This is a genomic window from Brevibacillus sp. YAE8, assembly GCF_057543335.1.
This window is the reverse complement of record NZ_BAAIYG010000004.1, coordinates 230,687-286,214: the sequence shown is the minus strand read 5'-3', so window position 1 is coordinate 286,214 and position 55,528 is coordinate 230,687. Positions and strand designations below refer to the sequence as shown.

Genomic DNA, 55,528 nt, shown 5'->3' with positions numbered 1-55,528 from the left:
AAATCTGTAATCGGGCCAAAGACGGCAGCTTGTACTGGGTGGACACCACGATTGTGCCATTCGTCAATACTGCCGGGAAAATCTATCAGTACGTTTCCATTCGCAACGACATTACGGCGCGCAAGCATATGGAGGAAGAAGTCAGAAAAAGCGAGGAGCTGTACCGGATCATCGCTGAAAATACGTCCGATATCATCAGCATGATTAATGCCGAAGGCGACTTTTTGTACTTGTCTCCGTCGCATAAGGCTGTGTTTGAGCATGACATTCCAGATGAGCGCTTTCACAACATGTTCGAATGGATCGTGGAGAGCGACCGGGACGTTATGGCCTATGCGATTCAGCATACGTACTCGACGCGAAAAGAGTACACGGTGGAATGCCGCATCCTGACGCGCAAGGGCGACACGATCTGGACCGAGAGCAAAATCAATCCGGTTCTCGACGAGCAGGGGAACGTGAGCAAGCTGCTGCTCATCACGCGCGACATTACGGATCGCAAGCAGTCGGAGGAACTGATCCATCACCTGGCCTACCACGACGCTTTGACAGACTTGCCGAACCGCCGCATGTACGTCCAGCATCTGAGCAGGGAAATCATCCAAGCCAAGCGGTTCCAGTCCAATCTCGCCGTCCTGTTCCTCGATCTGGACCGCTTCAAGGACGTCAACGATTCCTTCGGGCATGACGTAGGGGATTTGCTGCTGGTGGAAGCGTCCAACCGTTTGCGGGAATGTCTCAGACCGGGCGATGTCGTGGCGCGGCTCGGCGGAGATGAGTTTACCGTCTTGCTCAGCCAACTGACTGACCGGGAGGAAGCGGCGGCACTGGCCGACCAGATCATGAATGCGCTGCAGAGGCCGTTTGAACTTCACGGGCATTCCTTCAACGTGTCGTGCAGCATCGGCATCGCGTTGTTTCCGCAGGATGGAGACAATGCCGACGACCTGCTCAAGCGGGCGGACACCGCGCTGTACACGGTCAAATCGCACGGCAAAAACGGGTACGAGTTTTTTGATCCGACGATGGAGGCGAAGTCGCTGGAGCGCATCCTGATGGAAAATGAGCTGCGCAAAGCGATCGAGCAGGAGCATTTCCAAATCTACTACCAGCCGAAAATAGACATTGTGACAGGGAAGCTGACCGGGATGGAAGCGCTCGTCCGCTGGGTTCATCCGGAGCTGGGCGTGATTTCGCCGATTCGGTTCATCCCGATCGCCGAAGAGACCGGAATGATTATCGGCCTGGGAGAGTGGATTCTGCGCCAGGCGTGCCGCCAAAACAAGCTGTGGCACGACCAGGGCTTCCCGCTGAAAGTGTCCGTCAATCTGTCTGCGAGGCAAATCTACCAGAAAGACCTCGTAGACATGATAAAAAATGTGTTGGAGGAAACCGGGCTGCCACCGGAATGGCTGGAGCTGGAGATTACCGAAAGCATTTTCGTGAAGCTGGAAGAAGCTACGGCTATTTTGCAGCAAATTCGCGACATCGGCATCCGCATTTCCATCGACGACTTCGGGACAGGCTACAGCTCGTTTAGCTACATCAAAAGCTTGCCGGTGGACACGATCAAAATTGACGCGTCCTTTATTCGCGATATTCACCACAATCAAGAGAGCCAGGCAATCGTAAAAGCGATCGTGACGATTGCGCAAAGCTTGAACATGAACGTGATCGCAGAAGGCATCGAGCTGGACGATCAGGTAGCGGCCTTGCAGGAAAATGGCTGCGATCTCGGCCAAGGCTACTTGTTCAGCCGCCCGTTGGCTACGGATGACTTCGACCGCTATTTGCGCAAAGATTTGGCGCAATAGCATGACCTGTAGCACCAAAAGCGCACACAAAAAGCCGGGGAGCACTGGTCATAGCCCCGTCAAGTAGACAGTAAAAAAAGACATTGTATTAAGCGGCGATCGATTCCCGGTACTCTATTGGGGAGAGGTCGCCAAGTTTTTTCTGGAACCGCTCTGTATTGTAAAACTGAAATGTATTCAGCGATCAGTTTGCGGGCGTGAGCCAGATCCCTCGGTTTTTCTAAATACAACTTTTCCGTCTTCAAATGGGAGAAAAACGATTCTACACAGGCATTGTCGAAGCAGTTGCCACGTTGTGCAGATCGAGCACCACAGACAGATACAGGAATCCATCGACGACGCGAATGTAGGTAATATCGGTGACCAATTTCTTTCCGGCCTCCTGTGCAGTGAACTGGCGGTGAAGAACATTGTCAAATACAACGGAAGGCTTACGGCCGGCAAATGGACGTTTCTTGCGGACCACCGATCGGATACCTAATTCTCGCATCAGTCGGCGAACTTTCTTGCTGTTCACGTTACGTCCCTCTTTACGCAGGGCGGTGCGCATGCGTTTATATCCAAAGTAAGGGCGAAGGCGGTGGATCGAAAGGATATGCTCCTTTAGATCGGCATCCTGCACTGCTCGTAACCTACGAGCCGTTTCCGTCGCTTTCCACTTGTAGAACCCTGCCCGTGAGACTTCTGCTATTTCGCACAGCATGATGATGGCGTACCGATGGCTCATTTCTTCGATGGTCCTGAACCGGGTTTGCTTATCCAACTTCCCTCTTTGTTCCTTCGTCATACCGCTGCTGCTTTTGCCCTTTATGTGGTGGCATAAAAAATCCCCTCCGGTCAACAGTGTTCCTCTCATGATACCATGAGGGCTTTTCTCACTGTCTACCGTAAGGGGATAATACCACACACACCCGGCTTTTTTGCGTTGGGAGAAAAGTCAAACCCGCTGCTCGCGGTAAATGCCCTGCTCGTAAATGTACGCCAGGCACGCATCCGGCAGCAGGAAGCTGGGATCGCCGCCTTTGCGGATTTCATCGCGGATGTACGTCGAACTGATGCCCATGTTGATGCCTTTGCTCATAATCAGGAAATGTTCGTCATGGTTGCGCAGCAGCGGGTCTTCCGCGATCAGATCGGCCGTCGGGTAGCCTTCCCGCGTCATGACGATGAAGTTGAACCGGGAGACCAGCTTTTCGGCATTGCCCCAGTTCGACAGCCCGACGAGCAAATCCGAGCCCATGATGAAAAACAGCTCATCCTGCGGGTACTTTTTTTGCAGGTGGACCATCGTGTCGTACGTGTAAGTTTCGCCAGGTAGCGCGTCCATCTCTACGGTGGAGATTTCAAACAGCGGCTCCCCGAATTGGTTCGTCTTGTGCTGACACGTCGCCAGCGCTAGCTTCAGCATGTGCAGGCGATGAACGTCCTCCGTCTGCATTTTTTTGTCGTGGCGCTTGGACGAGCAGGGGACGAAGATGACTTTGTCCAGGCGTCTGCGATGAGCGACGGTGGCCGCCGTGAACAGGTGGCTGTAAGTGATGGGATCAAAGCTGCTGCCGTAAATGCCGATGCGCATGATCGTACCTCCCGTATATCTGGCATGACAAGCCTGCCAACGCTTATTTTTTCACGACGGACATGCCCAACTGGTTTTGAAAATGTCCCAAAGCCCACTCGTGTCCGACCGGATTGAAGCTGGCGACGGCATCCTCGTGAATGACGACGCGAAAACCGTGATAAAAGCCTTCGATCGCCGTGTGCAGGACGCAAATGTCCGTGCAGACGCCGACCAGGTGAATTTCCGCAATGCCGCGCGAGCGAAGCTGCAGCGCGAGGTCTGTGCCCTGGAAGGCGCTGTAGCGCGTTTTGTCCATCCAGTAAATCGTGTCCTCAAATTCCTCGTAAATGTCCTGAATGCTGCCGTACAGGTTGCGGCCAGCGGTGCCGATGATGTTGTGCGGCGGGTACAGTCCGGTTTCCGGGTGGTACGGGTCCTGCTCCTTGTGGGCGTCCACCGCCATCACGACAAAGTCGCCTTCTGCGAGAAAATCGCGAATCAATTCGCCGATGCGCCCTTCGATAACTTGCCCAGGCTCCTTGCAGGTCAGCGCTCCGTCCGTCGCGACAAAGTCATTCGTGTAGTCGATCACAATCAACGCTTTCATGGACAACAACCTCCTGAAATGAGTGTGGTCGTGCTTTTAATAAATCATGGCAGTCGGGGTGTAATCGGTAAAGCGGTACAGCTTGGCGGGAGAGTTGGAATACTCCGTGGAGTAGACAGGCTTGCCGTCAGCGTCTACTACCGCTTCGAGGATGCCTTGCCGTCTCGTGGTCGCGAGCAGGCGCCGCTCAAAATTGCCGCGATCGCTCACCTTGAAGCTGGGGACGACCGTTTCGATGACCTGCAGCAGCTCGCTCAGCGTGAACTCGTCAGGGAGAAACGCTTTGGCGATGTTGGTCTGGAGCATTTTTTCCCGCACGCGCTGCAAGGCGTCCGTCAGTATCTCCCGGTGATCGAAGGCCAGGTCGAGAGCGAATGCTTCCTCGATGGGAAACAGCCGGGCATCGGAGGCGTCGTCGGCTGCCCGCGCGTGCTTGAGCAGGTCCTCGTGCACGAGCGAGACGTAGGCGACGCTCGGAATCCAGCCGCGCGGATCGCGTCCCGGCTTGTAGTAAGTTTTGAGCTGCTCGATGTGGACGTTGCGGTCGATGTTCGTCTCTTCCTTCAACTCGCGGTAGGCGCATTCGTCGAGCGTCTCGCTTTCTTTGGAAAAGCCGCCGGGCAAAGCCCACTGCTGCCCGTACGTGTCGCTTTTTCGCTCGATCAGCAGGACGGCGAGCTGCTTGTGCGGCAACGATCTTGTTTTGGTCGGGCGCGGCACGGAAAGGATGGTAAAGAGGCAAATATCCGTCGGCAGCCCGTCTGGCGAGCGGTGTTTTTTGGTGCGAAACCGGATGCGTTTGGCTTGCAGGCGATGCATGCTCACAACGCCCTCCTTTCTGTATGCGCAGTTCGTTAGGTTGCTTTTATATTATGATATCGTTTTAACAATGTCAATGTGACAATATAAAAATTTGCCAATAAAAAACGCCTGAGAGACTCAGACGTCGGTTAAAGCGGAGAGGCTGCTTCCAGCAGGGCGGTAATCGGCTTGAGGCGCTGCTGCAGCGAGTGGGCAGGTTGGCTGGACTGAAAGGCTTCCTCCCAAAAAAACAGTTGGCTGTTGAAGGGGGAGGGGCTTCTCGGCTGCACGCGCACATACGTGCCGTCCGCCATGAGCGTGGCTGTCAATCTCTTCGCGATTCCTTCCTCGTCCAGTCGTCCAGCGTGCAGATGGTTGCTGAGACGCAAGCTGTATTTGATATTGTCTACTTCCGTTACCATTCCTGAATCGTCTTGCTCGTAAATGACCAATCTGGCTGTATTGGAGCCAAGATCAATGACACCGATGCTCTTTTTCATGCGATACCCCACTTTTTTTCATGTGAAAAACGTCCCTGTTTGCGGGCCGCCGTTTTTCGTCCGAAGGTAAAATTGGCCGCTTGCCTCAACAAAACAGTCGTGCCTGCTTTGTCCGAAAAGCTGTCGATCTTTTCATTATGCCATACAACATGCGTCCTTCCACCCAGGAAGTTGTCGGTTGACAACGGCCGAAAACCTTTTTATAATCTGAGACATTCAACCAAACAGTTCATACGCATACGATACATGGCTGTGAAAAGGAAAGTAAAAAAGGGATTTGACGTCCAGAGAGCTGCCTGATTGCTGGGAGGGCGGCCGCGAACTCTTTTTGAAAGCCACCTTGGAGCTCTGCTTTTGAACAATCAGTAGAAAGCAGCGGACTTTCCCCACGTTACGGGGCGCATGTCTTTTTGACAAGACTGCACGAGTTTGCCTTTTGCGAGAAAGGCAAAAAAGCTGAGTGGTACCGCGATACCTTCGCCTCAGCAATCCGATTCATGAAATCATGAGTTGGGTTGCTGGGGCTTTTTGATTTTTGCCAAAAAGAAAAAACGGGAGTGGTAGGGAATGGATCGCTTGAAGCAAAGGGAACTGTTGCACCTATTGGAAGAGGACAGCCGCATGAGCGCCGAGCAGATCGGCAAAATGCTGGCGGAGCCGACAGAGGCAATCGAGCAGGCGATTGCGGAGCTGGAAGCCGAGAAGGTGATTGTGAAATACCCGGCGCTGGTCAACTGGGAGCGCGTGGAGGACCATCCGTACGTCAACGCCATGATCGACGTCAAGGTGACGCCCAAGCGCGACGTCGGCTTTGATGAGGTGGCCCAGCGCATTTGTCGCTTCCCGGAAGTGAAGGCCGTCTACCTGATGTCCGGTGCCAGCTACGATTTGTCGATCATTCTGGAAGGAAAGACGATGAAGGAGGTCGCCACCTTCGTATCGCAAAAGCTGGCGACGCTCGACTCCGTAGTATCGACAGCCACGCACTTTATTTTGAAACGCTACAAGCACGACGGCATTGAGCTGGAAGATCGTGACGAAGATCGCAGGATGGTGGTTACGCCGTGAATACGCAACTGACAGTCAAAAAAAATCGCTTGTCTTCTACAGTCGCATCCTTGAAGCCATCGGGCATTCGCCGCTTTTTCGACCTGGCGGCGTCGATGGAAGGGGTCATCTCCCTGGGAGTTGGGGAGCCGGATTTCGTGACGCCCTGGCGCATGCGCGAAGCTTCGATTTCCTCCCTGGAGCGCGGACACACCGCGTACACGTCCAACGCAGGGATGCTGCCGCTGCGCGTGGAGATTCAAAAATATTTGGAGGAGCGCTTTTCCGTCAGCTATCATCCCGAGACGGAGATTCTCGTGACCGTCGGGGCCAGCGAAGCGATTGACATTGCGCTGCGCGCCATTCTCGATCCGGGCGACGAGGTGCTGGTAGTAGAGCCGTGCTACGTCTCCTACGAGCCGGTGATTCGTCTGGCAGGCGGCGTGCCGAAGTTTTTGAAAACGACGATGGAGAACCAGTTCAAGCTGACGCCGCAGGAGCTTGAGGCCAACATCTCCGAACGCACGAAGGCGATCATCTTCTGCTATCCGAACAACCCGACAGGGGGCACGATGACGGCGGATGAGTGGAAAACGCTTTTGCCGATCATCGAAAAGCACGACCTCTTGGTGATCTCCGACGAGATTTACGCCGAGCTGACTTACGGACGCATGCACGACAGCATCGCCGCCCTGCCCGGGATGAAGGAGCGGACGATTTTGATTTCCGGCTTCTCCAAGGCGTTTGCCATGACTGGCTGGCGTCTCGGGTACGTGTGCGCGACGCCTGACCTCTTGGCGGGCATGCTGAAAATTCACCAGTACACGATGCTGTGTGCGCCGACGATGGCACAGATGGCGGCGCTCGAAGCTTTGCGCCATGGCCGCGCCGATATGGAGCGGATGATCGAGAGCTACCGCCAGCGCCGCAACTACGTGGTCGACGGCTTCCGCCAGATCGGGCTTGCGTGCCATGAGCCGGACGGAGCGTTCTACGCCTTCCCTTCTGTGGCGGCGACAGGACTTAGCTCGGCTGAGTTCGCGGAAAAGCTGCTGCTGGAGGAAAGAGTGGCAGTCGTGCCGGGGGACGTGTTCGGCGAGAGCGGGCAAGGACACATTCGCTGCTCGTACGCGACGTCCATGGAACAGTTGAAAAAGGCGCTGGAGCGGATGGAGCGGATGATGGGCAAACTGTCGTAGCTCGCCCGGTGCATGAAGACATAAGCGAAACGAGAACGAAAAACGGCAATCCGAGCGTCTAACGGGACGGTCAGGATTGTCGTTTTTTTTCGCAGACCACAAGATAGGGGAACCCACCTATACGATGAACGCGCTGCAACCAGTATGATTAGGCTTGGCTCAGGAGGAAAACACGGGGGCCAAAGTGACACTTGTTCGCCCCCTCTCTGGCTCTGTAACGTAAAATACGTACAAGGGCAGACAAGAAAATGACCTGGAATCCAAGCTGCGTGGAGGACCTACGATGGATCAAAATCGCTTGTTTTTTGAACGGCACGGAAACGATGGATTAGGGATGGAAGGCGGCTATTTGAGGCAGATTTTCGACCACTTGCAGGACGGGATTATCCTCATGAACGAAGAGCGGAAAATTTTGCTGATGAATCCGTCCGCAGAGAGGATTACCGGCTGGAAATTGGGCGAAAAGGTTCCGTACTGTTCTTATTGCCAAACGAGAAAGCTGGAGCCGGGCGAAGAACGCTGCTATTTGATGGCGAAACGGGAAATTCCCTATTTCCTCTCGTCGATGCCCACCTATGAAGGCCGATACGTTGACATGGAGATGAGCACGGCGATCATCTACGAGAATGGCGAACAGCGCAAGCAGGAAATTCTTTTGGTGCTGAAAGACTTGACGGCCAAGCGAAAAGAAGAAGAGGCCAGAATCTCCAAGCTCGTGTTGCAAAAAACGTTGGAGGCGCAGGAGAGCGAGCACAAACGACTGGCTCAGGAGCTGCACGACGGCGTGGGCCAATTTGTATCGCGTTGACGAGGAAGCAATTGTGGCCTTGTTTGCCTTGTTGGAGAAGCTGCCGAAGCTGGTCAAATATGTAAACGCGATCGAACAGGTCGCTGATTTCCTGGAAAGCGTCGGCCAAGACAAACAGTCTCAGCAGTATTTGCTCGACGGAGTGAAAGCGTACATCACGCCTGTCGCTGCCCAGATGGAAAACGGCGTAGCCGTCCTCCGCGAAGCAAAAGAGCGAGCGGAGCGCAGGCACGAAACGGTTTCCGTTTTCACCCTGCTGCGCCTGATGAAAGATCCTGCCGTGCAAAAGGCGCTGCGCTTTGCCCAATCGCTGTTGGAAGTGCTCGCCGAAAAAAATCGGAAATCTTGAAGAAAAGGGAGGATGTTTCCATGCTGTTGCGTTACTTTTACGATGAAAAGCTGGCCCACGCATCTTATCTGGTGGGCTGCCAAAAAACGGGCGAAGCGATCGTGATTGATCCGGGCCGCAATCTGCAGCCGTACTTCCAGGTCGCGCAAGCGGAAGGCGTGTCGATCGTCGCCGCCACAGAAACCCATATTCATGCAGACTTTGTCTCCGGCGTCCGCGAGTTGGGCGTCGCCCATCAAGCGAAGCTGTACCTGTCCGACGAAGGCGATGCGGACTGGAAATACCAGTATGCCGATGGGCTCAATCATCAATTGTTGCGGGACGGCGACCGCTTCGCCATCGGCAACCTGTTTTTTCAGGTGATGCACACCCCCGGCCATACGCCGGAGAGCATTTCCTTCCTGCTGACAGACCGCGGCGGAAACGCAGACCGTCCGATCGGGATTTTTACGGGCGACTTCGTCTTTGTGGGCGATATTGGCCGCCCTGATTTGCTGGAAAAAGCAGCAGGAGTCGCGGGAACGGCCGATGCGGGAGCGAGAGCGATGTTCAAGTCTCTGCTGAAGTTCAAGCAGCTTCCCGATTACTTGCAAGTCTGGCCGGCCCATGGCGCAGGCAGCGCGTGCGGCAAGGCGTTAGGGGCGGTCCCTTCATCGACGGTCGGCTACGAAAAGATGTTCAACTGGGCGATGCAGTACACCGATGAGGAGGAATTTGTCCATGCTCTGCTCGACGGTCAGCCGGAGCCGCCGAAATACTTCGCTGTGATGAAGCACGTCAACAAAGTCGGACCTGCCCTGTTGCGCGACCTGCCTGCGGTAACGGAAGAAACGGAGGCGGAAAAGCTGAAACGGTGGCTGGCGGAAGGACAGCAGGTCGTCGATACGCGTTCTGCCCGGGCGTTTGCGCAAGGACATGTAGCGGGAACGGTCAACATTCCGTTTAACAAAGCCTTTCCCAACTGGGCAGGCTGGCTCGTCGACTACAACCGTCCCGTGTACTTTTTGACCAATCCAGGCGAGCTGGACGAGTTGCTGCAGGCGCTTCGCTCCGTAGGAATCGACAATGCAGCAGGAGTGATGGACGTGAACCGGATTTTGCCGGAAGGCGTCTTTGAACTCGAATCGTACGCGGAAATCACCCCGCTGGAAGCAGCGAAACAGGTAGAAAGCGGAGAAGTACACGTCGTGGACGTGCGCAATTTGACTGAATGGCAGGAAGGACACATTCCAAACGCACAGCACATCATGCTGGGAACATTGCCTGGAAGGCTGGATGAGATACCAGAAGACAAGCCGATCCTCGTGCAATGCCGCTCCGGGGCGCGCTCTGCCATCGGTGCCAGCATCCTGCAGGCAAACGGCTTCAAGCAGGTGCTGAACTTGAGCGGCGGCTTTGTCCAGTGGCAAAAAGACGGATTGGAGAGCGTATGACGTTCAGCCTTGCTCTCACCCTGTTTTTGATCGGCTTTGCGGGGTCGTTCATCTCCGGGCTTGTCGGAATCGGCGGCTCGATCATCAAGTACCCGATGCTCCTCTACATTCCAGCGGCACTCGGACTGGCTGCCTACACGGCCCACGAAGTTTCCGGAATCAGTGCTGTGCAAGTGTTTTTTGCCACCTTATCCGCGGTCTGGGCTTTGCGAAAAGACAAGCTGATTCATTATCAGCTTGTTTTGTACATGGGCAGCGCGATCGTTGTCGGCAGCCTGGTCGGCGGATATGGGGGCAAATATCTCTCGGCTGACGCCATCAACGTCGTCTATGCTATTTTGGCGACGATTGCCGTACTGATGATGTTTATGCCCAAAAAAGCGATCGACGACAAGGAAATGGCCGACATCGCGTTCCATAAGCCTACGGCCGTAACCTCCGCGCTGATTGTCGGAGCCGCTTCCGGCATTGTCGGAGCGGCGGGCGCATTCATTCTCGTGCCGATTATGCTTGTCGTCCTTAAAATTCCTACGCGAGTTACTATAGCGTCTTCGCTTGCGATCACCTTTCTGTCTTCCATCGGCGCGACGATCGGCAAACTGATGGCGGGAGACGTCTTGTTCTGGCCTTCCCTCATCATGGTAATCGCCAGCGTGTTGGCTGCGCCGCTCGGAACTGCGGTCAGCAAGCGGTTGAACACGAAAAGCCTTCAGGCGATTTTAGCGCTCCTGATTTTGGGCACGACGATCAAAATCTGGACAGACCTCATCATGTGAAAAACGGACAGGTTTTCCGCGAAAGGGGGAACCTGTCCGTTTACGATCATCTGTTGCATCTGGTGTCAGGCAGCCAACGGGCTGTTAGACGAGAAGCGTCGTCGCCAATTGCGTGACCAGCGCCGCCAAAATCATGGAAATGCTCGAAACCGTCCCTGTAATCGGACTAATCTCAAACGCCTTGGACGTTCCGGCTCCATGTGCGCTCGTGCCGAGCAGCACGCCGCGGGCGATATCGTCGGAGATGCGCAAATAGGAGATGATGTACGGCCCGATGATCGAGCCGAGCAGTCCGGTCATCAGGACGAGCACAGCGGTGATCGAAGGGACGCCCCCGATCATTTGCGAGACGTTCATCGCAATCGGCGTCGTGATTGAGCGCGGCAAAAGGCTGTACAGCACCTGCTCGTCTGTGTGCAGCAAAAGGGCGAGTACGGCAGAAGAAACGACGGCCACCGCTGAGCCGGACACTACGCTAATCATGATTTGCGCAGCGTGTTTCTTCAATAAAGAGTAGTGTTTGTACAGCGGCACGGCAAACGCGATGGTCGCGGGCTGAAGCATGTACGCCAGCCATTTGCCGCCTTCATTGTAATCACGGTAAGAAAGATGAGTGCAAAGCAGCAGCACGACCAAAACGATTGGCGTAAACAATAGCGGCGAAAACAAGAGAATCGGTCTGTAGCGGTAAAGCCGCTTGGCGATCAGGTAAAGCGCGATGGTGAATAGAAAGCCGAGCAGTCCGATCATCATGAGCGCGAATGCTCCTTTCGCTTGGAAATGCTTTGGGCGATCAAGCCGCTGCACGCCATGACAAACGCCGTGCCGATGACGATAATCAGGACAATTTGCAGCCCTTCATGCAGCATCAAGCTTTGATACGAGACGATGCCGACAGACGGCGGAATGAAAAACAGTAGCAGCTCGGCCATAAGCCAGGCCGCGCCCGATTCGATCCACTCCAGACGCAGCACTTTTGCCTGGAGCAGCAAAAACACGACAAACATCCCCAAAATGCTGCCGGGGATTTTCCAGCCAAGGACGGAGACGAGCAGGTTCATCAACGCGGACACGATGATGAAAAACGCCACTTGCCCCACGATGATAAGCAGTCTTTTCATGTTGGTCCTCTCCCTTTGTGAAAAGTGTACATCACCTCTTTTCATAGGTAAAATGCATATATGGAATGAGTATCATTCATCATATCTATAGATGAAGCGGAGGGAGCAGCGGGATGGACATTCGCCATTTGCAATATTTTTTGGAGGTAGCCCGCCACAGCAGCTTCACCAAGGCGGCAGAGGCGCTGTACATTACCCAGCCGACGATCAGCAAGATGGTGCGGAACCTGGAAGAAGAAATCGGCGTCGAGCTGTTTGAGCGGGTCGGCAAGCGGATTACGTTGACCGACGCGGGCTGGGTCTTGTTTTCCCAGGCAGAGGTGATGGTGAAGTCGTTTGAAAACATGAAGCTGCATCTCGACGATTTGATGGAGCTGAAGCGGGGGAGAATCCGCATCGGGCTGCCGCCGATGGTAGGGGCGAGCTTTTTTCCGCAAGTGATCGGGAAGTTTTGCGAGCAGTATCCGGGGATCGTGCTGGAGCTGCTGGAGGTCGGCTCCAAAAAAGTCGAGGCGGACGTGGCGTCAGGGATGCTGGACAGCGGCGTTGTTTTGCTGCCGACGAGTGAGGAGCTGTTTGAGTCGTACTCTTTTGTCAACGAACAGATTCGCGTAGTCGTCCACCCTACGCATGCGCTGGCCGGGCGGCAGGAGGTGTCGCTGGCCGAACTGGCAAACGAGCGGTTTTTGCTGTTTCACGAAGATTTTTCCTTGCACAACCGGATCATTGACGAGTGCGTGCGCGTAGGCTTCCACCCGACGGTCATCTACAAAAGCTCGCAGTGGGATTTTCTCTCGGAAATGGTGGCGGCCAACGTAGGGATCACCCTGTTGCCGCAGACGATTTGCCGGGAGCTCGATCCGCGGCGCTTTCACAGCCTCGCGCTGGTCAATCCGACGATCAAATGGCATCTGGGGATGATCTGGCGCAAAAACGCCTATTTGTCGTACGCCACCCGCGAGTGGATTCGCTTTACAAAAGAAATGCTGCCTTCTATAGAAAGAAAGGCTTCATCGCGAGGATGAAGCCTTTCTTTGCGCGGTCGGCCACAGCAGAACGACTGCAGGCTGACGACTGCTTCTTTGATTTATATAAAGGCAGCTTGGCCTTGAAAAGACGCCTGTCAAAGCTGGCGTAAAGCTTGGAAAAAGGAAGGAAAAATGAGATCGAATATTTCGTAACGCGAAATATTAAAGGCCAACCGATTGATTCAAGGTGCTGACAGCGATGTTGTATTGATAGAGAGAATCGGCTGCTTTTGTTTCAGAATCAAACAATTCAGCTTCTGTTTCGATCAGGTCGTTCAGAGATACTTTTTTGTTCGCATAATCGGTGAGTGTGGCGTGATAAGTTTTCCATGCTTCGTCTTTTGCGGCGGTGCTTTCATCTAGCGCTTTTTTTGCTGCGACCGCTTTTTCGTAGGCGTCGCTCACTTCCTGATCGACTTTTTGCTTGAGCTTTTGCAGCAGCAGCTCAGCTTTGCGCAATTCGTTGAGTGCGATTCTTCCTTTGTATGTGCTGATAGCGGCATACTCGGAGGTGTAGTCCACTTTTACCTGGGCAAACGCTCTCTCTGCTTCCGCTTTGACCATGTCAGGGCGTTTTTGGTAGGCGAGAGCTTTGGTTTCTTCCAGCGTTGGCAGCGGGGTATAGGAGAGTTTGCTGGTTTCCAGCAGCCATTGTCTGTCCCTTTTTTCGTTCAGCAATTCATTGAGCTTGGTTAATGCTTGCTTGAAGCTGTTTTCCAGCTCGGACAGCTTTTCTTTCGCAGCGCTGTCCTGGGCCCAGGTTTGGCGTCTGATGCTGTTCTTTTGCAGCTTGATTTTTTCTTCGAGCGCCCGCGCTTCAAAGTACGCTTTTTGTACTTGCATTTGCAAGCTGATTTTCGAAGCGTTATAGGATGCCTCGTCTACGAGCAATGTTTTTTGCGCCTTGGCTGTTTCTTCGTATTTTTTCTTTGCTTCATCCAGAGTATTGATGTCATCTTTCTTGATGGCGGCCTTATCGCGCAGCGTCATGAGGGTTTCGTAGCGGGTGTTGTCATACGTCAGCCGCAGCAGTTCCAGATCAACGTCGTTTTTCAGTGCCTGCTCTACGGCATGGTCGAGGGACAAGGGAACGATTTGGGTCTGTTCCGCTGCTGCGACGAGAGGTTCTTCCGCCAGAGCGAGATGAGCATTGCCTGCCAACAGCGCGGCAACCAGCGTGGTGCTGTAAATGTGCTTGGACAACCTGGATTTCATTATGCTACCTCCTATAAAAAGTAAGAAAATATAATGATAACGATTATCATTATCGAATTTCATGAACAGTATATATTTCCATGCGTTATTCGTCAATACGAAATATGAAAATGTGATAGGAAATATAGTTTGCGCCAAAAAAAAGATTCCCTGCGACGAGGGAATCTTGTAGAGAGTTGTTGCAACGCTATTTTTATTTTTCGTCCATGCTGAGATCGACTTTGTTCAGTGGTACCAGCTTGCTTTTTTTCGTGTATTTGTAAACCAGCCAGACGATCAAAAACAGCGGCAGTCCGATGTAGGAGACGAAAACGCCGTTCCAGTCGATTTCTCCGCCGATGAACGCGGAGTAGTTTTGGCCGATGATGACGATGCAGCAAATGATGAAGGCGAAGATCGGGCCAAACGGGAACAGCTTCGCCCGGTACGGCAAATCGCGCAGATCGCGGCCTTGCGCCAAGTAAGCTTTGCGGAAGCGATAGTGGCTGACGGCGATGCCGAGCCAGGCGATGAAGCCAGACATACCGGAGGCGTTCAGCAGCCACACGTACACTTCGCCATCGCCGAACAGCGAGGACAAAAACGCCAGCGCGCCGATGGCAGCCGTCATGATGAGGGCATTGACGGGGACGCCGTTGCGTGTCACTTTGGCAAACCATTTCGGAGCTTTGCCTTCCTTCGCCAGCACCCACAGCATACGGGTGGAAGCGTACATGCCGGAGTTCCCCGCCGACAGGACGGAAGTGAGAATGACTGCGTTCATTACGGAGGCGGCAAAGGCAAAGCCGGCTTTTTCAAACACGATCGTAAACGGACTGATGGCAATATCGGTAATGTCTCCGCTGATGAGATTCGGATTGTCGTACGGAACGAGCAGCCCGATAATCAGGATCGCGAAAATATAGAACAGCAAGATGCGCCAAAAAATCTGGCGAATCGCTTTCGGGATGTTGCGGGCAGGGTCTTCGCTCTCCCCGGCGGCCACACCGACCAGCTCAGTTCCCTGGAAGGAGAACCCGGCAATCATGAATACCCCAAGGAGGGCCATGAAGCCGCCGTTGAATGGCGCGTCGCCTTTGGTGAAGTTTTGGAAGCCGACTGCTTCGCCGCCCATGATGCCAAAAATCATCAAAACACCGATTATGATAAAGACAATGACGGTCACGACTTTAATCAGGGCAAACCAGTATTCGGATTCGCCGTAGCCTTTGACAGACAACAAGTTCAGAGCAAACATCAGGACGAGGAACAGGGCACTCCACAAGATGGCGGGAGTATCCGGGAACCAGTATTTCATAATCAGCGCCGCAGCGGATAGCTCGACGGCAATCGTAATCGCCCAGTTGTACCAGTAATTCCAGCCCAGCGCGAAGCCGAGGGACGGATCGACGAATTTGGTGGCGTACGTAGAAAACGAGCCGGATACAGGCATGAAGGCAGCCATTTCCCCCAGGCTGGTCATCAAAAAGTAAACCATGATGCTGATGGCGATGTAGGCGACCAAGGCTCCGCCCGGTCCAGCCTCGTGAATCGAGCCTCCGCTCGCCAGGAACAGGCCCGTCCCGATGGAGCCGCCGATGGCGATCATCGTCAGATGGCGGGCTTTCAAACCACGTTGCAGTTGATTCTGTGACATATGCTGCTTGCACGACCTTTCTAAAAATTTGAGAAGGTCGGTCGGAAAAGAAAAAACCGCCAATAGCCAAAAAACGGCACAGGGCGGTATGATCCAATCCCCACCAAGCCTTCACTGAAGATAGCACACCACGTTTGCCCGGCAAGCAAACGTGACAGTTCTGTCCCTTTCGGGTACAGCCCCAGCCCATGCGCACAGAGATACGCCATGAGCTTCGGCGGCTTTTCCCTTTCCTGGAGTCATTGATTTCTTCTGAATCTCGTACAGGATGACATAAAAGCCGCGACCTCTACCCTCACCGTGAATGATGAGGATAACATGTATGAAATTGATTTATTTATCAACTATATAAGATTGACGGTTATTTATCAACGAAAAAAGTTGCGCTGCAAAATATTGGCATGGAGAGGTTTTGCTACAAAAAGGATCGGCGTGCAGGCCAGGAGCCTTGCAACTTGCGGATCTGCACGATTTGCCCTGTGTGAAAAGCGTCGTGCAAAATAATGCTCATCACGCTTTGCCCGGCAGGGATGCTCGGAAGCGGCTGGTCGAACGCTTCGTCTGACAGAGCGACGAGCTTTTCATGAATTTGGCGATGGACGGTTTCCATCCGCTGTACGGTGGCCTGCCAGGCTGCTTCGTCGTCGGGCGCTCCCGAAGGCTGGAACGTGTCGTCGTTCGTCTCGGCGGTATTGATAAATTCCGTGCCGGACAGACGGTGCAGCAACCGTTCCTTGAAGTAAAGCAGGTGGCTGACATTTTCCCAAATCGTGTTCGCCGCCGCGCCTTCCGGCCGCCAGCTTGCTTGCGCAGCCGTTACGCCGGCCAGGGCGTGCTTGAGCGGCGGAAACCAGTCTTCTTTGTCATACGTGCATTCCCATTCGTGAACAAGCAGTTCCATCCGATTCATGTGGTTCCTCCTCGTCTGTCAAACAGATTGGTGAAACGTTATAATGGCAATAAGAAGCAGCTTGTAACCACCTAAATATTTTATGTTGGTTACAGATAGAGAATACCATACACAGGCTGAGCATACAAGAAGCAAAAGAAACGAAAAGCAGATGGGGGAAGAGTGGAGTGAACTGGCTGTGCATTGATTTTTTAAACAGTGATTGGCGCGATTGGCGCGGGTCTGGCCGCAGGGAAAATCGGCTGGCGAAGCAGGAATGGCTGGAGCAGCTTTTGCGGGAATACGCTTTGCACGCCCCATTGCCTATTGATGAGGCGAGTGCAGTGGCGCTGTTGCGTTTGCGCGAATATATGCGCAGTCTGCTGGAGCGGGTCGTGCGCGGGGAAGCGTTGCGGCAGGAGGAACTGGAGGAGCTGAATCAGACGCTCGCGAAGGCGCCTTTTCACGTTCGCGTCATCTCTGCGGGCAAGGAGAGCGGGTATGAGCAGGAGCTGGTCAGCGCCTCCAGCGGCTGGGAGCTGGTGATGGCCCGCATCGCGGCTTCCTTTGCCACGCTGCTGCTTCCTGAGCACGTGCAGCGCATCAAGATTTGCGACAACGAGGACTGCCGATGGGTGTTTTACGATGAAAGCCGCAATCGGGTACGCCGCTGGTGCGATGACAAAATGTGCGGCAATCTCATGAAGGTGCGCCGTTTTCGGGAGCGGCAAAAGGAGAAAAAGTAAGGAATCGGCCGTAAGCTTGCCGACGGAGAGATTCATCGGTTCCGAGGACGCAAACAGCGTGCCCAGGACGGATTCGGACAGCGCTGTTTTGGCCGAGACACTAATTTTGCTGCCATTCAAAAAAGCGCCCTGTCTTGCAATGGCAGTAAACATCTCATCCCGGCAAGGGTCGTACACAAAGGAAACGGCCGTCTGACCGTCGCGGACGAGGCAGAGAGAGACGGCCCACATCGGCATGCCTTGCAAAAAGTGGACGGCTCCGTCGATGGCATTGCAAATCCAGTACGGGGTCGAGTATTCCGGCTGTTTTTGCAGGGAGGCATCAAATTCTGCATCGGACCAGCGATACGCGGGAAAGCGCTCCGCCAAGCCGTGCCGGAGCAGCTCTTCTGCTTGCGATTTAAGGCGCGAAAACGTTCGTTCATCGCTTGCTTGCTCGTGCAGGCTGGCTCCTGCGCAAATTCGGCAAACAGTCTCTGGCCGACTTTTCGCAGCAAAGCTTCGCAGTACAACACATCGTCTTGCTTCATAACGGTTCCCCAACCTTTCTTGTTTGGATCGTGTCCTTCGGCGCAGCGACAGCGCACGTTCCGCGTTCAAGAGCGGTCTGGCCCATTGGTTTGAAAGCTGTTCAGCCAAGGGCAAACGACACGATTTTTATTAGTGGTATGTAAAAGTACTACTAATAAAACAGGTTGCCGTCAATACATGTGCACGCTTTTTGACGGGAATGGGCAAATGGCGCACATGGAAAGGAAGATTGAGACATAATAAGAAGCAAGCAACAAGGGAACGGAAGCGAGGTGGCGGAATGAGTCGGAAACGGAAACGATGGTGGAGGGTGCTGGTCTTGCTGTTGCTCGCCGGAGCTTGTACAGCGATCTGGTATTTGCGGCCGTATCAGCCCGATCAGGCGGCAAAAGACGCGATGCAGGGAGGCGAAGGGATCACGGTGATCGACACGGGCGACTGGATTGCTTTTGAAGGTGGGGAAGCGCGTGAGCCTGGCTTGATTTTGTATCCGGGCGCTCTGGTCACGCCAGAGAGTTATGCGCCGCTCGCACGCGCCCTGGCTGGTTCCGGCTATCGGGTATTCATCGCGCGGATGCCGCTGAATTTGGCGATCACCGACGTCGAGCGGGCCAATCAAGTGTTAAAAGCGTATCCGCAGCAGTCGTTCGTCATCGGCGGGCACTCTCTCGGCGGCGCGATGGCAGCCAGATACGCAGCCAGCCAGCTCGAGCGGATTGACGGCGTCATTTTCCTGGGGGCGTATCCAGACAAGCGCGGGGATTTGAAGGAAGCGGATGTCCCCGTGCTGTCGCTGCTCGGCTCGCGGGATGGAGTCATCGACCGGAAAAAATACGAAGAGAACAAGCAATTTTTGCCTAAGCGCACGGTGTACATGTCGATCGAGGGCGGCAATCATGCGCAGTTCGGAAGCTACGGGGCGCAGGAGGGCGACCAGCCTGCCGCCATCACTCCCCAGGAGCAGTGGCAGCAGACCGTGGCGGCGATCAAGGACTGGCTACTGACCGACGTCATTGCCCGTTAGCGAGACGATGCCAGATACGACGCCGGTGATGCGGATGTTTTCGGATGGCAACAGCAGCGGCTCGTCCTCTGCGCGAGTAGTCGTAAACAGGCATTCCACCGGATTGACGTCCGCCGCGATCCGGACGAGAAACTGCCCTTCCTGCCTGACCAGAACGGGCCTGTTGTGGATCGGTTCCGCGGAAAAGTCGGAAATGAGCAGCGCATCGCCCGGCAAGATGCCGAGGCCGCGCAAACCGTCGTCGCGCATGATGAGAGCAAAGCGCGCGACGTGGTAATTCGCCACCGCAATCGACGGCCGCAGCGACAGCTCCTCGTCTTGGTCGAGGGGCAGCTCGAAAAAATGGCGGCTGTATGCGTCTCCGGCTATGAAAATACGTTTCACGAAAATCGCCTCCGAAAAGATGGTCAAAAAACGAACGGCCTGCTAATCGTAGACGGGAAACCCTTTGGCGTACAGGCGGCTGAGAATCCGGTCAAACCGGGTGCGGGCAAGGGCGAGCGGCACCTGAAAGCGGGTGGCCAACAGCGCGGGTGCCTGGTAGCGCGAGCAATCCGCCAGCACGGAGCCCATCATGTAGAGCGGCAACAGCAGGTGCTCGGCGAAGTGGTTCGCCTGTGATTCCTGCCAGTCGATCATCCATTCGCTGCATTGGGGCTGTACCCCTTCGTGCAGCAGCAGGTGTCCCAGTTCATGGGCGATTTTGACCCGCTGCGTCGCGGGGTCCAGCCGCTCGTCTACCGCGATGATGTAGCGGTTCGGCATGGTCGGATGTGCGTGGGCGCGGCTTCGGCCGTGGATGAAATGGATTTCGATGCCGTACGTTTCGCAAAGCTGCGTCAGGTTGATTTGCTCCGGCAACTCTATGCCGTGATGGCGAAGCAAGAGGTACACGCGGCTCTCCAGCCATGTTTGCGGCTTGCCGATTTCTTGCAAAAGGGAGAAGTGCATCAGGGACCTCCTGAAATGATTGGAACATACGTTCTGTTTTGTCGCGAAAAGAAAACCCCCGCCAAGGGGTTAGTTTTTTTTCAGCTCTTCTATGATGTCGAACAAGGAAGGAGGTCGTATCTCGCGCACCTGGCGCGTTTTCCACTGCTTTTTCAAGTCGTACCAGTAGCGGCGGATTTCTTTCTTTTCCTCCTCTGAAGCTTCCAGATAGCCATCCAAAAAGTAGTAGTCATCCGGATCGTCGATCTTCTCCTGCAACAGCTCGTCCAGCGAGCGCTGACCAGCCTGCGCAGATGCGGTAGCGACATAGGCTGCCCCATCTTCAGTCCGCCCCAGGAGCCAATCGGTTGTCACCTCCAAAATGTCTGCCAACTGCATCAGCATGTCATTGGGAGGGGTGCTGTGATTGTTTTCGTAGTTGCTGATCGTTCCCTTGGTCGTGCGGACACGTTCTGCCAGCTCTTCCTGGGTCAGACCTTTTGCCTTGCGAGCTGTGCGTAAGCGCTGAGATAGCATGAGCGCGCCAGTCCTTCCGTTGCAGATGTACAACTATATTGTACTAAAACAAAAGCAAGAAGGAAAGCTTGTATGTTATTTTTGCGTTTTTCTTTTGACATACAAGAGTGTTGTACATCAAGATGCTTATACAAACAAAACGTTTGTTCTGTTTTGTGCCAAAGGAGGTTTGCCTCCATTCTTGCCAGTTACCACCGCTTTTTCTTGTAAGAAACTTGCCTTCGCTTTCTCCCGTTTATTCAAATTTCCCATGAAACGGCAACTATGACCATGCTCATTCCGATAGGGAGCGAATATATCCCCTTTGGTATGAACGGCTTTGGTGATCGGATGTACGACCGATCCATCCACCTTGCAACAGAGCCGACTTTGCATGTATGCTTATAATCGACAGGAAGGGGCTTTCCATAGGAAGCTCATCGCCGCCAACGAACCAGTTTGGCTGATCGCAAGTTCTGGTCAACGAGCAGTTTACTGATGTAAAAATGATTTTGCAGAAACTTATTTCCTTTTGGGAGGGTACAGCATGAAATGGACAATCGGAAAGAAAATTACGGGCGGATTTTTAACGATCTCGTTGCTTATGGTTATCGTGAGTGGACTGTCTTTTGCCTTTCTGAAGGAAGTAGAGAACTCGTATTCTGATCTGGTAAACGTAAAGGCTAACGTGCTCTTGAAGACCAAAGGGATTCAGGTACAGGCTACGCAGATGAATAGCAGTTTGCGAGACTACCTGCTTACACAAGATCCGGAAGCCGTGAAAAAAATGGAGGATGCAAGCAAGGAATTATCTGCTTTCGTATCTTCCGCCATGGAAATCGCCTCAACGCCAGAAACCAAGGATGCTCTGGGCAAGATCGAGACCTTGAACAAGCAATACGAGGAATTGAAAAATCAGGTTCTTTCCGTGAGCCGTGAACGGGCTCTGGAGATAGCCAACACCACGTTGATCCCGCTTTCCAGAGACATTCGGGCGGTAGCAGACGAAATAAATGAACGAGAACAAATGCGAATGACGCAAGCCTCCCAAGAAAACTCCATTCGGGTAGACGGCGTAATCACAACAGGACTCATCATCAGTGCGATCGCAGTCGTTCTGGCACTTTGCATTGGTTATTTTGTTTCAAGATGGATTGCGAGACCCGTCATCTTGCTTGCCTCCTCTGCACAAAAAATGGCGGCGGGAGACCTGATTGTTGAAGATATTGTTGTAAAGAACAAGGACGAGATCGGGGAACTGGCTCATTCCTTTACTCTCATGAAAAACAACTTGCGCAGCCTGATTCATCAAGTGGGCGTCAATGCAGAACAGGTTGCCGCATCTGCGGAAGAGTTAACGGCAAGCGCTGAACAAACAAGCAGAGCCACCGAGCAAGTCGCTTCCATCATGCAAGAAGTAGCCTCGGGCTCCGAGCAACAAGCCTCCAGCGTAGACCAGAGTGCCCAGACACTTAACGAAATGGCGCAAGAAATTGAAAAAATTGCGGCCAACGCCCAGAAAGTATCCGCTTCCGCCGTACAAGCAGCGCAAGTGGCAGAGGAAGGAAATCAGGCGCTCCAAACCGCAAACGAACAAATGGGTTCCATTCACGCCAAGACGCATGACCTGGCAAATGCAATCCAAGATTTGGGCGATCGTTCAGAGGAAATTGGCGAAATTGTTCAAGTGATTACCGACATTGCTGCTCAAACGAATTTGCTGGCTTTGAATGCAGCTATTGAAGCGGCAAGGGCAGGGGAACAAGGCAGGGGATTTGCTGTCGTTGCAGAGGAAGTAAGAAAGCTTGCGGAGCAGTCAGCCGGATCGGCAAGTAAAATCAGCGATTTAATTTCGATGATCCGCGAACAGATGCAAAAAGCGGTAGCTTCCATGGCTCAAGTGAAAAACGAAGTAAGCGAAGGCATGGTAGTAGCAACCCAGGCAGAAACTTCCTTCGCGCACATCCAACGCTCAGTGGGCGATGTTGTTGTTCAGATTCAAGCGGTGTCAGGCAGTGCGCAGCGGGTCGCAGGGTCGATGGAAGACATTGTGCAATCGGTGGCAACCATACGGGAAGTAGCCAGAGAAATAGCAGCCGGAACGCAAAATGTTTCTGCTGCTACGGAAGAGCAGTTGGCTTCCATGGAAGAAATTGCTTCGTCAGCTTTGGCTCTGTCCAAGATGTCCGAAGAACTGCAGAAGATCGTTTCGAATTTCAGGTATTGAGGAAATAATCGTTTGTGTAGGACACTGACAACTCCCTTAAGTATAGGCATGCTTGGGGGGGATTTTCATATAAGGGAGTTAGCTCGTTTTTTTGGCTATCGCGAAAGTCGTCAGCGTTTGTGCGCCTAAATTCCTCGTTTTCAAGGGGGACGAGTTATATTATTATTGAGGATACATTCCATAAAATTCTACTTTTTGAGAAAAGGGGAATACATAGCGCAATGTTTAATGAACGGAAAGCGTTGCAGATGACACTGCAGGCCATGCTGGAGCAGCGAATGGCTCTGCGCCGGCAATACGTAGACCAGGACAAGCAGTTGGGAGCAGACATCAAGCAAATTCTGAACCGGATTCGGGAAATGGATGCCGAGGCAGGCTTTGATGCAACTGAGCTGTCTGACGAAGTAGCGGTGGCGACTGAGGAGCTTCCGACAGATATGGTGAAGCGGATCAAGGTACGAAAGACCCACATTCGTCACAATTATCAGGAAGTGGCCAATCACATCGAGAACATCTTGCGGGAAAGCATGTCTCCGATGTCCCTGGCCGATCTTTGTTCGATTTTGAAGGAACGGCATGACGTAGAGTTCGCCAGCCCGTACATCGGCGTACAAAAGTCATTGAAGTATCTGCCTCAGGTAAAAGTGGGAAAAGATGGAAGAAAGCTGATTTTTTCACTGGCGTAGACAGAAAAGACGGCTTGCCTGCCCGGACTTGGACTGGGTAGCCGCTTGATTCACAGCAAAAAAGGCGACGTGCAAGCACGATCGCCTTTTTGTATGGGATGGTAACGGGCAAGCTGTTATTGCAGGAAAGCGTTGAGCATCCAGATGTGTTTTTCCAGACCGCTGCGAATTTCCAGGAGCATGTCCGCTGTCGCCTCGTCGTCTGCTTGTTCGGCAGCCTCGATTGCCAGTTTCAGCTCGTCGACGAGGATCGCGAAGTCGCGGGCGACGGTTTCCACCATTTGCTCGGCGGTTTCATTGCCTTCCGCTTCTGTGATGCTCGCTGTATTCAGACATGCGCTCAATGTGCCTACAGGTTTGCCGCCAATTGCCAACACGCGCTCTGCCAATGCGTCGATGTGCGCCGAAGCTTCGTTGTACAGCTCTTCAAACTTCGCGTGCAGGGTGAAGAAGTGAGGGCCTTTTACATTCCAGTGAAAGTTGTGCAGCTTGGTGTACAGAACTGTCCAGTTTGCCACTTGTTTATTCAAAACGTTGAACATAGTGTTTTCCATAATCGTAACCTCTCCTTTTTTAAAATGATTTCTTATTTATAATTATTATAAACTAATAGTGGTTATTGTCAACCCTTGCAGGAAAAAATCTTGGAGACGGCAGGAGATGTTTATGCAGCCAAACGTACACGCGGTCATTCTGGCTGGCGGAAAAAGCAGCCGGATGGGCGTCGCGAAAGACCAGCTTCCATGGCGCGAAGGCACCTTGGTGACAGAGCTGGGAACAGAAATTTTGGCGATGGGGATGCCTTGCCTGATCGTGTGCAACGAGCCTGAGCGCATCCCGGCAGAGCTTGTCAAACGAGACGGCGTGAGCGTGACCGCCGATCTGGTGCCGTCAGCGGGACCCGTGAGCGGCCTGGTGACGGCGTTTCGCCTGTGTAGGAAGGACGTGCTGCTCGTGCTCTCCTGCGACTTGCCGTTTATGGACCGGACGCAGCTCGCAAGCCTGCTCGCCTATGCCGCCGGAAAAGACGGTTGGGACGCGGTCATTCCTTCGGCACAGGGGCGGATTCATCCGCTGTGCGCCTTGTACCGCAAAAGCACGCAGCCCGTCTGGGAACAAGCGTTGGAGCAGGGCGAGCTGCGGCTGATGAATACGATTCGCAAGCTGTCCGTCCTGGAAGTGCCGGACGGCTGGCTCGACCCGTGGGCGCTGTTCAATGCCAATACTCCGGAAGAGTACGCGGCTGCCATCCGCGAAGAGCAACGCAGAAAAACAGGACGGCCGTAAGCTTGTCCTGTTTTTCACGCAAGAAGCGGAGCTAGGGCAAAATGATCCGCTCCGGATGCGTGTACACATTCATTTTGTTTTGGCGGATGAAGCCGACGGCCGTGATTTGCAGTTCCTCTGCCAGTTGCAGGGCGAGGTCGGTCGGAGCCGATTTGGACAGGATGATGCCTGCGCCGATCTTGGCGGCTTTCAACAAAACTTCAGACGAGAGCCGTCCGCTGAACACGAGAATCTTGTCCGCGGTCGAGATATTATCCCGCAAGCACTTCCCGTAAATTTTGTCCAGCGCGTTGTGGCGTCCGATATCCGAATATTGCAAGAGAACTTGGTCAGGCGTGCACAGAGCCGCGTTGTGAACGCCTCCTGTCTGCTGATGGATAACGGAGGAGGCTTGCAGCTCGTCCATGAGTCTGGTGCATTGGGCAGAGGTGACGGTGGTGGTGCCGCTCGCCGGCTTTGCTGTGCGGGCATCGCTGAAAAAGTAGAAGGACTGTCTGCTTTTGCCGCAGCACGACGTAATTCTGCGCTTGGAGTAAAAGCTCTGGGACAAAATCGTTTCTTTGTGCAGGTCTACGTAGGCCAGCCCTTTTGCCTCGTCTATCGTGATCTGCCTGATCTCCCCGAAGCTTTGGATGGCTCCCTCCGCTGCGAGAAAACCGATCACCATCTCGTCCAGATCGGCTGGCGTGCAGACGACGGTGGCGAACTCTTCGTCATTGAGAAAAATCGTGAGCGGGTACTCCGTGACGATCTCGTCGTCTTCCCAGTGGTGCTGGTCAGCCGTCACTTTCAGGACGCGCAGGCGGGTTGTTTTGCTCAGTTTTGACATGCGAACCTCCCGTATCATGTTCATGCGTGGAGAAATGACAAGTTGTGAATAGATTTTGACAGAGAAAATATTGTCGAGTGAGCGCTTACATGGTAGTATACTATGTGAGGGTGAAAGTGTCATAAAATTTTCTACTTTCAGTAACTTCCTGCGCGTATAGAGCGAAAAGACACGGAACAGCGAACCTGTCACCGAATCTCTCGCTGTGAATCGCCAATTGAATACGATGGCACGTGCTTGTTGATGCTGACGTAGCGTTCCTGCTGATGATTAACTGCTGTGTTTCATTGATACCTTTGTTTCCGTGTGTGCGGAAAAAGCGGGGGGTGTCGATGAAATCAGCAGTTTTTCTTTTTGCTTTCGGAGTGGCGCACCAGTGATTGGGCTTCATTCCAACCAAGACCATTTTAAAGGAGATGAACATGATGGAGCAACAAGTGAAAAACCGTTGGCTGATTGCACTGGCTGCGGTGGGGATCCACATCTCGATTGGATCGGTGTACGCGTGGAGTGTATTTACCAAGCCGATCACCCAGCAATTTGGCTGGGAACTGCCCGATGTGCAGTTCACTTTCAGCATCGCGATTTTGTTTCTCGGGCTGTCCGCGGCTTTTCTCGGACACTACGTAGAAAAGCACGGGCCGCGAAAAGCGGGAACGCTCGCCTCGATCTTTTTCGGCGTCGGGATTGTCGGCTCCGGGCTTGCCATCCAGCTTGCCAGCTTGCCGCTTTTGTACATTTGTTATGGCGTGCTGGGCGGAATCGGCCTTGGGGTCGGGTATATTACCCCGGTGTCTACGCTTGTGAAGTGGTTCCCGGATCGCCGCGGACTGGCGACAGGACTTGCGATCATGGGCTTTGGCTTCGCTTCGATGATCGCCAGCCCGATCATGAACGCGCTGATTGAGAGTGTCGGCATTGCGAACACCTTTTACATTTTAGGTATCATTTATTTCGTCGTCATGTTTGCATCTGCGCAATATTTGTCTCCGCCGCCAAAAGGCTGGGTGCCCGCAGGTTTTTCGACCGAAGGGGCAGCAGGCGACAAGCAAATCAAAAAAGACTTGTGCCAGCTTACCGCCAACGAAGCGATCAAGACGCGCCGTTTTTACTGGCTGTGGCTGATGCTGTTCATCAACGTGACTTGTGGAATTGCTGTCATCTCCGTCGCTTCGCCGATGGCGCAGGAAATGGTCGGCATGTCCGTGCAAACCGCTGCGCTGATGGTGGGCCTGAACGGCTTGTTCAACGGCGGCGGACGAATCGGCTGGGCTTCGCTGTCTGACTACATCGGGCGGGCGAATACGTACACGGCTTTCTTCGCGATCCAGATGGTGCTGTTCTTCCTGTTGCCGAACATGAGCAACCCGGTGCTGTTCATGATCGCGATGTTCATCATCATGACCTGCTACGGAGGCGGCTTCGCCTCGATCCCTGCCTACATTGGCGACCTGTTTGGCACGCGCCAGCTCGGGGCGATTCACGGCTACATTTTGACCGCATGGGCGGCGGCAGGGCTGGCAGGCCCGATCTTCGCCGCATGGGTGCGCGAGACGACGCAAAGCTACACAGGAACGATGAGCGTGTTCGCTGCGATGTTCATTGTCGCCTTCTTTATTTCCCTCTTAATCCGGTTGGATATTAAAAAATTGAAGGAAGAAGCCAGACAAAGAGAAAAGTCAGTTGAATTGGCTAGTTAATCAATGGTAAAGTCTTAGTAGAGAATGATTGGAATAAAGGTGAGTACCGTCGATGAATAAGTTCGAAGCAGAGTTCAGTAATTTGGTCAGAGCTTTCCGGAAGCGCCATATGGGGAAAGGACCTAGCAAGATCAGCACCACGTTTTGCAAAAACTGGGCGATCTGCGAAATGGAGGGCAATCTTTCGCCGGTGGAAAAGTTCATTGCCACTTCGGAAGATGGAAAGCAGACACTACGAGCTGCCAGAACCGAAATGGTCAAGGAGATGTATCGGAAACACCAGCCAGTTGACATGGAAGCGTTTCTGGGCGCAAAACTCGTCGACCTGTTCGTCGACATTGACATTGAACGTGATTTTGGGATGTCCATCTTTGTTTTCGATCAGGACATCGAGAAAAAATGGAAAAACGAACCGTAAGTCTAAGCGAAGCAGCGTTCCTGTTCACCGGTTAGACAAAGCGGACTTCGCAAGCAAACACGACGTTGAGACTAGGTAGCGAACCTGCCGGAGACAACCACCGTGAACGCGCTCTCTTCCTATCAGGGATCAGGGACGGTTTCATGGTGGTTTTTTTAATCTCACGCGTGTTTGACCAGAGAGGAGCGTAAAAACAAATGGGCAAGACCAAGCATAATGGACCCGTCAAACTGGACACGTCGCTGAAGCCTTCCTTGTGGGCTTCCATGATACCCATGGGACTTGGCAAAATCAAGCCGCATCACATCATTGACACGATGAAGGTCGTGTATGACAACCGGGACAACCTGGGCTACGCCTACCGGATTTTGACCCAGGGAGTATGCGACGGCTGCGCGCTCGGCGTATCCGGTCTGTACGACCAGACTCTCACAGGCCCGCATTTGTGCACGACGCGCCTGAACGTGCTGCGCCTCAATACAATGCCTGCCATGGATGACAAATGGCTCGAAGATGTAAGCGCTCTAAAACAGATGTCGAGCGTGGAGCTGCGCAAGCTGGGCAGGATTCCTTATCCGCTGTCGCGCAAGCCGGGCGAAAACAAATTCACGCGGATCAGTTGGAACGACGCTCTGGACCGGATCGCGAACAAGATCAAAGGCATCAGTCCTAAGCAGCTCGCGTTTTTCTTGACTGCGCGGGGAATTACTAACGAAGTGTACTATACGGCGGCAAAAATGGCCCGTTTTCTGGGGACGAACAACATCGACAACGCCTCCCGCATTTGCCACTCGCCGAGCAAGACAGCCTTGAAGCGGTCGCTTGGCATCGGGGCGTCGAGCTGCAACTACCAGGACTGGATCGGCACGGATGTGCTCGTCTTCTTCGGCTCGGTTCCGGCGAACAACCAGCCTGTCTCCACGAAGTACATGTACGCGGCCAAAAAAGCGGGAACGAAGATCATCCTGATTAACCCTTACAAAGAGCCGGCGATGGAAAAATACTGGATTCCGTCGGTGCCGGAGAGCGCTGTGTTCGGCACGAAGCTCGCGGACGATTTTTACCAGGTCAACATCGGCGGCGACATCGCCTTCATGAACGGCGTGATGAAGCACTGGTTTGAGATGGAGGAGGCCAATCCGGGCTCGGCGATCAACCGCGAGTTTGTCCGGGAGCATGCAAACGGCATCGAGGAGCTGCGGGGGCATGTGACCAATCTGCCGTGGGATCAGATCGAGCAATCCTCTGGCTTGAGCAGGGAGCGGCTGAAAGAATTTGCGCTTTTGCTCGCCAATGCCAAATCAGGCGTATTTGTATGGAGCATGGGACTGACCCAGCACCGCTTTGGGACCGACAACATTTCCTCCGTTGCCAATCTGGCGATTCTGCGCGGCTTTTTGGGCCGGAAGCACTGCGGCGTGATGCCGATTCGCGGCCACTCCGGCGTGCAAGGCTCCGGGGAGATGGGAGCGGACCCGTTCAGCTTGCCTGGCGGCGATTTTGACGAAAAGAACTGGACGAGAATCGAAAAGCTGTGGAAGTTCCCGATCCCGAAATGGCAAGGCGATATTGTCGGCATCTCGCTCGAAAACGCCCTGCTGCCCGATGGACACGAGCGCAAGACGCGGCTGTTTTACACGAGCGGCGGCAACTTCCTGGAGACGATGCCTGACCCTGACTTCATGGAAAAATGTTTGGAGAATGTCGAGCTGCGCGTCCATCAGGACATCATTTTCAACACGTCTACCCTCGTCGATGCCAAGGAAGAGGTAATCGTCCTGCCGGCGATGACGCGCTACGAGCAGCCGGGCGGCGGCACGTCGACCAGTACGGAGCGGATGGTGTACTTCAGCGCCGAGATCGAGGGACCACGGATTGAAGAGGCGCGGGCCGAGTGGCAGATTTACGTCGATTTGGCTGCGCGCGTGCATCCGGACAAAAAGCACCTCATGCATTTTGCCAGCGCGGAGGAAATTCGTGCGGAAATCGCGCAGGCGAATCCGAACTACGACGGCATCCAGCATTTGAAAAAACGCGGAGATGTGTTTCAATGGGGAGGGGCCTGGCTGTGCGAGGACGGAGTGTGCCCGACGCCGGACGGCCGAGCGAATCTGCTGCCGATCGAAATTCCGCAGCTTGACAAGCCGGAAGGGCATTTTTACGTGACCACCCGCCGCGGCAAGCAGTTCAACTCGATGATCTACAGCAACAAAGACCCGTTCAACAACGCGGATCGCTACGATATTTTAATCAATCCGGAAGACGCGCGGGAACTGCGCATTGCGGAAGGCGAAACGATTGTCGTGTATAATAGCTATGGCACCTACCAAGGGCGCGCCAAGTTTGAAGATACGAGAAGAGGGAATATCCAGGTGTACTGGCCGGAAGGAAACGTGCTGATTCCAAAAGGCGTGTACGAAGCGTTCGCGGGTATCCCGGAATACAATACGGCAGTGAAGATCGAAAAGGCGGATTCGTTCACTGCTAATAAAGATTTGAAATACAAGGAAAAACCGATAGAAGATTTGGAAGTAAACGTCGGCTGACAAAAACGGCGTGATGGGCGGTCACAATTAGGAGGAACGGACGATGCGTTTTGCGCGACAAACAGTCTCGGTAGAGGAAGCGATGGGCAAATGGCTCGCGGCATTGCCTACGCTGGAAACAGAACGGGTGCACATCGGGGAGGCTTACGGGCGAATTTTGGCTTGCGATTTGTACGCAACGTACGATTTGCCGCACTTTGACCGCTCGCCGCTGGACGGCTTTGCCGTAAGGGCGGCGGATACGGTCGGGGCTACGATCGCGAGCCCGCTCGCCCTCAAGGTGATCGAAACCGTAGCGGCGGGACAGGTGCCTGAGCGAACCGTGACGGAAGGCTGCGCTACGCGGATCATGACCGGAGCGATGATGCCGGAAGGCGCCGATGCCGTGATTATGTTTGAGCAAACGCAAAACCCTGGCGAGCACGCGGAAACCGTCTGGATCAAGCGGGCGATGCAGCCTGGGGAAAATGTCTCCCGCCGCGGCGAGGAGATGGCAAAAGGAACGGTGATCGCCAAGGCTGGCGAGAGGATCAACGCAGGCACGATCGCCAGTCTGGCTACGTTTGGCTACGCGCAAGTCGATGTTTTCCGCCGGCCGCGAGTCGGCCTTCTGGCGACGGGCAGCGAGCTGTTAGGCATTGACGAGCCGCTCGTCCCGGGAAAAATTCGCAACAGCAATATGGTGATGCTGACCGCTCTCATTGCCGAGGCGGGGGGCATCCCTGTTTGCTTTTCCGGCCTGCCCGATGAACTCGCCGTGGCGAAGCAAAAAATCAGCGAATACATGCAGCAAGTGGATGTGCTCGTCTCCAGCGGAGGGGTGTCAGTGGGCGATTTCGATGTGATCGCGCTCCTGACGGACGAGCCGGACGTGGAACTTTTGTTCAACCGGGTAGCGATGCGCCCGGCCAGTCCGACGACGAGCATGCTCGTTGGAGGCAAGCCGTACTTGGCGCTGTCGGGAAATCCCGGAGCCTGTTTCCTCGGCTTTGAGCTGTTCGCGCGGACGGCGATCCGGCGCCTTTCCGGGGCGGCAGAAGTCGTCCCGCACGCAATCCGGGCGAGGCTGGCCGTTTCTTATCAAAAGCCGTGCCCGTTCCCGCGCTATTTGCGCGGCAGGCTGCTGGAACAAGACGGCGGACTTTTGGCGGTGCCTGATTTCAATGAAAAGGCGGGCAATCTCGGAACGCTCAAGGACAGCGAATGCTTCATCGTCATTCCGCCGGGCGGAAGCGGCAAGCAGGCGGGCGAGCTGGTCGAAGTTTTAACCCATGCGGCCCCGACCTGGAGGAAGGAAGGATAGCGAATGGACCTGGACAAACAGCCGTGCGTGTTGCAAATCGTCGGCTATTCCAACAGTGGCAAGACGACGCTGTTGACGAAGCTCATTCCTCTGCTGGAGGGCGCCGGGCTGCGGGTTGGCGTCATCAAGCACGATGGCGGCCACGATTTTGAATGGGACCAGCCTGGAAAAGACACGTGGCGCTATCGCGAGGCAGGAGCTTCGATCGTGGCAATCACCTCGCGGACGAAGACGGCAATCGTCGAGCAGCGCCCGCAAGAGCTGGCCGTACTCGTACAGCGTCTTGCGGCCGCCGGAGCGAACCTCGTCCTCGTGGAAGGCTTCAAGCGGGAAGGCTACCCCAAGCTCGTGCTGTTGCGGCGGCCGGAAGATGCTGAATTGCTCCGGTCCGTGTCCAACCTGGTCGGAGTGGTAAGCTGGGGAGAGCAGAAGCAGGCGGAGCTGCCCTGTTTTCACGTAGACGACATAGACGGCATCGCCCGGTTTGTGCGAGAGCGGATCGAGGAAGCGCCGCCAATTATTTAATAGAAGCAAAAAGATCATCCCGGCCGAGGCGAGGGATGATCTTTTTTTGGATCGGGGCCGCGAAGGCTTGTCGCCAGTGCCTGGTGCGCCAGGTTTTCTAATAGGCAAAACGTTTCGACTGGCCCAAACGTTTGCTCACGACTCAGGCTGTTGCCGCTCGAACAAATAAAGCTCGCCGTTGCTCGCAATTTTGAACTTCGGTCCGTTGAAGCCTCGGCGAATCAGAATCGCCCAGAGCAAAAACGGGAGCCTAAGCCGTGCAGGCAAGGCAGGCGGCGCGATTTCCTTTAGTTCGGCCATTTGCGTAATCGGTCCCTGAAAGATCAGCTCCGCCGTTTTTACCGCACGCGAAAGCGAGCTGGAATAGCATCTGCTCCACTCAATTCCTTTCAGGTCGGTCCGGCCTGCCTCAATGTCGGCCAGGTCGTTCGTTTGAAACCATGCATTCACGTCCCGGCCGCATATGAACGCACCTTTTGGATAATCTTGCTTGACTTTGTAATGTCTTACTAAACCTATTTTCAATGTCAGTTCCATTCCTTCCCCGTTGAACCGGATGGCAGGAGACAGGAGCTTTGCGCACGGTGCTGCAGAAATATAGAGTCGCAGACTGCCAGACTGCCGACGGGGAACGCGTCATACCCGGTGCTTTTTTCGGCTGTTCACAAGTAAGACTGAACCCTGTTCATATCTGTCAGCAAGTATGGATTGTCCTTTTTCATCGCTGCAATCAATGTCTCCGCCTGCGCAGGGTCGTCCTTCAACGCTTCCAGTTCCTTTTGCGTAATGCCGACCAGTTGCAAAAACTCTACTCTGCCATGGACGGTGTCGATTCCTTTTGCTTCTGTATCCTCTACAATGAGCAGGGCCGTAATCGCCGAATCTGTGCCAATATGAATCGACGTGCCGTTCCCTGCGACAAACTGGTTAGGCTCGAAAAACCGTTTCTGGGTGTATGTATAGCGCGCCAGGTTGGACAGCATGTCGATCGCCCACATACATTCCTCGTTGGAATCTTCCTTTAACTTGATCGTCATCTCATAGCCCCAACGGCTCCATTCGCCGCCGTATGCCTCTTCGTCCGTGTACAGCTCCGTCATGCCGTAGGTCAAAATGTGCTTGTAGCCGTTCGGAGATTGATAAATGCTGAAGCCATCCAAATAGGCGTCCCCGCCAAACATGGCGCGATTCACCATATTTGTCGCATAATGTGCAGGCTCCTGTGCAGGATAAAGCTGATGGAACACTTCGTCGATCGCGTCCCAGCCCGGTGCCCAGTCGTCCTGCTCGGATGCGCGTTGTTTGTATTCTTCCAAAGTCAAGCAGCATACCCCCTCCAATTTTGGTTATATCTTACTATAGCGCAGGACGGAGCAACAGGGCCAAATCTCGTAAAACTTTTATGATTAACCAGCTTCAGCAGGCAGGAAGCTCTTTTTTTGTTGTCACAAATCGTTTCTTTTTCCTGTGATTACAATCACAGGAGGCAAAAGCTTTGCTCCGGTACACTAGTGACATAGATCACACGTTGATTTTTCAAGGAGGGCCAATATGCTGAACCAAAAAACGATCGATATTATCAAATCCACCGTGCCTGTACTGGAAGTGCACGGGACAACGATAACCAAACGCTTTTATCAACGGATGTTTGCCAACCATCCAGAGTTGTTGAACATTTTCAATCACGCTAACCAAAAACAAGGCAGACAGCAAACGGCACTGGCTAATGCGGTGTATGCGGCTGCCCTGTACATCGACAAGCTGGAAACGATTTTGCCCGTCGTCAAACAGATCGGACACAAGCACCGCAGCTTGGGCATCAAGCCGGAGCATTATCCGATTGTCGGGGAAAACTTGCTCGGTGCGATCAAAGAGGTGCTGGGCGATGCCGCGACAGACGAGATCATCGAGGCTTGGGCGGAAGCGTACGGGGTAATCGCAGACGCGTTCATCAGCGTGGAGGCGGAAATGTACGAACAGGCGGAGAATCAGCCAGGCGGCTGGGCCGACTTCCGGGAGTTTGTCGTGGAGCGCAAAGTAAAAGAGAGCGATGTCATCACGTCCTTTTACCTCGTACCGAAGGACGGGAAAGAGATTGCGAGCTACGAGCCAGGTCAGTATGTAAGCGTCAAAATGGAGATCCCGGGAGAGGAAAATACGCACATTCGCCAATACAGCCTCTCGGATGCGCCGGGCAATCCGTACTACCGCATCTCCGTCAAACGGGAGGACGCGATTGGCGACAAGCCAGCCGGAAAAGTATCCGTGTACTTGTGGGAGCACGTTAACGAAGGAGACATTTTGCCTCTGTCCGCGCCAGCAGGCGACTTCATTCTTGACCAGCAGGATGACAGACCTGTCGTGCTCATCAGTGGCGGCGTAGGGCTGACACCGATGATGAGCATGCTGAAAACGCTGGTGAAAACGGGCTCGAACCGCCCGGTGACGTTCATTCACGCAGCGCAAAACGGAAACGTGCATGCGATGAGAGACAGTGTGGAGGAGTTGGCTGCCCAGCATCCGCAAGTAAAAGCGTTCTGGTGCTACGAAAAGCCGACCGAGCAGGATCGGGCAGCGCAAGCCTTTCACAAAGAGGGCTACATTGACTTGCCTTGGCTGCAAAGCGTCATTGCCGACAAAAACGCGAGCTTCTATTTCTGTGGCCCGGTTCCTTTCATGAAAACAGTCAATCGGGCCCTGAAGGAGTGGGGAGTGCCTGCGCAGGACATTCACTTTGAGTTTTTCGGTCCTGCCGGAACGCTGGACTAAGAGCTGGAAGCAAGCTCGCAGCGCTTACTTGCGGGCGCCTGACTGGGCACGCAGCAAGCGGTTGACCGTTTCCCGGCGCAGCCCGATGAACTGGCCGATTTCGTCCTGGGTCAGCACTTCGGACAGGGAAGCGACGGGAACGAACGACTGGAACCAGAGTTGCAGCTTGCGCAGTCTTTCCGCCGGAGATACTTCGGACAACTGGTCGATGCGCTGCTGCATCATGCGCAGCTTTCCTTGCAACTGCAAGGCGATCTCCCGGCATTTCTCGTGGTTTTCTTCCAGTTCGCGGTACCAGTCGGCCGCGGACAGCACCTCGACCTCACAGGTGACGAGCGCGACGGCTGTTCCGTAGTAAGGATTCGGGCTGAGCAGCGAGTGATGCGGGATCGTCTCGCCTGGCACGATGACGTTGACCAGCGTGAGCGTCCCGTCTGCGTGCACCCGGTTGATTTTGAGCATGCCGCTTTTCAGATGGTAGAGCGGCCCTGTCTCGCCTTGGCGGAACAGCGTTTCCCCTTTGTGCAAAATCATTGGTTTTCCTCCTTGTTCAAACGATCCATACGGCAGTAGCAGTATATCACAATCTGCTTTGCCAGCACCTGCTTTCCGCGACGGGAGGGCAGGTGCTTTTTCGCGTAGTGGACAGGTGCGTTTTATGTGGAAATCAGCAGTTTCCGGCATGTTTTGCCCTTGCGTTCCAGACGGAATCGTTTGCTATAATGAGACAATCACGTTATGGAAAAAGGTGTTCTCTGATGCAAAGTACGATCCTCATCTGGCTTGGCTACCTGCTCGGACTGCTCGTTGTGGGCTTTTTTGGCTACGTGGCGTACCGTTACTGGTACCATATGGGACAGCTTCCGAAGCCGCCGTTTCGAGAGCTGGATGCGAAGCCTGCGCCTGAGAACTGGTCTGATGATGAGGTGACGTTTACGTGGATAGGCCACTCGACGATTCTGTTGAATGTTTACGGAACCAAAATCTTGACTGACCCGGTATTAGGCGAAAAATTGGGACTTCGCGTCGCAGGGCTGCTGCATTTTGGCCCCAGGCGCTTCACGCCTCCCGCTCTTGATTTTGACGAGATCGGCAGCGTGGATTTGATTTTATTGTCCCATGCCCATATGGACCATGTCGACCTGCCGACGCTGCGCCGGCTGGCTCATCCGTACACACACGTCATCACGGCCAGCAATACCGGAAAACTGCTTCGCCGCATGCCGTTTGCCTCCTGCAAGGAGCTTGCCCCGGGGCAAGCCACGACGACAAAAGACGGAGTGACCGTCACGGCGATTCCGGTCAGACACTGGGGCAACCGTTTCCCGTGGAACCATGACTACGGTTACAACGGCTACGTCATCGAGAAAAACGGCGTGCGCATTTTGTACCCTGGCGACACTGCCTACATGTCGATGGAGAGTTTGCCGCAAGAGTTTGGACAGTTTGACCTCGTGTTCATGCCGATCGGAGCCTACAAGCCCGATTCCTACCAGGCTGCGCATTGCACGCCCGAGCAGGCGTGGCAAATGTTCAAGGAGAGCCGGGGCAAATGGCTGGCGCCGATTCATTGGAACACGTTCGTCCTCTCGCGCGAGCCGGTAGACGAACCGATGCAGCGTTTGCTTGCGGCAGCGGGCGAGGAAAAAAATCGGATTATCGTCGAGCGGCAAGGAGAGACGTTCACCTTGCCCGTGCGATAGCAGCGATTGCTTGCGTGAAAAAGCAAGGTTGGAAGCGACTGCTTGCGGGCAGTCGTTTTTTCGTACAAATAAGAATTGATAAGATTTTTATCCGGTATAAGGGCAAGGAAGGTTGCACCAATGGCTTGGCGCAGCCAGGCTTTCTACTGCTCGCGGCAGCTTTTGGCAGGCGCGGGATGGCTGGCGACGTGCCGCGATGATAGCCGCCCGGACGAACTGCATAAACTAGAAGGAATCACCTGCTTCTTATAGAAATTATTTTATCAAGAGTTTTGGAGGAGGGATACATATGACGAAAGCATTGCCGCAGCGTTGGGATTTGGATGTATTATTTCCCGGTGGAAGCGAGTCGACTGCGTTTTTGGCTTTTCTGGAGCAGTTGGAAAAAGATATTTCGCAACTGAAAGCCCGCGTAGAGGATGCCGCACTCGCCTTGCAGGAAAAGGACGCGTTTTTGGAGGTTGTCTCCGAGGTGCAAAGCATCGCGGTGCGGATGAGACAGGCGGGCGCGTTCATTTCGTGCCTGACCGCGCAAAATGTGAAGGACGAACCAGCCAAGCTGCTCGGCGGACGGGTGAAAACGATCTCCGCTGCATTCGGCGCCGTGCTGACGCGCTGGGATGAACAGTTGCTGCGCATCGACGAAGCGGCATGGAACAGCTTGCTGGAGGACGGGGAGCTGCAGCCGCTCGCGTTTGTGCTGAACGAGCGCCGTCGCCGCGCCCAGGAAAAGCTGTCGCCGGAGCAGGAAGTGCTGGCGAGCGACCTCGCTGTGGACGGCTACCACGCCTGGCAAGATTTGTACAACGCCGTGGTGGGCCGGATGACGATCGAAGTGGAGCTGGACGGGGAGACGAAGCAGTTGTCCGTAGGGCAAGCCTCCAACCTGATGAGCCATCCGGACCGCGCCGTTCGCAGCCAAGTATTTGCCAAATGGAAAGAAGCATGGGGCAAGGAAACCGAGCTGTGCGCGCAAGCACTCAACCACCTGGGCGGCTTCCGTCTCGCCCTGTACCGCCATCGTGGCTGGGATTCCGTGCTGCGCGAGCCGCTCGACATCGGGCGGATGCAGGAAAAAACGCTCGAAGCGATGTGGCAGGCGATCGACAATCGCAAAGACCGTCTCGTCGCTTACCTGGAACGCAAGGCGAAGCTGCTCGGCATCGACAAGCTGAGCTGGTCTGACGTATCCGCTCCGGTCGGAAGCGTGCACAAAAAAGTGTCGTACGACGAGGCCGCTGCCTTGATCGTCGAGCACTTCAACCGTTTCAATCCGAGCATGGCGCAGTTCGCCCAAAAGGCGTTTGAAGAAGGCTGGATCGAGGCGGAGGACCGCCCGGGAAAACGTCCGGGCGGCTTCTGCACGAGCTTCCCTGTGAGCAAGCAGTCCCGCGTCTTCATGACGTATGCGGGAAGCGCAAGCAACGTCTCCACGCTCGCGCACGAACTGGGGCACGCGTACCACCAGCAGGTGATGTGGGATTTGCCGCCGCTCGCCCAAAACTACGCGATGAACGTAGCGGAAACCGCCTCGACGTTTGCCGAGATGATTCTCGCCGACGCTGCCGTGAAAAACGCGGCCAACGACGAAGAGCGCCTCGTGCTGCTCGAAGACAAGCTGCAATCCGTCGTCGCGTTCTTCATGAACATTCACGCGCGCTTCCTGTTCGAGAAAAACTTCTACGAGCAGCGCAAAAAAGGTCTGGTGAGCGCAGCCGAGCTGGACCGCATCATGGAAGAGGCGCAAAAGACGGCGTTCAAAGACGCCCTCGCGGAGTACGAGCCGCACTTCTGGGCGTCCAAGTTGCATTTTTACATCACGAGCTATCCGTTCTACAACTTCCCGTACACTTTCGGCTACTTGTTCAGCTTGAGCGTGTACGCGCGTGCGCTGGAAGAAGGCGAGAGCTTCGCGGCAAAATACGATGCGCTCCTGCAGGACACCGGCCGTCTGATGGTCGAGGATTTGGCGAAGAAGCATCTGGGCGAAGACATGACGACCGTCGAGTTTTGGCAAAAAGCAGTCGACCTGGCTGTGGCAGACATCGACGAGTTCCTGCGCCTGACGTAAAAAAGCAATTAGAAAACCTTGCGTATAGATTGGTGAGTCAAGCAGCCTGTTGCTTCGGTGACAGGTTGCTTTTTTTATGCGGAAAAGAATTGGCCCGCTTCTCTCTCGTATAAAGGCCGTTTTTGCCTCCATTCGTAGAGATTTTGTAAAGCTGCCGTCAAAAGCTTCGGATAACTTTTACCTGCGCTTTACCGAAATCCCGCTGTTCGTTTCGTACAGTAAAAGCGAAAGGGATAGCATGCAAAGGGAGGGATTATCATGGACACTGCCAGCCATCTTTTGCTCGGGGTCACGCTCGCGGGCCTGGCCCAGCTCACTCCTGCCGTTGCGCACGATCCGGTGTTGGCGCAAGCGGTCATGGTCGCAACGGTAGTCGGCTCTCACGCCCCCGATTTTGACACGGTGGCCAGACTTCGCGGCATCTCTTTTTACATCCGTTTTCATCGGGGAATCACTCATTCGCTTCCCGCCTTGTTCCTCTGGCCGCTCCTCATCTCGCTTCCCGTCGCCTGGGGCTTCGGGCAGATGGAGCATTGGGGCATGTTGTACGGCTGGACGTTGTTGGCCGTCGTGCTACACGTCTTCCTCGACATGCTGAATGCGTACGGTGTCCAGTGCATCCGGCCGTTCAGCCGCCGCTGGGTGCACCTCGACGTGCTGGCGATTTTCGAACCGTTTTTGTTTGCGCTTCATTTGACGGCGGCCGTTTGGTGGATCGGCTTCGGCGGGGAAGCTGCCGTGCTGTTTCCTGCCGCCTACGCCATTACGTTTGCGTACATCGGCGTGCGCGCCTGGCAGCACCAGCGCCAGGTCAAACGGGTGAAAAGCGCCTTGAACACAGACGGCGTCTGCCATGTTTTGCCCAGCTTCCATCCGTTTCGCTGGCGATTCGTGATTGAGGCGGAGCAGCGGTTTTATACGGGAAGAATCGAGTATGACCACGTGCTCTTGGAGGACGTCTACCCGAAGCAGTACCGCGACGAGATCATTCAGGCGACTGTCGGCGTGGACGGCGTGCGCGCTTTTCTCGGCTTCGCCCAACGAATCCACGTCACCTGGAAGGAGCGCCAGGACGGGTATGAGGTCACCTGGAGCGACGTGCGCTTCTGGTACGACCGGAAGCTGCCGTTTGGCGTCGACGTGGTGCTCGATCGCGAGCTGAACGTGGTGGAATATCGGCTCGGCTGGCGCAAAAAAGCGTGGGACCCGCCTTTTGTCTGAGCAAAAACAGGTTCGCTTGCTGCTAACTCCGTCAGAAACCTGGCGGGGTTTTTTGCTGGGGAAAGGTGCACTTGCTGTCTGCTTGGGGGAAGGGCTCGAGAAGGGGCACTCGCTGTCAACTTGCACCCCTCCCTCCCCTTGCAAGCAAAGCCGCGAAAAAACCGCGTACTCCAATCCCCCAATAGCCATGCTCTTTTCAAAAGCAAACAGAAGTGATACACTGAAAAAAATAAAAAGTTCGATGGTGATCGAATGAACAACTCATATTCAATAAAAATCGAATGGTCTGTCGTTTATGAATGCATCATCAGCCTGTATGCATTTATTCACGAAAAGGAAAGAAAGCATTTGCAGCTCGGCAACGCCTGGATGGAAGAGACGAAGAAGCAGCTCCCGGACGCTTTTGCCGACGAGCTGGCGGACGAGCGCTGGGAGGTGCTGCACAGGCTGGTGCTCCTGGTTGCGCAAAGCCCGCAGAAAAAATCGGTCGATGATTTTCTCGGGTGGCTGGGAAGCATTCCGCCGGGAGAAATCTACGAGCGGCTGGCTCCGTGGGTGGACACGATTCCGCTCAACCTCGGCGAACTTCGCGACCATAGCGTGTCGCTTTTGGCGCGGTGGAACGAGCATTACTTTTCCAAGCTCGCGCCGGCGATTTTGGCAAGCCTGGAGCGAAGCGCCGCCGAAATGGCAAAGCAGGCGCAAAACATGTCGCCCATCGAGCTGGTCGACCATGCCTCAAATGGGCTCTGGATCGAGCCGGTCCCGGAACTGCGGGAGGTGGTGCTCATTCCCCAGTACCATTGCGCTCCGACCTCGGTGCTCGACTTTTACCGCGGCCTCGCCACTTGCTTGTATCCGGTAAAAGATGCCGGACAGGCACAGTCGCAGCCGCTAACGGAGCTGTTGCCACTCACCCAGTGTCTCGCGGATGAAAAGCGGCTGCACATCCTGCGCTGCCTCGCTGAAAAAAACTGCACGCTGGGAGAGTTGCAGCAGCAAGTGTCGCTTGCGAAAAGCACCGTCCATCATCACGTGACGGCGCTTCGCCGGGCCGGGCTGATTCGCGCGCACTACGCAGGCAGCACGACCGTTTCCTCCTACAGTCTGCGCGAATCGTTTGTCGATCGCCTGCCTGTTTTGCTGCGTTCGTTTTTGCACAGCCGTAAGTAAGGAAACAGGCTCATCCGAGCGGATTGGGCCTAAGAGAAGGCAGGGAGAACAAAAGATGAGCAAGTGGAGAACGGCTTTTGCGGCGTATCATCCGATTGTGCATTTGCTGATGGCGGGAACGGTATTTGTCAGCCTGACGCAGTCGATGAGCATGCCATTTTTGGCGATTTATCTCAGCGAAACGACGACGCTCACGCCTGCCTACATCGGGCTGATTATTGGTGCGGGGCCTTTGGCCGGGACTGTCGGCGGTTTTCTGGGCGGGATTTTATCGGATTTGTTCGGGCGGCAGAAGCTGATGCTGCTCTCCATGCTGTTGATGGCCGCAGCGTTTGCAGGGTTTGTCTTTTTGGCGCATCCGCTTTTCCTCCTGCTCATCAGCCTGTTGCTCGGGTTGGCGGCGTCGTTTTACGGCACAGTGTCGAAGGCGATGATGGGAGATTTGACAGCGGAAGAAAAACGATTTCGCGTGTTTTCCAATCGCTATTTGGCGATTAACCTGGGGGTAGCCGTCGGCCCGATGCTGGGCGCGTTTTTGGGGATTTCCGGCAGCGGGATCGCGTTTATGCTGACGGCGTGTTCTACGGTGCTGTTTGCGGTCGTGCTGGGGATCGCCTGCCAAAAGTATCAGGTGTCCGCTCATGCAGCCGCCGGGCAGAGCGCTGAAAAAGCGAGCTTGCCGCAAATCTGGAACGTGCTGAAACGAGATGTCGCTCTGCTGGCTTTTGTCGTGGGGGGAATCTTGCTGGTTACGGTGCACGGGCAAATGTCCGTCACGCTGTCCCAGTATTTGCGCGAAAATATGGCAGAAGGCGTGGCCCTGTTCGGAGTGATGATGAGCGCCAACGGCATTACGGTGCTGCTGTTGCAGGTGCCGTTGACGAGGCTGGTCGAGCGCTACTCCCTGTTTTCGCGGATTGCCGGGGGAGCCGCGCTGATGGCAGTCGGCGAGCTGGGCTTCGCTTTTTCTGCCACCTGGAGCTGGTTCGTGGCGGCGATGATCGTGTTTACGTTGGGCGAAATCTTGATTGTGCCTGCCGAGTACGCGCAAATCGACCAGATCAGCCCGGCGAACATGCGAGGCACCTACTACGGCGCGCAAAGCGTCAGCATGCTGGGCAGCTTTCTCGGGCCTTGGGCGGGAGGCATGGTGCTTCACGCTTACGGCGGGCCGCCGATGTTTGTGCTGATGGCCGCTCTCGCCATGATTAGCGTCATTTTTTACGGGCTGGGCCGCAGGCTGCACGAAAAGCGGAGCAGGCAGGACGGCGTCCAGATGAAGACCGTCAGTTAGGGGAGAGGCTGAAGATTGCCTTTTTTCACCAATTGTCATACAATAAAAAGCAATTCTTTTCAAAAGGGGAAATGTTGATGTCGGTGTGTGTTCTTAACTAGGCAAAATTGGATAAGGTTCTCCCGTGCTTTTGCAGCAAAAAAGCCACGAATTTGGTGGTTTGTTTTGCGATGCCAAAAAGGGAGACTCCATTAGTTAAGAACATCGGTCATCCACCTACCCAATCTCATCAACTGCCGGAACCGTGCTCTTTGGCGCGGTTTTTTTGTACAGATAAGAATGGATAAAATTCTTATTCAGTATAAAGGCAACGAAGGCTGCGGCAATGACTTGGCGCAGCCAGGTTGTCTAACGCCATTGGCGGCGTTGTCAGCGGCAGCGAATTTCTGCTAGCAAGGCAGAGGGGAGCCATTTTGTTCTTCTCTGCCTTTTTGCGTGGGAGAGGGGAGGAATCATCCCTTATGAAAAGAGGCTTACTCATGCGTAACTATATCGAAGAAATCTATCAAAACGTGCAACTGCAGGAAGGACCAACCGCAATCGAGCAGTTTCTCGTGCATTGCTATTTCCAGCCGGGAATGCCGACCAAAGAGCTGGTGAGAAAACTCATGCTGCCCGTTCCGGTTGCGACGGCGATCAAAAAAGAGCTGATCCGGGCCGGGGCGCTGCAAGCGACAAACGGCTTGGCTTGCACCGAAGACGGCCGGGCTTACACGGAAAACGTATTGGGCTTCGGCGGACTGGACCGGAAGCTGTTCGACAGACTGATGCAGGACGAAGCCGCCTGGAAAATAGAGCTGCCCGAGCTGTCTCAGGAACTGCGACAAATTTTGTCCCGGCGCCCACAAGCCAACGTGCAGCTCGACCAGGCGAAGTGTACGGCAGAGACGAGTTTGCGCCGGGCGATCCTTTGCCTGCGAAACCATGCGCTCGTCGGCAAAAAAATATTGTGTGTGGGCGACGACGATTTGGTCAGCGTCTCGCTTGCCTTGCTGCTCAAACGGCTGTTTCCGGGGAAGGAAGTAGCCTCCGGGCGGATCGAGGTAGTCGATATCGACGAGCGCTTCCTGCAATTCATCACAGAGGTGGCGAAGCAGCATGCCTTGCCGATCCGCTGCCATCGCGCCGATTTGCGCCAGCCGCTGCCGAAGAAATTGCACCGGCAATACGACTGCTTTTTTACCGATCCGCCCTATACGCTGCAAGGGATGTCCCTGTTTTTGTCGCGGGGAATCAGCGGCTTGCAAAAACGCAAAGGACTGCCGATTTTCCTCTCCTTTGCCCACAAGTCTCCCGATTTTGCGTTGCGCATGCAGCAGCAGTTCGTGCAGGCGGGGGTGAGCGTCCGCGAAGTCATCAGCCATTTCAACGAGTACGAAGGGGCGCAAATGCTGGGCGGAAAAGGGCAAATGATCGTGCTTGCCACTACCGAACAGACGGCGCCGATCGTGGAGCATGCCTTCACGGAGCCGCTTTACACCGGAGAAGAAGCGCGCTCGCAGCGTTTGTACCGTTGCCAAAAATGCGCCCACGTCAGCAAGGTCGGGGCCAGAGAACAGGTAGCGACGATCGAAGTGTTGAAAAGCAAGGGCTGCCCGCGCTGCCGCCATGCGCGCTTTGCGCTGATTGCGCGCCGCCCTTCCAATCGCGACTGATTGTCCAGCGTCCGGCATATGGTAGAAGTGAGGGGGGTGCGACTATGGCCTACGAAAAGGCGTTCACTGTCTTGCGGATGACAACAGGCTTGCTGTTTTTGCTGCACGGACTGGCGAAGCTGCAAAAGGGGATGGACGCTGTCACGCAAATGTTTGGCGATCTCGGCTTGCCGTGGTGGCTCGCCTATTTGGTGCTGGGGATCGAGTTGATCGGCGGGCTCGCCTTCCTGCTCGGCATCGGGGCGAAATACGCGGCCTGGGGGCTGGCGGGGGTCATGACAGGGGCGATTGTGACCGTGAAGTGGAAGCAAGGATTTATCGGCGGATACGAGTTGGACCTGATATTGCTTGCGGTCACGATCTGCGTCGGCTTTCAGCAGACAAAAGCAAGACCCGGCTAGGGAAAAGGCGCAGCCGGGTCTTTTGCATTTATTGGTCCGTCTCCAGATGCTCGTAGCTGTCGGCAGATACAGCGGCAAGCAAAGGCGTTTTTTCCTGGCAGTAGTACAGGTGCAACTCGTGCATGGCCCGCGTGCAGGCGGTGTAAAACAGCTTGCGCTCGCTTTCCTCGCTGTAGCTTGCCGAGGACGCGTCGTAAATGATGACGGCGTCGAACTCGACTCCTTTTGCCAAGTACGCCGGGATGACGAGACAGCCGGTATCGTAGGACAAGGTCGAGGTCGTAATCAACCGGATCGGCATGCGGCTGGCCAGCCGTTCATGGGCTTGCTCGGCTTCTGCTGCCGTTTTCGTAATGACGGCAATCGTCTTGTGCCCGTTTGCCAGCAGCTTTTGGATGCGCTCTTCAATCTGCTTCGCGAGAGCGTCGCGGTTGTGCACCTTCGTCACAGTGGGCACCAGCCCCGCGCGGTTGAACGGCTCAATCCGCTCGCCGCCTTCCACCAACTGCCGCGTGAACTGGACGATGGGCAAGGTCGAGCGGTAGCTTTTCGTCAGGACGAACGTCTCCGTCTCCTGCGGTTCAAACAGCGACGCGACAGTGCCGAAGCTCTCGTTGTGGAACGCGTGCGCGTAAATCGCCTGGTTCCAGTCGCCGAGCACCGTCATTTTGGCGCGCGGAAACAGGCTCTTGATGAGCGCAAACTGGAAGGCAGAGTAGTCCTGGGCTTCATCGAGGAAAACGTGGCGGACGAGATTGTTCGTCTGCTGGCCTTCCAGCCGCTCCTGCAAGTACAGGTAGGGCGGAATGTCTTCCTGGGCAAGCTGTGCCTGTTTGGTTTGCGCAAGCGTCATGGAGCAGATTGCGGGCCACGCCTCCGGAATTTGACTTTGTTCGTCCGGCAGCAGTTGACCGAGCAGTTGAGGATTGGCATAAAACTGCTCGTAAGTGGCCTTCGTATCAATAAATTGCAGCGCGGCAACAAAGTCGCGAATCGGCTGGAAATGCTGTTTGACGATCCGCTTTGCCAACAGCTCCTGTTCGCGGTCAAAGTCGTCGAACGAGTCCTCGCGAAACTGCTTTTTGCGGCGCAATTGCTGGTAGGCGGCGGCAAATGCGTCTTTGTCGAGCATTTCCATTTCGTCCTCGACCCACGGCTGCGTCCGTTCACGCCGCTCCAGTTGCTTGACTTCTGCCAGCAATGCTCGGGCTACCAGGCTCATCCGGTTTGGAATCGGCAGGGAGGTGTCCATCGCATAAAACAGCTCGTGGATGTGCGCGGCGGATATAAGCGTCCGGTTGCGGAATACAATCGGGCGAAACACAATGCCGGCCTGCATCAGCCGCTTGGCGTACTGATCCATGACCCGCAAAAACAGCGTGGACGATTTGAAGCGGATGGCGGCCAGCCGCGCCGCGTAATCCGGCTGGTCTTTTGCCGTAAGCACGTACTCCATCTGTTCCAGCGGGTCTTCCAGGCGAAAGTCGTCGCCAAGCCGATGCTCCGCATATTCCTGGAAGGTCGTCTGCTGCATGTTTTCCTCGCCCAGCTCCGGCAAAACCGTCGAGATGTAGCTGTTGAACAGCGAGTTGGGGGAGAACAGGACGATCTGCTCCGCAGTCAACGTCTTGCGGTAGCGGTAGAGCAAATAGGCGACGCGCTGCAGCGCCGCAGACGTTTTGCCGCTGCCAGCCGCCCCGGAGACGATCAGCAGCCGGCTTTTTTCGTTGCGGATGATCCGGTTCTGATCGCGCTGGATCGTGGCGACGATGCTGCGCATTTGCGAGTCGGCTTGTTTACCCAACACTTCCTGCAGCAGCTCGTCGCCAATCGTCACGCCTGTATCGAACATGTGGAGCAGCTTCCCGTCGCGGATGATGTATTGCCGTTTACACGTAATCTCGCCGGAAACGACTCCGCTTGGCGTATCGTACTGGGCAGGGCCCGGCGAATAGTCGTAGTACAGGCTGGAAATCGGCGCGCGCCAGTCGTAGACGAGAAAATGCTCGTCGTTTTTGTCCAATAGCGACGCGATGCCTAAATAAATGCGTTCGGAGCGAGGCTCCGTTTCTTCGCGAAAATCAATTCGGCCAAAATAGGGAGAGTGCAACAACCGCTGCATGGTACGCAACTGATGCAGGGCATGACGGTGGCTGCGCTCCCGCTCGGACAATACTTCAGCCTGCTGCTTGATGCTGACGTAAGTTTCGATCGCCTCGGTGGCATCCTCGAAGTTGACTGTCACATCGTCCCAAAAATGCTTGCGGATTCCGACAATATCTTCACTCACGACTTTTACCTGCTCCTTGAGCTCGGAAATCCGTTTGCTGATTTCTGCGACGACTGTCTCAACCCGTTGTTGCTCGTTTTGCCTGTCTTGCTCAGTAGCGCTCATGGTACCGCTCCTTTTTCATTCCCCATTTTTGATCTGAAGGTTTGACAAATGAAATCCAATGTGGTACTATTATATTGGGATTATAGTGAACATATATCGAGAAGTAACCTAAAGACCAATTTCCATTGTAGCAGACGGGAATTGGATTTTCAACATGCGTGTGTAGAAAAAATAACGGAGTCGATAGCGAAGACGGTGCGAGAGGCATGCGTCTTCGTTTTTTTGTGTTTGGGTTGGGGGAAGGGGGCGGTTGGTCGCTGCTCGGCAGGGTGTAGCTTGTGGGGCTGGGTCTCGTCCTGCGCATATTTGTGCCTCGTCCGCACGATTGCATCGCGCCCGCACAAATGCGCCGTTCGCAGGATTGCGCCCCGTCCGCACAAATGCGCCCCGTCCGCACAAATGCGCCCCGTCCGCACAAATGCGCCCCGTCCGCACAAATGCGCCCCGTCCGCACAAATGCGCCCCGTCCGCACAAATGCGCCCCGTCCCGCACAATTGCACCGCGCCCGCAGGATTGCGCCCCGTCCACGCACTTGCGCCCCCCACGCCCGTTTGCTCCATATCCCGCACATCTGCTTCTACCCACCAAAACGTATGTAATGGGAAAAAGCATCGGGCTTTTTCCTTTTTTACTGTCATGCCTCATACAAAGGCTGCTCCCACCAGTTCACGCAAAACGAAAAGGACGACTTTTCCCCTGCATCCGGCACACGGACGACCATCGCCATTCCCGGACCGATCACCCACTGACCGTGCGGCTCGGAGCCTGTCGTTGTCAGCGGTGGGATGATCCGGGTGGACGCGAATACGCCATCCCGTTCGCCGTGAGCGCTGCCTGAGCCGAACATGATTTGCCCCTGGGCGGCGGGACAGGCAGCGAGCTGGATGTAGCCGGATGTCACCTGGCTGGACGTCTTCGCCTTGCCGATGCTGCTCGCTTTGCCAAACCAGATGTGCGTTTCGAGGGGAGCGGGAGAGAAGTTGGTGAGGAGCCACTGGTTTACGTATAAAAGGACGCTGGAGCGCAGCGGGTTGACCAGGGAAGCCAAGCCGTGCTCGCCGTCCGAAGCTTCTATTTTTTCCGTTTGTCCCATGTACGATTTGCACGGATCGGCCAGCGGGTGGGCGTAAGGGCTGTTTCTGCTCAGTTGGGCCGGGGGAGGCGGCGTGGGAAAAGGAAAGTATCCCATCTGCATGTACATGTCAGGCAGGCCGTAATAGTAGGAGGGACGCGCGTAGGGGGGCTTTGTCATGATTTCCTCTCCTTAGCGATTCAGTTAGTGCCAGCCCTACAGCATATGGCATACGTCCAGCGAGGGTGCCGCCGGGCTGAGAGGACAGAGCGGCGTGCTGGTCAGCATTCTCTCCTGAAACAAAAGAAAAACGCCCAAATCGTCGAGGATTGGGCGTAAGTGCGCAGCAAGACAGGGGTTACGAGACAACTTTCCAGGCATGGATGGCGAGCAGCGCCCAGCCCGCGAGGAACAGCACGCCGCCAATCGGCGTAATCGCGCCAAGCACCTTGATACCGGTCATCGCCAGCGTGTAGAGGCTGCCGGAGAAAATCAGCGTCCCGGCGGCAAAGCACCATCCGGCCCAGACGAGGCCCGAAGAGTCCGGGTACCATTTGAGCAGCAAGGCGACGAGCACGAGCGCCAGAGCGTGAGTCGTCTGGTAGGTCACCCCGGTATGGAAAATGCCAAGTGAATATTCGTCCAGCTTTTCTTTCAGGGCGTGAGCGCCAAATGCGCCAAGCGCGACAGAAAGAAAGCCGCTAATACTGCCCAGCAGCAAAAACAGCTTCATGCGTGATTCACTCCTTCTACGTTCTCCATTATGCACATGTGTCCACCTTTATTGTACCGCACAACGATGGCCCATGCCCAATTGCAATTTGATGAACAGCACGCCGGACAATCGTACAGACCGCTTGTCAGCTTCCGACATAGAGTGAAGTAGTGCAGCGGCTTCATTTTCAGGCTGTTGTCTAGGGAGGTGACGTGGACATGAGCAAATGGCTTTCCTTGGCTGGTGGTCTTCTCGGTGGCTACGCTTTGCTGGAAACTCCGTTGGATGGCACGTTCTTGAATGGGCTGAATCCGGTTGTGGATGGAATTGGCCTCATCACCATGCTGGTCTTCTCGGGCGCACTTATTTATACTGGCGTGCGCGACTGGTTCCAGAAATAAGGACAACACAAAACGATAACAAAGGCGCTTCCTGATGTGGGGGCGCTTTTTCTTGCTCCCAAAAACAGACAAAGACCGTTTTTTCACAAGAACGCTGGCGTCTTTTCCCCATCAGCCCCATATACATAAAGTAGGCTTTGGCGAATGGAGGGGGAAATGCAATGACAGGCGACGAGCGCAAAGAACTGGAGCGATCCATTGATGAGATCACGGAGATAGCCAAGGGGTTCAACCTTGATTTTTATCCGATGCGATACGAAATTTGCCCGGCGGATATCATTTATACGTTTGGCGCGTACGGAATGCCGACCAGGTTTTCGCACTGGAGCTTCGGGAAGAGCTTCTACCGCATGAAACTCCAATACGACCTGAACCTGAGCAAAATTTACGAGCTGGTCATCAATTCCAACCCGTGCTACGCGTTTTTGCTCGACGGCAACTCGCTGATCCAAAACAAGCTGATCGTAGCCCACGTGCTGGCCCACTGCGACTTTTTCAAAAACAACATGCGCTTCTCCAACACGAATCGCGACATGGTCGAGAGCATGGCCGCCAGCAGCGAGCGGATTCGCCAGTACGAGATCGAGTACGGCAAGGAAGCGGTGGAAAACCTTCTGGATGCGAGCCTGGCGATTCAGGAGCACATTGATCCGAGCCTGCTTCGTCCCAAGCTCAGATGGAAGCGGGAGTCTGAGGAGCCGACGAAAAAAGGCAAGGTCGAGCGCACTTCGCCATACGACGACCTGTGGCGACTGGACCGCAAAGAAAAAGTCGAGGCCGATCCGGCCAAGCAAGTGCGCAAATTCCCGCCCGAGCCGGAAAAAGATTTGCTGCTGTTCATCATGGAGTACAGCGATGTGCTGGACGATTGGCAGCGCGATGTGCTGACGATTATCCGCGACGAGATGCTCTATTTCTGGCCGCAGTTGGAGACGAAGATCATGAACGAAGGCTGGGCGACCTACTGGCATATGCGCATCTTGCGCGAGCTGGATCTGACGGAGTCGGAGACGATTGAATTTGCCAAGCTGCATTCCTCGGTCATCCAGCCGTCGACGACGAGCATTAATCCATATCATTTGGGCTTGAAAATTTTCGAAGACATTGAACGACGCTGGGACAATCCGACAAAAGAAGAGCAGGAGCGCTTCGGACGCAAGCCGGGAGAGGGACGGACGAAAATTTTTGAAGTGCGCGAGCTGGAGTCGGACATCAGCTTCATTCGCAACTTCCTGACGAAAGACCTGGTGAGCGATCTGGACCTGTACATGTTCGGCAAGCAGGGCAACGACTGGGTCGTGACCGAAAAGCAGTGGGAGCAGGTGCGCGACGGGCTTGCTGCCACGCGGGTCAACGGCGGCTTCCCGTATGTGCTGGTGCACGATGGAGACTACTTGCGGACTGGCGAGCTGCTGCTCAAGCATCACTTTGAAGGACTGGAGCTGGACGTGAAGTACGTGGAGAAGACGCTGCCCTACATTTACACGCTGTGGGGAAAAAATATCCACCTGGAGACGACAGTGGAAGATCGGCAAGTGATATTTACGTACGATGGCAAAAAGGTGCACCGCCGCTTTTTGTGAAGCGAAAGAAAGCCGTACGTCCGGTGGAAGGCATAGCCGGATGTACGGCTTTTCTGCTGCGCCGGGCAGGATTTAGCCGCGGATTGTGGAAATTTTTCGAAGAAAGAGCGGTTTACCTACTTCCCGGGAGGTTCTTCACATGACAAAGCACGTAGCGGTTATCGGATCAGGGGTTATGGGGCATGGGATCGCCCAGCTTTATGCGCTGGCAGGCTTCCCTGTTTCGCTGTATGACCTGCAGGAAGAATTGCTGCACAAAGCAAAGGCGAGCATCGAACAGAGTCTGGCGCTGCTGGAACAAGAGGGAGTCATTACCGGACAAGACAAGTCCAATGCGCTGGAGCGGATTACGCTGACTACCGATTTGCAGCAGGCGGTGGCCGATGCCGATGTGATTACAGAAGCGGTGCCGGAAGTGATCGAGCTGAAGTGGCAGTTGTTTGCGACGCTGGAGCAGTACGCGAAGCCGGAGGCGATCATCGCGTCCAACACCTCGACGTTTTCGATTGCGCGGCTGATTGAAAAAGCACAGTCGCCGCACCGTTTTATCATCACCCACTTTTTCAATCCGGCGCAGCTCGTGCCGCTGGTCGAGATTGTCCGCCACGAAAAGACGGCGGAGGATGTCGTCAGAGCGACAGTCGAGCTGATGAAGCGGATTGGCAAGGCGCCTGTGCTCCTGAAAAAAGATGTGCCAGGCTTTATCGCCAACAGGCTGCAAGCGGCGCTGATGAGAGAGGCGTTTCATTTGCTGGCGGAAGGCGTGGCTGACGCGGAGGAAATCGACACGGTCATGAAAGAAGGCATCGGGTTTCGCTGGGCGTTTGTCGGTCCGATCGAAACGGCGGACTTCGGCGGCCTCGATACGTGGAAGCGGGTTATGGACAATTTGGCGCCAGAGCTGGACCAGTCCACAACGGCTCCGGCGATCATCGCCGAGCGCGTGGAAAAAGGCGAGCTGGGAACCAAATCCGGAACGGGCATCTACGCGTACGAGCGCACCTCTGTCGCAGAAAAGCTGCATGCCAGAGATGAGCAGTTCATCCGTTTGGCCAAGCTGAAAAAAAGTCGCTAGAGCGAAAGCTGGGCACAAAAAGGTCGGGGTTGATCCCGGCCTTTTTGGCGTCGAAGATGAGCAATTTTCTTGCGCCATCTGCCAAAAGCACGTTGATTTTCGCCCGGTTCACGGTTGCGATATAAATGACGTATCCGCTTCTCGATACGACAGTACGCCAGTTTCGATCGAATTCCGAACGCAGAACCCGGCTGGAGTACACTTGATTTTCCACGCGTGTCGCCGTTTTTTTCATATGCGATTAACACCTCCTGTCCCTTTCACTGTATGCAGCAGCATGGCAATGGTGTGGACAAGTGTGCGTAGATAAGCCCCTATTTTTGTTGCATCGGACTGGCAAGCGTACTATGATAGCAGCAAGGACGGCAACTGCAGTGCTATAGCCTGCAGGCGTGCCGGGGAAAAAGGAGTGAGCGAGCATGGCAAAAAGCAACGCACGCAAGCAGCGGGAAAAGCTGGCGCGGGAAGGCAAGCGCAACCCGGAGCTGAACAGAAGCATCTTCGCCTTTGCCGACATGAGGCAGCGGACGACGAAGACCAAAGCGGAAAAACTGAATCAGCAAAAGCACAAGAGGTCGTTATCCTGGCAAAGTGATGACGGCCTTTTTCGTTGCCGTTTTTCTGTCCCCTGTTTTGTGATAGCATGTAGCCAATAGCCAGCGCGATGAGGTGAATCCATGGAAAACACTCCCTTTACCGTTTAGCGGCTGCTGCAGCTACCCGTTTTTCGCGGAGCGGAAATCATGGCCGGACACGAAGGAATTTCCAAAGAAATCTACTACATAAGCTCCGTCGAAATGCCTGATCTGACAGGGTTTCTCCGCCCGAACGAGCTGATTATCACGACAGGCTACGCGTTTCGCCACGAGCCGATGCTGCTCTGTCGGCTACTGGATGAGATGCACCGGATCGGCAGCTCGGCAATCGGCATCAAGACGAGAAGAGTCATCCAGGAAGTGCCGCCCGAGGCGCTGTACAAGAGCAACCTGTACGGCATTCCGCTGGAAATTTTCGCGAAATACCGCTCGACGCATCGGCAAAATCTGGTGAAACTTCGATCTCGTCCGCGACCTTTGGCGCAGCGAACAGATTGTTGATTCCGATCGGGATTCCGTTTGCGATGAACTTGCCGGAGCTGATCGTGCCGATGCTGATTGGGGCAGGGCTGGCCATGTTTGTCGATACCGCGGCTGGGCACGTTCCCGGACCTCATCATGACGCTCGATGCGAAGACAGCGAAGCCAATCGTCTCGGCCGAGATCGAAAAAGGCCAGCCACTCGCAGTCATTCACGTGCCGCAGGAAAACTTGATTCTCGGTGCGACGATGCGCAACAAAGAGCTGCTCGCGGCGGTAGAGGGCGCAGTAGGCAAACAAATTTTGACGTATCTGTTTGGCTGATTGTTCAAAAACGTTTGATTCCGCATCACGAGCCAACCCCGCTGTACCAATCAGGGAGGAACAACGATCTCGTTGAAGCAAACGATGACGAAGCACAGATCGTCCGCCGCTACGGCTCCATGAAAATTTTCCGGACTTTGGGCGGGGAAGCGGCAGAGTAAGCAAGCAACGGGGAGCCCGTCGTCTTGTCCGCCGCGCTCATGGCGAAGCTTGTTTCGGAATGGGTATAGCGTGAAAAAAGAAAGCCGGCCGGGGACTGGCTTTTTGGCGGAGGGGAACCAAGGCTGCACGGAGCTTTTCGTTTGCGAACAGGCAGATTGGGTTGTAGGAAACGGCGGGATTGCTTATGCTAGGAGGACAGCTATAAGCAGAAATGAGGCATGCGCGAATGAATGAGCGTGTTACTGGCGCGTCCAGCCCAGCCGTCCATCCCGAGTGCGCGAGGGCGATCCGGCAGCTTTTGCAGTTGCAGGAGCCGAAGCGCGAAGACTTTTTGGCGCTTCGCACGTACGGCAATGATCGTTATTCGTCCATGGGCTGGGAGGAACTGCAATCGTATATAAATGAAAAGACGGTAGTCATCGTCGAGCAGTTTGAAAACGAGCAAAACATCATGTCCGCGCTGCGCTGGGTTGCGCGAGGGCTGCCCGTCTGGCACGCGATTCGCAAAGTGAAGGCGGATTACTCCGTGTACGGATACAAGGGGCAAAGCTGAGCGGGCTGCTCGCACCAGCCTCGCCCGGCACGTCCAAAATGCAAAGAGAAGAAAAGTCTGTCAGAGTGACAGACCTTTTCTATTTTTGATAACGCTTACGGCAAAAAAGTGCAGGCAAATCCGAAAAAAATACTGCACGCGAAAATGAAAAGGTCTATTATTGTCACTATCATCATCTTTGGAGGGGGCCATCATGACAGAATTCTTACTTAGCTTACTACAGATCATCATCGTCAATCTGGTCTTGAGTGGGGACAACGCCGTCGTGATCGCGCTGGCTTGTCGCAACTTGCGTCCAGAGTTGCAAAAGAAAGCAGTCTTCTGGGGCGGCTTCGGAGCGATCGGACTGCGGGTCATCCTGACCTTTATTGCTATTTGGCTGCTCCAGATCCCGTTTGTTCAGGTGGTCGGGGGACTTTTGCTCATCTGGATTGCCGTCAAGCTGCTGAAGGGCGAGGAAGAGGAGACCCATATTGGCGGCGGCTCGAACATGTTGGAGGCGCTGAAAACGATTATTTTTGCCGACCTCATCATGAGTCTGGACAACGTCATTGCTGTGGCGGGGGCTGCGAACGGAAACATGCTGCTCGTCGTCATCGGACTTGCCGTCAGCATCCCGCTGATTATTTGGGGCAGCCAGTTGCTGATGCTTTTGATGAACCGTTTTCCGGTCATCGTGCTGTTGGGGGCGGCTTTGCTCGGTTACACCGCAGGCGAGATGATCGTCGGCGACAAAGTAGTCGGAGCGTTTCTGGAAGGGGTGTTGCCAGCGCTGCACATCATTTTGCCGGTCGCTTTGGCACTGGTGGTCATTGCTGTTGGCACGTACCTGAAGCGCAAGCGTGAAAAATCAGGGGAGGACCGCGTCGCACAAGACCACGCGGAGACACTGTAGCCATGGAATATCGGGACTGGTCGATTCTCCAGACGCTTTATCGGGAACAAAACATCACCCGGACGGCAAAAAGTCTGTACTTGTCCCAGCCTGCCCTGACCAAACGGCTGCGGCAGATCGAAAAAGAGTTTGGCGTGCAAATTGTCCAGCGCGGCAGGCGAGGCGTCCACTTTACGCCAGAAGGGGAGTATTTGGCGAGTTGCGCGGATGAAATGCTTTTGCGTCTGCGCAAAATCAAGGAGCACGTCGCCAATATGGGCGAGCAGGTGAGCGGCACGCTGCGGCTGGGCGTCTCCAACTATTTTGCCCACTACAAGCTGCCAGGTCTGTTGAAGCTGTTCAAGCAGGAGTATCCGCTGGTAGAGTTCAAGGTCGTGACGGGCTGGAGCAAAGACGTGTACCAGTCTGTGTACAACCAGGATGTGCACGTCGGTTTTGTTCGCGGCAATTACAATTGGCCGGATGGCAAGCTGCTGTTGTTTGAGGAGAGCGTGTGCATCGTCTCCAAAGACCCCGTCGATGTAGCCGACCTGCCGAGCCTGCCGCGCATTGACTACAAGACAGACCCGCTATTGCAGGCGCTGGTGGACAGTTGGTGGGCCGAAAACTACTCTTCGCCGCCCCGGATTGGAATGGAAGTGGACAAGGCGGATACGTGCGGCGAAATGGTCGCAAACGGACTCGGCTACGCCATTCTCCCCCGCCTGGTCGCAAACGGCAAACAAAACTTGTACCTGATCGAAATTAAGGACGCCGCGAACAAGCCCGTCAAGCGCAGCACCTGGATGTTTTACCACAAGGCTTCCCTGGAGCTGCAAAATGTGAGAGCCTTCGTGAACTTCATGCAGCGCATGGATTTTCCGCATTCGTATTAAACGCCAACAGAGCGGGCGACCAGCCGCGGACCGCTGCTTCGAGAACAGGATGACTTCTCGAAGGC

54 protein-coding genes, 4 pseudogenes, 1 riboswitch and 1 other annotated feature (1 of these 60 only partly in view) are annotated in these 55,528 nt (G+C 54.8%); of the genes and pseudogenes, 35 read left to right on the top strand and 23 right to left on the bottom strand.

The window, feature by feature from the left end:
• Positions 1-1,814, top strand: the 3' portion of a protein-coding gene (locus tag AC27IT_RS09235; protein ID WP_487091755.1) for a putative bifunctional diguanylate cyclase/phosphodiesterase. The gene continues 301 nt to the left of window position 1, outside the view; only the last 1,814 of its 2,115 coding nucleotides appear in the window; its start codon lies beyond the left edge, outside the window; its stop codon occupies positions 1,812-1,814.
• An 88-nt stretch (positions 1,815-1,902) separates the two neighbouring features.
• Here AC27IT_RS09235 and AC27IT_RS09230 read toward each other — a convergent pair.
• From AC27IT_RS09230 to AC27IT_RS09210, 5 genes and pseudogenes are all read right to left on the bottom strand, one after another.
• A pseudogene (locus AC27IT_RS09230) lies at positions 1,903-2,616 on the bottom strand (IS3 family transposase); the annotation flags it as partial.
• 135 nt (positions 2,617-2,751) lie between these two features.
• On the bottom strand, positions 2,752-3,390 hold the full coding sequence (gene nadD, locus AC27IT_RS09225; RefSeq protein ID WP_005836174.1) for a nicotinate-nucleotide adenylyltransferase: 639 nt from the start codon (positions 3,388-3,390) through the stop codon (positions 2,752-2,754).
• A gap of 43 nt (positions 3,391-3,433) precedes the next feature.
• Complete coding sequence (locus tag AC27IT_RS09220) at positions 3,434-3,979, bottom strand: cysteine hydrolase family protein (protein ID WP_005836175.1); 546 nt, start codon at positions 3,977-3,979, stop codon at positions 3,434-3,436.
• Between the two features lie 36 nt (positions 3,980-4,015).
• Positions 4,016-4,798, bottom strand: coding sequence for an NUDIX hydrolase (locus AC27IT_RS09215; RefSeq protein WP_007781533.1), 783 nt, complete (start codon positions 4,796-4,798; stop codon positions 4,016-4,018).
• A 131-nt stretch (positions 4,799-4,929) separates the two neighbouring features.
• A complete protein-coding gene (locus AC27IT_RS09210) occupies positions 4,930-5,280 on the bottom strand; it encodes an exopolyphosphatase (RefSeq protein ID WP_310670011.1) in 351 nt (116 codons plus the stop codon).
• 243 nt (positions 5,281-5,523) lie between these two features.
• Positions 5,524-5,768: a binding site (T-box leader), on the top strand.
• Positions 5,769-5,847: 79 nt separating this feature from the next.
• On the opposite strand from AC27IT_RS09210, the gene AC27IT_RS09205 reads away from it, so the two are divergent.
• From AC27IT_RS09205 to AC27IT_RS09180, 6 genes and pseudogenes are all read left to right on the top strand, one after another.
• The gene (locus tag AC27IT_RS09205) at positions 5,848-6,348 is read left to right on the top strand and encodes an Lrp/AsnC family transcriptional regulator (RefSeq protein ID WP_005836183.1); all 501 of its coding nucleotides are present in this window, start codon (positions 5,848-5,850) and stop codon (positions 6,346-6,348) included.
• Positions 6,345-7,526: an aminotransferase gene (locus AC27IT_RS09200; RefSeq protein ID WP_487091749.1), complete on the top strand. Its 1,182-nt coding sequence runs from the start codon at positions 6,345-6,347 to the stop codon at positions 7,524-7,526. Before AC27IT_RS09205 ends, AC27IT_RS09200 begins: the two co-directional genes overlap by 4 nt.
• A gap of 283 nt (positions 7,527-7,809) precedes the next feature.
• Positions 7,810-8,333, top strand: a pseudogene (locus tag AC27IT_RS09195) (PAS domain S-box protein); the annotation flags it as partial.
• Between the two features lie 14 nt (positions 8,334-8,347).
• Complete coding sequence (locus AC27IT_RS09190) at positions 8,348-8,683, top strand: DUF1641 domain-containing protein (RefSeq protein WP_007781542.1); 336 nt, start codon at positions 8,348-8,350, stop codon at positions 8,681-8,683.
• 20 nt (positions 8,684-8,703) lie between these two features.
• Positions 8,704-10,116 (top strand): MBL fold metallo-hydrolase, encoded by a 1,413-nt coding sequence (locus AC27IT_RS09185; protein WP_487091748.1) that lies wholly within the window; start codon positions 8,704-8,706, stop codon positions 10,114-10,116.
• Positions 10,113-10,892, top strand: a complete 780-nt coding sequence (locus tag AC27IT_RS09180; protein WP_005827036.1) for a sulfite exporter TauE/SafE family protein — start codon at positions 10,113-10,115, stop codon at positions 10,890-10,892. The genes AC27IT_RS09185 and AC27IT_RS09180 overlap by 4 nt, the downstream gene beginning before the upstream one ends.
• Before the next feature lie 84 nt (positions 10,893-10,976).
• Here AC27IT_RS09180 and AC27IT_RS09175 read toward each other — a convergent pair whose 3' ends face one another.
• Together AC27IT_RS09175 and AC27IT_RS09170 are read right to left on the bottom strand one after the other, a co-directional pair.
• A complete protein-coding gene (locus AC27IT_RS09175) occupies positions 10,977-11,645 on the bottom strand; it encodes an LrgB family protein (protein ID WP_005827033.1) in 669 nt (222 codons plus the stop codon).
• Positions 11,642-12,013, bottom strand: coding sequence for a CidA/LrgA family protein (locus AC27IT_RS09170; protein ID WP_005827031.1), 372 nt, complete (start codon positions 12,011-12,013; stop codon positions 11,642-11,644). Before AC27IT_RS09170 ends, AC27IT_RS09175 begins: the two co-directional genes overlap by 4 nt.
• A 113-nt stretch (positions 12,014-12,126) precedes the next feature.
• On the opposite strand from AC27IT_RS09170, the gene cidR reads away from it, so the two are divergent.
• Entirely contained in the window at positions 12,127-13,038 is a 912-nt protein-coding gene (gene cidR, locus AC27IT_RS09165; RefSeq protein ID WP_005827029.1) for a cidABC operon transcriptional activator CidR, read from the top strand.
• A 165-nt stretch (positions 13,039-13,203) separates the two neighbouring features.
• Here the strand turns inward: cidR and AC27IT_RS09160 are convergent, their stop codons facing one another.
• From AC27IT_RS09160 to AC27IT_RS09150, 3 genes are all read right to left on the bottom strand, one after another.
• Entirely contained in the window at positions 13,204-14,394 is a 1,191-nt protein-coding gene (locus AC27IT_RS09160) for a TolC family protein (RefSeq protein WP_290426748.1), read from the bottom strand.
• A gap of 55 nt (positions 14,395-14,449) precedes the next feature.
• Entirely contained in the window at positions 14,450-15,892 is a 1,443-nt protein-coding gene (locus AC27IT_RS09155; RefSeq protein ID WP_487091747.1) for an amino acid permease, read from the bottom strand.
• Positions 15,893-16,005: 113 nt separating this feature from the next.
• A riboswitch (Lysine riboswitch) is annotated at positions 16,006-16,192 on the bottom strand.
• A gap of 115 nt (positions 16,193-16,307) precedes the next feature.
• Positions 16,308-16,802, bottom strand: coding sequence for a DinB family protein (locus AC27IT_RS09150; RefSeq protein WP_283858789.1), 495 nt, complete (start codon positions 16,800-16,802; stop codon positions 16,308-16,310).
• A gap of 167 nt (positions 16,803-16,969) precedes the next feature.
• Here AC27IT_RS09150 and AC27IT_RS09145 point away from each other — a divergent pair, with 167 nt between their 5' ends.
• Entirely contained in the window at positions 16,970-17,527 is a 558-nt protein-coding gene (locus AC27IT_RS09145) for a CGNR zinc finger domain-containing protein (RefSeq protein WP_005827020.1), read from the top strand.
• A 39-nt stretch (positions 17,528-17,566) separates the two neighbouring features.
• Here AC27IT_RS09145 and AC27IT_RS09140 read toward each other — a convergent pair.
• Positions 17,567-18,070 (bottom strand): annotated as a pseudogene (locus tag AC27IT_RS09140) (inositol monophosphatase family protein); the annotation flags it as partial.
• Positions 18,071-18,338: 268 nt separating this feature from the next.
• Between AC27IT_RS09140 and AC27IT_RS09135 the strand changes: the two are divergent.
• Positions 18,339-19,082 (top strand): alpha/beta fold hydrolase, encoded by a 744-nt coding sequence (locus AC27IT_RS09135; RefSeq protein WP_429788748.1) that lies wholly within the window; start codon positions 18,339-18,341, stop codon positions 19,080-19,082.
• Here AC27IT_RS09135 and AC27IT_RS09130 read toward each other — a convergent pair.
• The 3 genes from AC27IT_RS09130 to AC27IT_RS09120 form a co-directional block, all read right to left on the bottom strand.
• Positions 19,056-19,466 (bottom strand): hypothetical protein, encoded by a 411-nt coding sequence (locus AC27IT_RS09130; protein WP_007781577.1) that lies wholly within the window; start codon positions 19,464-19,466, stop codon positions 19,056-19,058. The two genes, AC27IT_RS09135 and AC27IT_RS09130, sit on opposite strands and share 27 nt — an antisense overlap.
• A 42-nt stretch (positions 19,467-19,508) precedes the next feature.
• On the bottom strand, positions 19,509-20,033 hold the full coding sequence (locus AC27IT_RS09125) for an ImmA/IrrE family metallo-endopeptidase (protein WP_005827010.1): 525 nt from the start codon (positions 20,031-20,033) through the stop codon (positions 19,509-19,511).
• Between the two features lie 69 nt (positions 20,034-20,102).
• Positions 20,103-20,549, bottom strand: a complete 447-nt coding sequence (locus tag AC27IT_RS09120) for a helix-turn-helix domain-containing protein (protein WP_283858790.1) — start codon at positions 20,547-20,549, stop codon at positions 20,103-20,105.
• A 526-nt stretch (positions 20,550-21,075) separates the two neighbouring features.
• Between AC27IT_RS09120 and AC27IT_RS09115 the strand changes: the two genes are divergently transcribed.
• A complete protein-coding gene (locus AC27IT_RS09115; RefSeq protein ID WP_025847977.1) occupies positions 21,076-22,755 on the top strand; it encodes a methyl-accepting chemotaxis protein in 1,680 nt (559 codons plus the stop codon).
• Between the two features lie 221 nt (positions 22,756-22,976).
• On the top strand, positions 22,977-23,441 hold the full coding sequence (locus AC27IT_RS09110) for a hypothetical protein (protein ID WP_007781617.1): 465 nt from the start codon (positions 22,977-22,979) through the stop codon (positions 23,439-23,441).
• Positions 23,442-23,557: 116 nt separating this feature from the next.
• Here the strand turns inward: AC27IT_RS09110 and AC27IT_RS09105 are convergent, their stop codons facing one another.
• Complete coding sequence (locus AC27IT_RS09105; RefSeq protein ID WP_007781621.1) at positions 23,558-23,995, bottom strand: Dps family protein; 438 nt, start codon at positions 23,993-23,995, stop codon at positions 23,558-23,560.
• A gap of 112 nt (positions 23,996-24,107) precedes the next feature.
• On the opposite strand from AC27IT_RS09105, the gene mobA reads away from it, so the two are divergent.
• Positions 24,108-24,728: a molybdenum cofactor guanylyltransferase gene (mobA, locus tag AC27IT_RS09100; RefSeq protein ID WP_007781625.1), complete on the top strand. Its 621-nt coding sequence runs from the start codon at positions 24,108-24,110 to the stop codon at positions 24,726-24,728.
• A gap of 31 nt (positions 24,729-24,759) precedes the next feature.
• Here the strand turns inward: mobA and fdhD are convergent, their stop codons facing one another.
• Positions 24,760-25,557: a formate dehydrogenase accessory sulfurtransferase FdhD gene (gene fdhD / locus AC27IT_RS09095; protein ID WP_007781627.1), complete on the bottom strand. Its 798-nt coding sequence runs from the start codon at positions 25,555-25,557 to the stop codon at positions 24,760-24,762.
• A gap of 425 nt (positions 25,558-25,982) precedes the next feature.
• Here fdhD and AC27IT_RS09090 point away from each other — a divergent pair, with 425 nt between their 5' ends.
• The 5 genes from AC27IT_RS09090 (at position 25,983) to mobB (ending at position 32,049) form a co-directional block, all read left to right on the top strand.
• Entirely contained in the window at positions 25,983-27,257 is a 1,275-nt protein-coding gene (locus tag AC27IT_RS09090; RefSeq protein WP_007781632.1) for an L-lactate MFS transporter, read from the top strand.
• Between the two features lie 52 nt (positions 27,258-27,309).
• Positions 27,310-27,675 carry a Na-translocating system protein MpsC family protein gene (locus tag AC27IT_RS09085; RefSeq protein ID WP_007781634.1) on the top strand — a complete coding sequence of 122 codons (366 nt, stop codon included), beginning with the start codon at positions 27,310-27,312 and terminating at the stop codon, positions 27,673-27,675.
• Between the two features lie 197 nt (positions 27,676-27,872).
• On the top strand, positions 27,873-30,221 hold the full coding sequence (locus tag AC27IT_RS09080) for an FdhF/YdeP family oxidoreductase (protein WP_025847980.1): 2,349 nt from the start codon (positions 27,873-27,875) through the stop codon (positions 30,219-30,221).
• Between the two features lie 43 nt (positions 30,222-30,264).
• Positions 30,265-31,524 carry a molybdopterin molybdotransferase MoeA gene (locus tag AC27IT_RS09075; RefSeq protein ID WP_025847982.1) on the top strand — a complete coding sequence of 420 codons (1,260 nt, stop codon included), beginning with the start codon at positions 30,265-30,267 and terminating at the stop codon, positions 31,522-31,524.
• A 9-nt stretch (positions 31,525-31,533) separates the two neighbouring features.
• Positions 31,534-32,049 (top strand): molybdopterin-guanine dinucleotide biosynthesis protein B, encoded by a 516-nt coding sequence (mobB, locus tag AC27IT_RS09070; RefSeq protein ID WP_026557964.1) that lies wholly within the window; start codon positions 31,534-31,536, stop codon positions 32,047-32,049.
• Positions 32,050-32,184: 135 nt separating this feature from the next.
• Here the strand turns inward: mobB and AC27IT_RS09065 are convergent, their stop codons facing one another.
• Together AC27IT_RS09065 and AC27IT_RS09060 are read right to left on the bottom strand one after the other, a co-directional pair.
• A complete protein-coding gene (locus tag AC27IT_RS09065; RefSeq protein WP_429781612.1) occupies positions 32,185-32,499 on the bottom strand; it encodes a histidine phosphatase family protein in 315 nt (104 codons plus the stop codon).
• 212 nt (positions 32,500-32,711) lie between these two features.
• Complete coding sequence (locus AC27IT_RS09060; protein ID WP_007781652.1) at positions 32,712-33,371, bottom strand: suppressor of fused domain protein; 660 nt, start codon at positions 33,369-33,371, stop codon at positions 32,712-32,714.
• A 229-nt stretch (positions 33,372-33,600) separates the two neighbouring features.
• Between AC27IT_RS09060 and hmpA the strand changes: the two genes are divergently transcribed.
• Positions 33,601-34,818: an NO-inducible flavohemoprotein gene (gene hmpA, locus AC27IT_RS09055; protein WP_007781656.1), complete on the top strand. Its 1,218-nt coding sequence runs from the start codon at positions 33,601-33,603 to the stop codon at positions 34,816-34,818.
• Positions 34,819-34,842: 24 nt separating this feature from the next.
• Here hmpA and AC27IT_RS09050 read toward each other — a convergent pair whose 3' ends face one another.
• Positions 34,843-35,352, bottom strand: a complete 510-nt coding sequence (locus tag AC27IT_RS09050) for a Crp/Fnr family transcriptional regulator (protein WP_007781659.1) — start codon at positions 35,350-35,352, stop codon at positions 34,843-34,845.
• A gap of 224 nt (positions 35,353-35,576) precedes the next feature.
• Between AC27IT_RS09050 and AC27IT_RS09045 the strand changes: the two genes are divergently transcribed.
• From AC27IT_RS09045 to AC27IT_RS09015, 7 genes are all read left to right on the top strand, one after another.
• A complete protein-coding gene (locus tag AC27IT_RS09045; protein ID WP_007781661.1) occupies positions 35,577-36,521 on the top strand; it encodes an MBL fold metallo-hydrolase in 945 nt (314 codons plus the stop codon).
• A gap of 289 nt (positions 36,522-36,810) precedes the next feature.
• Positions 36,811-38,592: a M3 family oligoendopeptidase gene (locus AC27IT_RS09040; RefSeq protein ID WP_007781666.1), complete on the top strand. Its 1,782-nt coding sequence runs from the start codon at positions 36,811-36,813 to the stop codon at positions 38,590-38,592.
• A gap of 258 nt (positions 38,593-38,850) precedes the next feature.
• Complete coding sequence (locus AC27IT_RS09035; protein WP_025847991.1) at positions 38,851-39,813, top strand: metal-dependent hydrolase; 963 nt, start codon at positions 38,851-38,853, stop codon at positions 39,811-39,813.
• 252 nt (positions 39,814-40,065) lie between these two features.
• On the top strand, positions 40,066-40,986 hold the full coding sequence (locus AC27IT_RS09030; protein ID WP_025847993.1) for an ArsR/SmtB family transcription factor: 921 nt from the start codon (positions 40,066-40,068) through the stop codon (positions 40,984-40,986).
• Between the two features lie 55 nt (positions 40,987-41,041).
• Positions 41,042-42,280 carry an MDR family MFS transporter gene (locus AC27IT_RS09025; protein ID WP_283858792.1) on the top strand — a complete coding sequence of 413 codons (1,239 nt, stop codon included), beginning with the start codon at positions 41,042-41,044 and terminating at the stop codon, positions 42,278-42,280.
• 479 nt (positions 42,281-42,759) lie between these two features.
• Complete coding sequence (locus tag AC27IT_RS09020; RefSeq protein ID WP_025847998.1) at positions 42,760-43,935, top strand: bis-aminopropyl spermidine synthase family protein; 1,176 nt, start codon at positions 42,760-42,762, stop codon at positions 43,933-43,935.
• Between the two features lie 44 nt (positions 43,936-43,979).
• Complete coding sequence (locus tag AC27IT_RS09015) at positions 43,980-44,336, top strand: DoxX family protein (protein WP_005836227.1); 357 nt, start codon at positions 43,980-43,982, stop codon at positions 44,334-44,336.
• Between the two features lie 28 nt (positions 44,337-44,364).
• Here the strand turns inward: AC27IT_RS09015 and helD are convergent, their stop codons facing one another.
• The 3 genes from helD to AC27IT_RS09000 form a co-directional block, all read right to left on the bottom strand.
• On the bottom strand, positions 44,365-46,731 hold the full coding sequence (helD, locus tag AC27IT_RS09010) for an RNA polymerase recycling motor HelD (RefSeq protein ID WP_487091746.1): 2,367 nt from the start codon (positions 46,729-46,731) through the stop codon (positions 44,365-44,367).
• Positions 46,732-47,366: 635 nt separating this feature from the next.
• Entirely contained in the window at positions 47,367-47,984 is a 618-nt protein-coding gene (locus AC27IT_RS09005; protein WP_487091745.1) for a DUF6143 family protein, read from the bottom strand.
• Between the two features lie 178 nt (positions 47,985-48,162).
• Positions 48,163-48,537 (bottom strand): DUF423 domain-containing protein, encoded by a 375-nt coding sequence (locus AC27IT_RS09000; RefSeq protein ID WP_005835046.1) that lies wholly within the window; start codon positions 48,535-48,537, stop codon positions 48,163-48,165.
• 200 nt (positions 48,538-48,737) lie between these two features.
• Between AC27IT_RS09000 and AC27IT_RS08995 the strand changes: the two genes are divergently transcribed.
• The 3 genes from AC27IT_RS08995 to AC27IT_RS08985 all read left to right on the top strand — a co-directional run bounded on the left by AC27IT_RS08995 (position 48,738) and on the right by AC27IT_RS08985 (position 51,578).
• Positions 48,738-48,920, top strand: a complete 183-nt coding sequence (locus tag AC27IT_RS08995; RefSeq protein WP_005835043.1) for a hypothetical protein — start codon at positions 48,738-48,740, stop codon at positions 48,918-48,920.
• 161 nt (positions 48,921-49,081) lie between these two features.
• Positions 49,082-50,503 carry a SpoVR family protein gene (locus AC27IT_RS08990; RefSeq protein WP_283858794.1) on the top strand — a complete coding sequence of 474 codons (1,422 nt, stop codon included), beginning with the start codon at positions 49,082-49,084 and terminating at the stop codon, positions 50,501-50,503.
• A gap of 139 nt (positions 50,504-50,642) precedes the next feature.
• Positions 50,643-51,578, top strand: coding sequence for a 3-hydroxyacyl-CoA dehydrogenase family protein (locus AC27IT_RS08985; protein WP_025848005.1), 936 nt, complete (start codon positions 50,643-50,645; stop codon positions 51,576-51,578).
• Here AC27IT_RS08985 and AC27IT_RS08980 read toward each other — a convergent pair.
• Complete coding sequence (locus AC27IT_RS08980) at positions 51,544-51,813, bottom strand: hypothetical protein (protein WP_487091744.1); 270 nt, start codon at positions 51,811-51,813, stop codon at positions 51,544-51,546. The genes AC27IT_RS08985 and AC27IT_RS08980 overlap by 35 nt on opposite strands.
• Positions 51,814-51,997: 184 nt before the next feature.
• Here AC27IT_RS08980 and AC27IT_RS08975 point away from each other — a divergent pair, with 184 nt between their 5' ends.
• The 6 genes and pseudogenes from AC27IT_RS08975 (at position 51,998) to AC27IT_RS08950 (ending at position 55,463) form a co-directional block, all read left to right on the top strand.
• Positions 51,998-52,234: a hypothetical protein gene (locus AC27IT_RS08975; protein WP_005835037.1), complete on the top strand. Its 237-nt coding sequence runs from the start codon at positions 51,998-52,000 to the stop codon at positions 52,232-52,234.
• 51 nt (positions 52,235-52,285) lie between these two features.
• Positions 52,286-52,761: pseudogene (locus AC27IT_RS08970) on the top strand (PucR family transcriptional regulator ligand-binding domain-containing protein); the annotation flags it as partial.
• Positions 52,754-52,978, top strand: coding sequence for a hypothetical protein (locus tag AC27IT_RS08965; protein ID WP_327944933.1), 225 nt, complete (start codon positions 52,754-52,756; stop codon positions 52,976-52,978). The pseudogene AC27IT_RS08970 and the gene AC27IT_RS08965, both read left to right, overlap by 8 nt.
• A gap of 388 nt (positions 52,979-53,366) precedes the next feature.
• The gene (locus AC27IT_RS08960; protein WP_003842489.1) at positions 53,367-53,693 is read left to right on the top strand and encodes a hypothetical protein; all 327 of its coding nucleotides are present in this window, start codon (positions 53,367-53,369) and stop codon (positions 53,691-53,693) included.
• 193 nt (positions 53,694-53,886) lie between these two features.
• Positions 53,887-54,588 (top strand): TerC family protein, encoded by a 702-nt coding sequence (locus AC27IT_RS08955; protein ID WP_005835033.1) that lies wholly within the window; start codon positions 53,887-53,889, stop codon positions 54,586-54,588.
• A 2-nt stretch (positions 54,589-54,590) separates the two neighbouring features.
• Complete coding sequence (locus AC27IT_RS08950) at positions 54,591-55,463, top strand: LysR family transcriptional regulator (RefSeq protein WP_005835031.1); 873 nt, start codon at positions 54,591-54,593, stop codon at positions 55,461-55,463.
• The last annotated feature ends 65 nt before the right edge of the window (positions 55,464-55,528 follow it).

Excerpts from the sequence above, each read along its gene's own strand:
- AC27IT_RS08985 (WP_025848005.1), top strand. The coding sequence starts at position 50,643 with ATGACAAAGCACGTAGCGGTTATCGGATCAGGGGTTATGGGGCATGGG.
- AC27IT_RS08990 (WP_283858794.1), top strand. The coding sequence starts at position 49,082 with ATGACAGGCGACGAGCGCAAAGAACTGGAGCGATCCATTGATGAGATC.
- AC27IT_RS09120 (WP_283858790.1), bottom strand. The coding sequence starts at position 20,549 with ATGCTATCTCAGCGCTTACGCACAGCTCGCAAGGCAAAAGGTCTGACC.
- AC27IT_RS09185 (WP_487091748.1), top strand. The coding sequence starts at position 8,704 with ATGCTGTTGCGTTACTTTTACGATGAAAAGCTGGCCCACGCATCTTAT.
- AC27IT_RS09090 (WP_007781632.1), top strand. The coding sequence starts at position 25,983 with ATGGAGCAACAAGTGAAAAACCGTTGGCTGATTGCACTGGCTGCGGTG.
- AC27IT_RS09205 (WP_005836183.1), top strand. The coding sequence starts at position 5,848 with ATGGATCGCTTGAAGCAAAGGGAACTGTTGCACCTATTGGAAGAGGAC.
- hmpA (WP_007781656.1), top strand. The coding sequence starts at position 33,601 with ATGCTGAACCAAAAAACGATCGATATTATCAAATCCACCGTGCCTGTA.
- AC27IT_RS09105 (WP_007781621.1), bottom strand. The coding sequence starts at position 23,995 with ATGGAAAACACTATGTTCAACGTTTTGAATAAACAAGTGGCAAACTGG.
- AC27IT_RS09075 (WP_025847982.1), top strand. The coding sequence starts at position 30,265 with ATGCGTTTTGCGCGACAAACAGTCTCGGTAGAGGAAGCGATGGGCAAA.
- AC27IT_RS08975 (WP_005835037.1), top strand. The coding sequence starts at position 51,998 with ATGGCAAAAAGCAACGCACGCAAGCAGCGGGAAAAGCTGGCGCGGGAA.
- AC27IT_RS09025 (WP_283858792.1), top strand. The coding sequence starts at position 41,042 with ATGAGCAAGTGGAGAACGGCTTTTGCGGCGTATCATCCGATTGTGCAT.
- helD (WP_487091746.1), bottom strand. The coding sequence starts at position 46,731 with ATGAGCGCTACTGAGCAAGACAGGCAAAACGAGCAACAACGGGTTGAG.
- AC27IT_RS09175 (WP_005827033.1), bottom strand. The coding sequence starts at position 11,645 with ATGATGATCGGACTGCTCGGCTTTCTATTCACCATCGCGCTTTACCTG.
- AC27IT_RS09020 (WP_025847998.1), top strand. The coding sequence starts at position 42,760 with ATGCGTAACTATATCGAAGAAATCTATCAAAACGTGCAACTGCAGGAA.
- nadD (WP_005836174.1), bottom strand. The coding sequence starts at position 3,390 with ATGCGCATCGGCATTTACGGCAGCAGCTTTGATCCCATCACTTACAGC.
- AC27IT_RS08995 (WP_005835043.1), top strand. The coding sequence starts at position 48,738 with ATGAGCAAATGGCTTTCCTTGGCTGGTGGTCTTCTCGGTGGCTACGCT.
- AC27IT_RS09110 (WP_007781617.1), top strand. The coding sequence starts at position 22,977 with ATGTTTAATGAACGGAAAGCGTTGCAGATGACACTGCAGGCCATGCTG.
- AC27IT_RS09050 (WP_007781659.1), bottom strand. The coding sequence starts at position 35,352 with ATGATTTTGCACAAAGGGGAAACGCTGTTCCGCCAAGGCGAGACAGGG.
- AC27IT_RS09115 (WP_025847977.1), top strand. The coding sequence starts at position 21,076 with ATGAAATGGACAATCGGAAAGAAAATTACGGGCGGATTTTTAACGATC.
- AC27IT_RS09040 (WP_007781666.1), top strand. The coding sequence starts at position 36,811 with ATGACGAAAGCATTGCCGCAGCGTTGGGATTTGGATGTATTATTTCCC.
- AC27IT_RS09155 (WP_487091747.1), bottom strand. The coding sequence starts at position 15,892 with ATGTCACAGAATCAACTGCAACGTGGTTTGAAAGCCCGCCATCTGACG.
- AC27IT_RS08950 (WP_005835031.1), top strand. The coding sequence starts at position 54,591 with ATGGAATATCGGGACTGGTCGATTCTCCAGACGCTTTATCGGGAACAA.
- AC27IT_RS09135 (WP_429788748.1), top strand. The coding sequence starts at position 18,339 with ATGAGTCGGAAACGGAAACGATGGTGGAGGGTGCTGGTCTTGCTGTTG.
- AC27IT_RS09210 (WP_310670011.1), bottom strand. The coding sequence starts at position 5,280 with ATGAAAAAGAGCATCGGTGTCATTGATCTTGGCTCCAATACAGCCAGA.
- mobA (WP_007781625.1), top strand. The coding sequence starts at position 24,108 with ATGCAGCCAAACGTACACGCGGTCATTCTGGCTGGCGGAAAAAGCAGC.
- AC27IT_RS09085 (WP_007781634.1), top strand. The coding sequence starts at position 27,310 with ATGAATAAGTTCGAAGCAGAGTTCAGTAATTTGGTCAGAGCTTTCCGG.
- cidR (WP_005827029.1), top strand. The coding sequence starts at position 12,127 with ATGGACATTCGCCATTTGCAATATTTTTTGGAGGTAGCCCGCCACAGC.
- AC27IT_RS09000 (WP_005835046.1), bottom strand. The coding sequence starts at position 48,537 with ATGAAGCTGTTTTTGCTGCTGGGCAGTATTAGCGGCTTTCTTTCTGTC.
- AC27IT_RS09215 (WP_007781533.1), bottom strand. The coding sequence starts at position 4,798 with ATGCATCGCCTGCAAGCCAAACGCATCCGGTTTCGCACCAAAAAACAC.
- AC27IT_RS09030 (WP_025847993.1), top strand. The coding sequence starts at position 40,066 with ATGAACAACTCATATTCAATAAAAATCGAATGGTCTGTCGTTTATGAA.
- AC27IT_RS09005 (WP_487091745.1), bottom strand. The coding sequence starts at position 47,984 with ATGACAAAGCCCCCCTACGCGCGTCCCTCCTACTATTACGGCCTGCCT.
- AC27IT_RS09180 (WP_005827036.1), top strand. The coding sequence starts at position 10,113 with ATGACGTTCAGCCTTGCTCTCACCCTGTTTTTGATCGGCTTTGCGGGG.
- AC27IT_RS08980 (WP_487091744.1), bottom strand. The coding sequence starts at position 51,813 with ATGAAAAAAACGGCGACACGCGTGGAAAATCAAGTGTACTCCAGCCGG.
- AC27IT_RS09080 (WP_025847980.1), top strand. The coding sequence starts at position 27,873 with ATGGGCAAGACCAAGCATAATGGACCCGTCAAACTGGACACGTCGCTG.
- AC27IT_RS08955 (WP_005835033.1), top strand. The coding sequence starts at position 53,887 with ATGACAGAATTCTTACTTAGCTTACTACAGATCATCATCGTCAATCTG.
- AC27IT_RS09045 (WP_007781661.1), top strand. The coding sequence starts at position 35,577 with ATGCAAAGTACGATCCTCATCTGGCTTGGCTACCTGCTCGGACTGCTC.
- AC27IT_RS09125 (WP_005827010.1), bottom strand. The coding sequence starts at position 20,033 with ATGCACTTCTCCCTTTTGCAAGAAATCGGCAAGCCGCAAACATGGCTG.
- AC27IT_RS09170 (WP_005827031.1), bottom strand. The coding sequence starts at position 12,013 with ATGAAAAGACTGCTTATCATCGTGGGGCAAGTGGCGTTTTTCATCATC.
- AC27IT_RS09150 (WP_283858789.1), bottom strand. The coding sequence starts at position 16,802 with ATGAATCGGATGGAACTGCTTGTTCACGAATGGGAATGCACGTATGAC.
- AC27IT_RS08960 (WP_003842489.1), top strand. The coding sequence starts at position 53,367 with ATGAATGAGCGTGTTACTGGCGCGTCCAGCCCAGCCGTCCATCCCGAG.
- fdhD (WP_007781627.1), bottom strand. The coding sequence starts at position 25,557 with ATGTCAAAACTGAGCAAAACAACCCGCCTGCGCGTCCTGAAAGTGACG.
- AC27IT_RS09015 (WP_005836227.1), top strand. The coding sequence starts at position 43,980 with ATGGCCTACGAAAAGGCGTTCACTGTCTTGCGGATGACAACAGGCTTG.
- AC27IT_RS09220 (WP_005836175.1), bottom strand. The coding sequence starts at position 3,979 with ATGAAAGCGTTGATTGTGATCGACTACACGAATGACTTTGTCGCGACG.
- AC27IT_RS09035 (WP_025847991.1), top strand. The coding sequence starts at position 38,851 with ATGGACACTGCCAGCCATCTTTTGCTCGGGGTCACGCTCGCGGGCCTG.